Raw genomic sequence first — 56474 nt, forward strand, 5'->3', positions numbered from 1 at the left:
AAATTTCTTGGCAAGGCCGATTACAGGTATATTCATCTGCAGTTTTTGTAATTCCCGGTTTGCGGCGTTGACCTGTCCTTCTCCCCCATCGATAAGTATGAGGTCAGGCATGGCTTGTTTATCTTCTTTCATGCGGGAGTATCGCCTGTCAACAGCTTCGGCCATCATGGCAAAATCATCAATTCCTTCAACACCTTTGATATTGTAATGCCTGTAATCGGCTTTTGAAGGTGTACCGTTTTTGAACACCACCATCGAAGCTACCGGGTCACTTCCCGATATATTGGATATGTCAAAACCTTCTATGTGCCGGGGCAGTGTACCAATTCCCAGTTTTTCCTGCAGGGTCTCGAGCCCTTTCAGTGTCCCCTCCTTTTTTGCTTTCTCCGTGTTTGTCCTCTCTCGGGCCATTGTGGCATTTTTCATCGCCATATCAAGGAGTTTTTTCTTTTCCCCTATCCGGGGAATGTTCAGGGTGACTTTCCTGCCAGCCTTTTCAGAAAGCCATTTCAGGATTACTTCTTCTTCTGGAGGCATTTCCGGAACAACAATTTCGGGAGGTACAGGGGAATCCTGATAGTATTGCTTAATGAATTCGGCGATAATTTCAGAGGAAGTACTTTTACCCCGGTTCAATTCAAAATCCGCTCTCCCAACCATGTTGCCACTTCGGACATAGAAAAGCTGGACATAGATGTCTTTTTCATCCACATGCAACCCGATTACATCCCTGTCATCGATTCCTGCAGTTGTCCTTTGCTGTTTTGCAAGTTCCCTTAAGCCTTCAATCTGGTCCCGGATAACCGAAGCTGCTTCATATCGCTGTTTTTCTGCGTATTCCTGCATTTGCTGTCTGAGTTTGCCCAGCAGGTCACCGGTGTCCCCCCTGAGGTATTTTACTGCTGCCTTCACATTATCCCTGTATTCTTCCGCATCCACATCTCCTGTACAGGGTCCCATGCAGCGATTTATATGATAGTTCAGACAGGGCCTTTTCTTCTGGGCGGGATTGCCGTGACACCTGCGGATTTTGAAGATCTGGGATATCAGGTCAAGGGTGGTGCGCACCGGCTTTACACTGGTGTATGGACCAAAATACACAGCATCATCCATTAACCTGCGTCTGACCAGATATATGCGCGGGTATCTGGAATTGACGGTGACCTTCACATAGGGATAACGTTTGTCATCCTTAAGGCTGATATTGTACCTGGGCCTGTTCTTTTTTATCAGGTTGGCTTCCAGGATCAGGGCTTCAACTTCTGTGGATGTAACTATGTATTCTATGTCCCTGATCTTGCTAACAAGGACCTTTGTTTTGGGACTCTTGTTTTTGTCAGTCTGGAAGTACTGACTGACCCTTTTCTTCAGGTCCCTGGCTTTACCGATGTAGATAATGGTATCATTTGCATCCTTCATCAGGTATACGCCGGGCAGGTGGGGGAAATCCGATATGTCCGGATGTCGCGGGGCAACATTTTCACTCATTTATGTGTTGTGCACCCCTTGTAGCAGTGTTCAACGAACCTCTCATATGTAATATCCAGGATGGTTTCCAGATTCACTATATCTTCCCGGTTGTACTCAAGAAGCAGGTCAAGGGCTTCTTCTTTTCCTTTTTCATATTCCTTCCACAGGCGCACGGCTTCAAAACCGTCCATGCCTTCAGTCTCTTCGGAGCGGTTGATTCCCAGCATGTGTTCTATATTCTTCAGTCCGCCTTTCAAACCTATTCTCCTTAATGGATACATAAGATCGGTATGCATTTGCTCCATTGTGATCTGAGGGAACTCTCTCTGTATAAAGGGAAGGTCAAAACGCGCACCATTGAAAGTCACCAGGAAATCGTATTGTTCCATCTCCTGTACTATTTCTTCCAGATTTATGCCCCGCACGAAACTTTTCACATCTTTGCCGTCATAAACTCCAATGACAGTTATTTTAGAGGATGAAGGTGAAAGCCCTGTGGTTTCAATATCCACGTAGGCTACAGAGTCCGAAAAATTACGGAATCCTCTCCAGTGTTCGGATGCAGGTATCGATTTTGCAAAATAAGGGATATCGCGTATCTCCAGTTTTTCGATGGAGTTTTCAATTTCCATTGCAATTTTATCTTTTTTGGAACCCGGGAGTTTTATTGAGCTTTTATTCTGCAGGAAATCATTCCATGTGGTGATCCCACCGGACCATATCTTCCTCTCGGTTTCTTTCCCGATACCCGGGATGTGGATATAAGTACTTGTAAGCATTAATGTCACCAATATTTTATATGATGGATTCAGCTCATGTAATTAAATTTGCCAGAATATATATCATTTAAGAAAATGTATTTATATATATGATCAACGTAAATTCTTATACAATATACAACTATAACAGGGAATAACATGCGCGCAGATATTACATCACTCTTTGGGTTAAACGTATATACCAACCTCGGTACTTATGTGGGTAAAGTTGACGATCTTGTAATGAACGTAGACGAGGGAGTAATAAGTGGTCTTGCTCTTTCTGACATCAGCCGTGATTTTTTCGATGTGCCTACAAGGGGTGTCATAATTCCCTATCGCTGGGTAGTCACAAGCGGGGACATCGTTCTTATCAGGGATGTTGTCAGCAAATTCAGGAAAAAAGAGCAAGTAGAAGACTGATCATCTCATGAAAGAGCGAGAGATCTATGCCGATTTGCGTTGTGTATCTCCGGTAATTCTTCGCGTAGATGGCAGGAACTTCCAGCGTACCCTGAAAAAAGAAGGGTTTGAAAAACCCTATGATCTTTTCTTTGCCACCTGTATGGCCGATTCGATAGAGTTGTTTTTTAAAAAGAGCAACATGAACCCGGTTTTTGCATACACTTTTTCTGATGAGGCAAACATCGTATTCAAGGATTTACCCTTTGACAGAAGAGTGGAGAAACTTGATTCGGTTGTACCTTCATTTTTGAGCAGTGCTTTTACCCTTTTTTCAGGAATTGCGGAACCTGTGGCTTTTGACTGCCGCGTGATTCCTGTATGCAATGACCATTTTACTGAATATATGCAGTGGCGACAACAGGAAGCCTGGCGCAATTTTGTTAGTTCTTATGGTTATTATACTCTTATAGATGAAGGTATGGACAGAAAGAGTGCAGCTTCAGTAATGCATGGTAAGAAATCACAGGACATACATGAGATGATGTTTGAAAGAGGCACGAATCTGGCAAAGAAACCTGCATGGCAAAGGCGAGGTGTGGCTGTATACAGGGAAAAATATCCAATAGAAGGATATAATCCTCTTCTGGAGGAAATGACACATTCCACACGTACACGTATATCCCAGGATTGGGATTTGCCTCTTTTCAGTACAGAAGAGGGAGATAATTTCCTCAAAAGACATATATCTCTGGATTGAATAGAGATTGCACAATTATTGACCTTATTATCAGTTAAATTATTTTATGCGGTGACTCCATGGACAGAATAGATCTTGTTAAAAGGAATGCTCAGGAAATTGTTACAGAGAAGGAACTTTATGGACTGATGGAAACAAAAGCAGAGCCATCGGCCTACACCGGTTACGAACCAAGCGGTAAGATACATATGGGCCACGTGCTTACCGTAAACAAATTGATCGACCTTCAGAAGGCCGGCTTCAATATTACGGTACTACTTGCAGATGTGCACGCTTTCCTGAATCAGAAAGGTACTATGGAAGAAGTAAAACAAATTGCTGATTACAACAGGAGATGCTTCCTCGCACTGGGACTTGATCCCGATAAAACCAATTTTGTTTATGGTTCGGATTTCCAGCTGGGTGAGGAATATATGCTCAATGTACTCAAACTCACCTGTACCACTTCCCTGAACAGGGCGCGCCGCAGTATGGATGAGGTCGGAAGGACAATGGATGATCCGCGGGTTTCCCAGATGGTCTATCCAATAATGCAGGCCATTGATATTGCTATGCTTGATGTTGATGTAGCTGTGGGAGGAATTGATCAGCGTAAGATACACATGCTTGCCCGTGAAGGACTGCCTGGCATGGGTTACAGGGCACCGATATGTCTTCATACTCCCATCCTGCTGGGACTTGACGGCGATAAAATGGCATCTTCCAGGGGTAATTATATTTCTGTGGATGATGATGAGGCAGCCATCAAGAAAAAGATGAAAAAAGCTTTCTGTCCTGCTGGTGAGGTAGTCGATAATCCTGTGTTACAGCTCTTCCGTTACCATATATTACCCCGTTATGAAGAGGTCGTGTTCGAAAGGCCTGAAAAATTTGGTGGCAATCTTACATGCAATGGTTACGAGGAACTTGTAAAAATCTTTGAAGATGGAACACTGCACCCAATGGATCTAAAAAACGGTGCTGTAAAATACATGAGCCTGTTACTTGCCCCTGTCAGGGAAGTTCTCCTGTAAATCCCCACAATAACATATATAATGTTTGCAGGCAGATATTTAGCATTAAACCGGGGGAAACATGAAATATACATTTCAGGATTCTACTGATCTGCCTGTACAGCGGGATTTCATTGAGGATTTAAAGAACTTTGTGGATGCCTGTTCCAAAGTTCTTCCTGTAGAAAAGGAGGCTATTGAAAAAAATGAAAATTATCGTAAAAGCACCTATTCTCTTGAAAAGGCACTGGAGGAACTGAACAGTTCCAACGATAAAGTTGTGGACTGTGTCAAGTCCCTTGATTCTGATTTTGCCGGCCACCATCTGGATGAATATAAAAGATCAGTTCTGGACGCCTGTGATAGGGCTGCACAGGAAGGGTTGGAACAGGTAAATCTCTCCATCGAAAAGGAAAGAAATGACTATAACAAATTCATGAATTCTGTTGGCAGTCAGGTCCTTTCTATGTTGAATCCTCTTTTTGAAGGCGGAATTTATGGTTCTCATGAAAGCTATTCCATGGAAGCGGAAAATGGCCACTTAATCGGCAAGAAGATATCAACCCTGGGCTCAATGCAATCTTTCTTTGAATTGGGTTATAACAGGTCTTCTGTTGCGATAAAAGATCTGATTGATACTCTTTTCATCCCCACGTGGACACGTGCCGGATTAATATCCAAGGAAAAAAAGATCAAAATGGAAGACCTGTCCGAGTATTTACTGAAATCGTTTGAGTATGATGGCAATGAACATGTGGAAGCCTCTTTCAGCAATAAAAAGGCAGACCATTCTCTGAAAATCATTTCAGATGGCGATGAGTATTCCGTGATTTTTGATGATACTGATATTACTGCAGACCCTGCGCTTTTTAAATCAATAACTCTCGAAGAGATTGATTCACTTATCAAAAACCTTGTGGATTTTGCCCGGTCCAATATTGCTTCCCGCAAACTTGTCAATTTGATGGCCGGTGATGAGAGTGCAATTTACAGCAATGAGATATTTGACTGCTTAAAGGCCGTTGCAGAACAGTATTCAGACATTATAACCCAATGTCGTGAAAGAGGATATGTTAAGGGTGAAATTACCATCAAGATCGAGCAAGAAGATGGAACACGCACTGAAAAATACGTGGATCGAAGCGAAATATTCAACCGTCTTTCTGAACTTGGCAGTGAAGGATTGGAGATTGCGGGTATTCTCGGGGTTGAATCTTTCAAAAGCGGTTCCCATTAATTTTTCTTGCAGTCATGTATGATCTTTATTGCTGCTGCAAAAATAAAATGTAGACGGATATGTTATTGAATATATCTCAATCCTCTGTATCTGTATATTGATGTTCACATTCCGGATCCAGTTCACATATTATGTGAGCGGTTCCAAATACTTTTTCAACCGGTACTACAAATCCCATTCCACAACCAGGTTTGTCAAGACCCACGTCTTTTTGGATAAATTCCAATATGTTATCGGCATTTGAGGATTTGGCAACTGTTAGTACTATTTCCTTTTCAGGCTCAATTAAATTACCAAGAAAATGTTTCTTTTCATGTACACCTGTGCCCCGCCCGAAAATAATTGTTCCACCCTTTGAACCTGCTTTACGGGATGCATTTATAACAGTATCTCCCCATCCCTTTTTCACGATTGTCACTATAAGGACAAGATCATCCACATCATTATTCACTGTCAGTTCCTCCTATGTATCTCATATATACACCTAACATCATGACAAATATAATAGGTGCCAGCGCTATCAATGCAATCATTCCAAATCCATCCACTATGGGATTGCTATCTGGTTGGGATGTGGCCACACCTACAGCCATTGACATAAGGAAGGTCACAGCCATTGGGCCGGTTGCCACACCTCCCGAGTCAAAAGCAATTGCTATAAAATCTTTATCACAAAACCATAATAGCACAAGGACAATCAGATAACCAGGAACTATTATGTAAAGGAAAGGTATTCCATAAACCAGCTTGGTCATTGCGATGGCAACAAATGCAGCAACACTTACAGATAAGGTATAAAGCATTAAATTTGATTTAATGTATCCACTTGATGATTCCTCTACCTGGTAGCATAATACTCTCACAGCGGGTTCTGCAAAAGTGGCCAGAAATCCCAACACAAAACCAACTGGTATCAAAATCCACTTGGATTTTATTTGTCCAAAATAACTCCCAATCTCCAGACCAACCGGGAAAAATCCGTTGTAAACCCCATAGAGAAACAGTATCATTCCCATTGCAGTTATTGAAAGACCTGCCATGAGTTTTAGGAAATATGAGGAGGGAAATTTCAGATACAATAACTGGAATACAAGGAAAAAGATAACAAGTGGTAGCAGTGCTTCAAGAACTTCAAGAACCACGGCTAATAGGTCCTGGCTGTGTTCAACGGCAGTCAAGGTACAAGTACCCCCAGGAGCATTACTGCGAGTATGGGTCCAATAGAAGCAAGCCCTATCAGTCCAAAGCCTTCGGTAAGTGCAGATTTATCTCCGAGTACCGACACTGTACCTATTCCAAGTGCAAGGATTATAGGTACTGTCATGGGACCTGTAGTTACCCCACCTGCATCAAAAGCTATGGCCAGATAGTCGGGATTTGTAAAAAAGGATAATACCAGAATAATCAGGTACCCAACTGTAAATAGATATTTAATCGGGACTCCATAGGCGATTCTCAACATAGACACGGCCACAAAAAACCCAACCCCTGAGGCAATTGAGATAATCAGTACATTGCGAGAGATACTATCTTCTGAGACCGAATCTATCATTGAACTTAGTACCCTCACATCGGGTTCTGCAACAGTTGCCATAAATGATAAGATGAATGCAGAACCAAGGATGAACAATAAAGAATTGTGTTTTGATAATTCAGAACCAATTGATTCCCCAATGGGAAGCATGCCTATTTTGACACCCAGAAGAAAAAGAATCATACCCAATATGACCATTAATGAACCCATAAAAAAAGATAGGAACATATCATGATTCATTCCAATTATGACCATGAGAAAAAATACTGCTACAGTTAAAGGAAGCACTGCCTGTATTACTTCCTTTGTAGTTTCTTTGAGGTCTTCTATCATTCGATCTCCAGGGATGTATCAATTAAAAAACACTTCTATCAGATTTATGGTGCTAAATTATATGAGATTTTTGTTTTTTAAAAAGCACCGGGGGTTGAAATAATCAGGACATTTTTAATTTCAGGTTTAAAAACACCTTGAAATGAATATATTTATTAGATATCTTCACATAATTCATTTTTATGGAATCGGCTATACTTAATGATATTATAATCATTTTTGGAATATCTATTTTTGTGCTTTATGTATGTAACAAACTTCATATTTCCATTATAGTCGGTTTCCTAGTAACTGGTATTCTGGTGGGTCCTTATGGGCTGGGATTCATAAATAATCCTGATGATATCAACATCCTTGCTGAGATAGGCATTATTCTTTTGCTGTTTACCATTGGAGTGGAATTATCTTTAAAAGAACTCTGGAACATGAAACGTTCTGTGGTACTTGGAGGGGGACTTCAGGTTCTTTTTACAACCCTTGGAACTCTTTTTGCAGCTACATATCTTGGTTTTGGTTTCAGTGAATCCCTTTTCCTGGGGTTTTTGATATCTCTAAGCAGTACAGCAATTGTGCTCAAGACACTCCAAAAAAGAGCCGAATTGCATAGTTTGCATGGTCGCACAATCCTTTCTATATTATTGTTCCAGGATGTCATTGTAGTGGCAATGATTGTGGCAACTCCTTTCCTGGCAGGGGTTGGTGGAAATGATGCAAACTCAATTTTTATGATTCTTCTGAAATCCCTGGCAATTATTATATTCATAATGTTTTTTGCCAGATGGCTAATTCCCCATATCCTATATCACATTGCCAAAACCCGCAATCCTGAATTGTTCCTGCTGTCTGTGATTGTCATATGCCTATCTATTGCTATGCTTACTTACAGTGCGGGACTGTCCCTGGCATTGGGGGCCTTCCTTGCAGGTCTTGTGATATCTGAATCTGAATACAGTCATCAGGCACTGAACAATATTCTGCCCTTTAAGGATGTTTTTTTGAGTATTTTTTTCGTATCAATAGGAATGTTGCTTAATGTACAATTTTTCCTGGAAAACCCTTTACTGATATTACTTGTGACCATTGGTGTTATGTTATTCAAGGGAGTTGTCAGTGGTTTTGTTTCTATGGTTCTGGGATATCCCCTTCGCAATTCCATTCTCACCGGTATGGCACTTGCCCAGGTGGGTGAATTCTCTTTCGTCCTTTCAAAATTCGGGGTTGAATATGGTCTCCTGGACAACTACCTATACCAAATGTTTCTGGATATTTCCATTCTCACAATGGCAGTTACTTCCTTTTCCATTTCCTATTCTCCCTCTGTGGCTGCCAATGTTCTCAAACTTCCTATACCACATCAGCTCAAATGCGGCTTTGCCCGTAAAGATGTAACAAAGATGTACGATAAAAAGGAAAAAATGTCTTCCCATCTTATCATCGTAGGTTTTGGTTTCAATGGTAAAACAGTGGCAAAAGCTGCAAAGGCAGCTGGTATTCCTTATCTGGTTATTGAAACCAATCCAGAGAGTGTAAGAGAAGGTATTTCAAAAGGCGAAAATATTTTTTATGGAGATGCAACCCAGGAAGGTGTACTTGAACAGGCGGATATTGATTCGGCAAAAATAATGATTGTTGGTATCTCTGATGCAACGGCAACCCGCAGAGTGATCTGGCTTGCAAGGGAAATGAATCCCAATATTCATATCATCGCACGAACACGTTATCTACAGGAGATGGGTCCGCTCTATGAACAGGGGGCTAATGAGGTTATTCCGGAAGAATTTGAAACTTCTGTGGAAATATTTGTCCGCCTACTCAGACGTTACCTTGTACCGGAGGACCAGATAAAAAAGTTTATAGAAGATGCCAGGTCAGGTGGATATGACATGTTTCGCAGTGTCTCCTCTGATCCCCTGAATTTTGAACAGATGCAGTTTGATATCCCGGATGTGAATATAGTCTCCCTCCGTGTACCTCTGGGAGCTGATGTGGTAGGGATGACACTTGAAGACCTTTCCCTCAGGCAACGATTCGGGATTACAGTCCTGGCAATCAGAAGAGGGTTGGAAACTATCACAAACCCCGGAGGGGATGTACGTATTCTGGAAGGAGATATTCTTGTGTTACTGGGAAGTCATGAAGATATGAAAGAAATAGGGGACTTTTTCACGGACCTAAGTGAAAAAAATACAAAAAATACTGAGGAATAACATGGAGCGGGAAGTAGGGCATATTCTTGAGAAAATTAACCGTAAAGATGCAACAGTTTTCACCTCTCAGGAACTTTGTGATATGATCGATGCAGGTGATGATGTTGGTTTTGAGGATGTTGATGTGGTGACTGCTGCTACCAGGGCGATTATGAGTGGAACTTATGCAGTCCTCTCATTTCCGGTAGCTACCGGGGAAAAATTCACCCGCGCTTCTGCTGTAACCATAAATGAAGTGGATGCCCATGTGGGCCCCTGTCCCAATGAAAGGCTGGGTATACTGGACTTGATGGTTTTTGGTACTGCACACAGCCATGACAGGGAAAATTATGGAGGTGGCCATCTTTTCCGGGATATTGTGGAAGGCAACCCTGTGGATGTCGATGTAGTTACCGATGAAGGAAAGAAATATTCAGATACAGTGTCCATTGAGGATATGCCATACGCACAGCTGTTTGCAACGCGTCATGCATTTAAGAATTACAGTGCCTTTGTGAATTTTTCCCAGTCTCCCGTTTCCACGATTTTCCATGCAACCACCTTTGCACCCGATGCCACTGAAGCCACTATGTCCGGATGTGGGCAAATAAACCCTGTAAAGAATGATCCGCATCTCCATGGTATCGGTGTGGGAAGTCGCATTCTTCTCAACGGTGCGGAAGGGTTCATCCTGGGTTCGGGGACGCGTAGCAGCCCGGGAAAACCCAATTTGATAGCAACGGCGGATATGCATTCTATGGTGGCTGATTATATGGGAGGTTTTGCTACATCTGCAGGTCCTGAATGTATTGTTTCCTGGGCAGTTGCAGTGCCTGTAGTTGATGATTCAGTATTCGATGCGGTCAGGCAAACGGACAGCGCAGTACCAATGCCTGTAATGGATGCTGATCGCAGGGTAAAGGTTGCAATGACAAGTTATGCAGATGCCTGGAAAGATGTAGATCTTGAGGTTGCTTTCAACCCCGGCAAATGTTGCATGTGTGATGTCTGTGAACCAATGGAAAAATGTCCGATGGACTCAATCTACTTCAAGGGGGATAAAGTGGTACTGAACAGGCACACATGTTTTAACTGCGGTCTATGCTCCACTCTATGCAGTGATGTATTCAAGGCAGACCTGGGAAGTCTAAAATTTGATTACGAAGGGAAAAGTATGAATGTCCCTATTGTTGTGCGCCAGTCTGATCGTAAACGTGCACTCATAATGGCTGAAAAATTAAGGGACAGTATAAAGAATGGAAGTTTCATCTTGAATGGAATGGTAGAGCGGATTTCTCCATAAACCGCTTAATTATATCTTCAGGACATAGCCGGATGACAGGAACCTTCTTGTTGCCGGCTTTTGTCTTTACTATGAGGACGCCGTTTTCCATTGTATCCAGTTTCTTTTTAAGGCCTGACTCATCGGACACCATGGCAACATTTTGTACACCGGCTCCTAAAGCAACTTTTTTGAGGTCTGTCAATCCTGCAGTTGCGGTTATTTGATTGCCCGTAGAGCCATATGCACCATTATCGATGATTACAAGGAGATAATTATCCGGATGCTGGTTGGCTATTGTTGCCAGGCTTCCCATATTCATCAGTACCGACCCATCACCGTCAATTGCGATAACTTTCCTTTCAGGTCTTGCCAGGGCCAGCCCGAGTCCTATGGAAGAAGAAAGGCCCATTGAACCAAGCATGTAGAAATTTGCCTTTCTGTCATATATTTCGTGTAATTCTTTTGAGGGGAATCCGATGTTTGCAATTATCAGAGTGTCTTTATCTCCCTCTTTTTCAGCAAGAATCTCAAGTGCACCGTAGCGTATCATGATTCCCTCCAGAAACCTATACTCAATAGGATAGCTGCTTGTTTTCCTTCTTCAAAGGCTTTTTTAGTGGCTTTTTCGATGGTTTTCCTGGACTGTGCAAGATCTGGTTTGTATGCAGGAATATCCAGAACTTCGAGTAAGAGGGGTGTTTTTTCACCCATTGGTACCTGGGCGCAGATGGGTTCTCCTTCAACCCCCCTGTGGCTTATAATTATCAGTAATGGAATGTTGTATAGGCGATTGAGAGATGCAAGGGCATTGATGGAATTGCCCATCCCGGAATTTTGCATCATTATGGCCGGTTTTTTCCCTCCCATGTAGGCCCCGGCGCAGATTCCTATGCCTTCCTCCTCCCTGGTGGCGGGTACGTGGATGATGTCCGGATCACTGTCGACCATGGGAATGAGTTTCTGTAGATTGGCACACGGTACGCTGACTATAAAATCAATGCCGGATTCCTTTATAGCCTTGAATACTTCCTGAGACGGGTCCATGTAGTCTCCTTCCTTCATTCGAATTTGCCTTCAGTTTTTTGTATGATCTTTGCTGGCGCTTCACTGTCATCAGGGGATACTAAGAGATCAGGTTCAAGCCTGATGGTGGGAAGTTCCTTTAAAGCCCTTTTAACTCCTCCACCAGTGATATTGAGCATTATGAGTTCTGATGCTGACACCTTTGTGTTCCTGACAGCTTTTATCAGAGCGGCTGTGGCTACAGCTGCTGAATTCATAATATCGATGCCTTCAAGTTCTTCAAATAGCAACCTGGCTTCTTCTGCCTCTTCATTGGTAATCCCATAAAAATCCCCTTTTGTGGCTTCAAGGGTATCTCTCACTCCTCCGCCCACCGCATACGGAGGTTTGCGGTTAAACAATACAGTGTCGTACATTCTTTCAGGACATTTCGGATCTACTGGAACGCCCTCGTGTAAATGGATAAGGGGTGCACAGGGGAGGTTTTGGGCAAGATGTAACTGTGGTAATTTATCTCCATATCTGCCGTCCTCTTTCAGGCGCATAGCTGCTTCCCAGGCAGCAATCCCGCCGGTTCCACTACCCACTGCCTGGAAATAGTGGTCCGGCAGATGTTTCATGGTCAGTGTTGCATCCAGCATTACCGTTCCCATTCCATCCCGGCGTGCTACGTTCTTAGCACCGCCTTCAGGTACGAATCCTTCTCTTTCGGTAATCCGGGAGGCTATGGATATGGCATCATAGTAATCTCCCTGTACAGCTGCAACACAGATTGATGATGCAGATCCTGCAGGAATCCAGAGTTTTTCAATAGCATTTGCAGGAACTACCAGAAGTAAAGGTAGGCCTGTTATAGAGGATACATGTGCAAAGGCACGGGCAGTATTACCTGCAGAGGCTACTACCATTGTATTTTTTTCTTTCTGCTCGATTACCCTCTGCATTGTAGGGTATGATTCAAGGTCCTTGAAGCTGCAGGTTCTCATAAAAGCCCCTTTTTCCGGCCAATAACCGTTGAAACTTATGTATAGTTTCTCAAGACCGAGTTTATCGGCAAGGTTCTCACTTTTGTAGGTTAATGTTTTTCCGCTTCCCTTTTTGATTATACCTTCCACGGGTAGCCAGTTATAGAATTTCCATATTCCCGGCAGATCACATGGCTTAAACCTGGTTTTTGAGTATTCTGTTCTCAAAAGAGTTCCATCAGTGGGACATACCATGTCATATTTGCCATAAGTCTTGCCACATTTTGGGCAGATGAGTCTGTATTTGTCCATAGAAGGGAGTTTGCTGGTGGTCTTATATATCTTGTCCTATTAGCCAGCAGGAATTTCTTTTAAGGAAAAAAGAAAGGGATTCTTTTGATAAATCATCCCCTATGTACTTTCAATGGTTATTCACAAATATGCCGATTATATCGAATTCATTGAATACGTCTTCCTCATGAGGTGCCTCTTCCATTTCTTCTGTAAGGTCGATGCCACCTTCATGCATGCCCTGATGATCTCCGGCCATCCATAACTCACTGTTTGTTACATCATAGACATTGCCTTTATAGGCAACATAGATCTCATCCCTGTCTTTCCCATTGTATTTGGCCAGACCATCCGGTGTAAATTCTCTCATGAAATCTCACTCCCCTGTATTGAAGTTAGTCTTCTACTTCCATTGCATTAATTATATCGTTGACCGATAGCTCCCCTTTTGCAGCCCTTTTGATCATAGGGTAAATGTAGCTGCAATCATCCATTGCACTCCAGCGTTTTTCACCGACACGGTGAATAATTTCATCCAGGATTTTCTCACACTTCTTACAGTATTCACTGTCTGCTTCTGCTCCGCAAATCGCGCAACTCATAAAACTCCTCCATAATTCCTATTGGTTTTTAAGTTAAAGAGGTTTGTGGAAATTTATAGCTGGAAAGGTTACAAACCAATTTTAGCATTTAGGATTTGATTTACCGGACTGGCAGTCGGAAAGCAACTCAATGCCCTTGTCCGTCAGCCTGTATTCACCATTTTCAATCCTGACCAGTTCCCCGTTGAGCAGGAAATCGATGTGGTATTTCAGTACAGAAGGTTCTTCATCGATGTTTGCGGACAATTCATCTGTGTTGATCCCAAAAGCTCCGATTGTTTTAACTATTTGCCTCCTTAACGGGTGGGATGCAGCCTTATTCAACATGTCATGCTCCTTTTTGACAGATTCACCTTTTGATGGTTTCTGCTTAATTACATCGTCGAGTTCATCGTAGTCGTCTTCCATTGTTTCAACCTCTGGATATCTGCAGATATTTATAACGATTAATAATTTATATTCTTGTTGGCTGTATTCTTGCTACTCATTGGAATAGCAGATTCTGTATGACCTTTATTATGAAATTAGATTGTCATTATTGAACGTTGCTCTGGCCACATTCATTTTCAGCGATTTCCTTTATTCGCTTGATGATCGATTCCAATCCATTCGATCTTGCGGGTGAGAGATTTGATTTCAATCCGGTTTTTTCAATAAAGTACAGATCAATGTTTGCAATTTCCCGGGGATACCGATTGTTTACGACCCTGAGTAAAAGGGCCATAATCCCCTTGGTTATCATGGCATCACTATCGAGATTAAAACTCAATTTGCCATCCTTCTTATAACTTTGAATCCAAACTTTAGATTGACATCCGCTGATTGAATTTTCATCGGTTTTGGAATCTTCATCCATGGGTTCTAGTTTTTTGGCCGAAGTGATAAGAAGGTCATACTTGTCAAGCCATTCAAGGCCATCAAATTCCCTTATTATTTCATCCTGGATAGCATCTGTCACGAGTACATCATCTCTACTTTTTCAATCCCTTCAACAAGCCTGTCTACATCTTCTTTTGTATTATACAATGCAAAACTTGCTCGTACTGTGCCTTCTATTGCGAAGGATTCCATCAATGGCTGGGCACAATGATGCCCTGTTCTGACAGCTACTCCCATCTTATCCATTATGAGGCCTGCATCATAATGGTGAACCGGATCTATATTAAAGGAGATTGACCCACACATTCGGTCTGTATTTCCATAAACTGTCACATTATCCATCTCCAGCAGTCTGTCTCTTGCGTAAGAATAAACGTCACTCTCATACTTTTCTATTTTTCCCAGACCTATTTTTTCCATGTAATCAATTGCTGCACCCATGCTTATTGCTCCTGCAATGTGCGGTGTGCCTGCTTCATGTCTTAAAGGGGGTTCTTGATACGTTGTTTTTTCGAGACTTACTTTATCGACCATACCGCCTCCGCCCTTTGCCGGCATGAGATCACTGAAGCGATCGTTTGTATAAAGCACCCCAACTCCGGTTGATGCATACATCTTGTGTCCTGAAGCAACCAAAAAGTCACAGTCAATAGCTTTTACATCCAGGGGCAAATGCTGTATTGATTGGGCTGCATCCACCAGTACCGGGACATCATGGTCCTTTGCAATTTCAGTTATTTCCTTGATATCGTTTACAGAACCAAGAACATTTGAGACATGACTGATAGCAATCAATTTTGTATCCTTTGTGATATCTATAGAGTCCAACAGCAAATTGCAATCCTCATCCATCTGAATTGCCCTTAGTTTTGCTCCTGCCATCTGCCAGGGAACGATATTTGAGTGGTGTTCCACACCTGTTACCAGGACTTCATTTCCCCTTAAGGAAGGTTCAAGTGAACGTGCAACCTGATTTATGGCATCGGTAGTCCCGGCAGTAAATGTCACTTCATCCGGGTTGCGAGCACCTATGAAGTCACTTACCTTTGTCCTTGCTTCTTCATATCTCTCACTTGATCTCTCACTCAGGTAATGTACACCTCTATGGATATTACTGTAATCTGTCTTATAGAAATCAGATATGGTATCAATCACAGAGTTTGGTTTCTGGGTTGTTGCTGCGTTATCAAGATAAACCAATTGTTTTCCATAGACTTCTTTTTCAAGTATAGGGAAATCTTTTGCAAAACCTGTCATTGTTTCACCATTTCAACAAGGGAGAACCATTTCTTATCATCATTAAAGATGCTTTCTACAGAAAGTCCTGCAGCATTTGCCATTTTATTGATACCATCAACAGTATATTTATGAGAGTTTTCTGTGTGTATGGTCTCGTCTTTTTTGAATACTATCTGATCTTTTAAGAAGGGACTTGTTACTTCCAGGTCTTTCTTTGCCTTCAGATGCATCTCTATTCGGGAATGTTTTTTATTGAAGAATGCAACATGTTCAAATTCTTCTGGATAGAAATCAGTCTCAATATGGTCGTTTACAACTTTTAAAATATTCTTATTAAACTCTGCAGTAATCCCCTGGCTATCATTATAGGCTTTTTCGATGATATCAATATCTTTTACCATATCCACTCCCAGGAGAAGCCTGTCGTTATTATTCATGACTTTGCCAAGGTCTGTCATGAATTTCATTGCTTGTACTTCAGTAAGATTACCGATTGTACTTCCGAAGAAACAGAAGAACCTTCTCCTTTTTGCAGGGATTTTTTCAATATGTTCAAGGAAGTCAGCAGTAATCCCATGGATATTCATTTCAGGATATGTGTCCTGAAGATTACAGGCAGATTTCTCTATAGCTTGTTTGCATACATCAACCGGGTAATATACTATAGTCTGGCGAATCTCTTCTGGTATTTCATCGAGAAATACAGAAATTTTGGAACAGTCTCCGCTTCCAAGCTCTACAAGATCACAGTCTTTCAATTCTTGTTTCAATTTTTGGGCAGTTGACCTGAGCAATGGAATCTCAACTTTTGGAGGATAATATTCTTCTAAATTAGTGATCATTTCAAACAATTCCGAGCCATGATGGTCGTAGAAAAACATAGAAGGAAGTGTTTTAGGATTGGTTCTGAGACAGGCTATCATCTCTTCCCTGATGGAACTTTCTCCAACTTTTGGCATAAAATCTTCTATGATCATTCTTTAGGGACCCCCGTCTCAAAAGGAAGATTGTTATTGCTCCACTCAAACCATCCACCATCATAAACTGCTGCTTTATCCCATCCCATAAGCCATGCATTTAAAAAGGCTTCACTGCCTCTCCAGCCAGTCCCACAGTAGAATGCATTACGTTTATCAGGAGTAATTCCAAGTTTTTTCCAGTGTTCTGCAATTTCCCGGAATTCACGCATGGTGTGGTCCAGGTTCCTGTAGTTTTCCATGTGGTAGGCGTCTGTTCCGCAATCACCGAATACTGCTCCCGGAATCCTACCTTTCTTTTCAATATAATTATAACCACTTACTTCTCCAATGTACTCCTTCCAGCTTCTGACGCTCACCAGGTTCTTGTCAGGAGATGCAAGAATGTCTTTTGCTTCTTCAAGATCAACAGCAATTTCCGGCTTTTGCGGTATGTCAATTCCAAAAGATACTTTCTCGCTTTTAGAAGGAGATGTAGTGATTTCATAACCAGAATCCAGCCATGACTGAAGACCGCCATTGAGTATGCGCACATCTTTCACACCGGCATAAAGCATGATGAAAGCACATCTCATTGCACCGAGATGGCCTGCACTGCTTCCCGGGAACGGATCATCATTATTTGGTGAAGAGAATTTTCCATAAAGTATGACTGTTGTGTCATGTGTTATGCCTGCCTCTTCCAGTGCAGCCTTTAGTTCCTCTGGGGAGCGGCGATTCCATGTCTCTGGCGACTCAAGGGAGTTTGTGTCAATAGGGATAGCTCCGGGAATATGGCCTTCATCATAATCCGAAAGGTTCCTGTAATGAGAATGACAGATCACGAACTTATCATTGTTGTATTCCGCAGCATCATTTGTTGTGATCAATTGGTTAAGCCAATCCGCTGAAACCAGATGCTCATATCTTTCAAGATGCTCCATGGGCAAATCTTTTTCTGCCCATTCAAAAAAATCGTTGAAAACAGTTATATCAGGATACCCGGCTTTCTCAAACTGCCTTGCCACCTCTTCTGCCTTTTGTGGGTCATATCCATAAATGATAAGAGAATCTTCCGGCAGGATACCTTTATTTCTTACTATCTCTATCCAGTCAATATAGTGTAACCATTTGTAAGGCAGAGTTTTTGCACCTTTGATGTGCCCTCCTCTTGCCTCTCCACTTTCTTTCCAGCCATTATAGGCATCAATGGATCTTATATCAATTACCTTATAGTTGTCTAAGTCTTCTGCTAACTTTTTAGTTGTAATTTTCCCCATATAATACAATTGGTTTAAATCTTTATATATTATTTGGGATTTACTTTTTAGGGATCGTCTTTTACAGGATTTTCTGCTATCCTCTAAGTATATATTATGATATATCCCCGGTTGTCACAACTTCGGTAGCGATAAGGGCATAGTTAGTGCAAGCAGTCTGAGTTGCCGGTACGCAGTTTACCCTTCGTGTTCCTTCTGTATCTGCTCCGGGGTAAATTTTTCTACTTTGACTGCACGTGCTTTGTCGCGCAGGGAAACTGGTACGTTCCCTAATGCCTCTGCTTCACTCTCGGCATCTACAATAGCCCAGCCGACGTGTACATCAACCCGGCAACCGAAATAGTACTGATCTAATATGTCGCTCCCCAGCGCCAGTGTTTCATCTAATGCTTCAAGGCATTCTTCTGCTGTGTGTGGTGACTCCACAAGATATTTTGTCATATTTTTTCCTCCAAACTCCCAATAGTGGTTATTTTAACCACCACGGTGCATTAATGCACCATAATTTACTCTGTAATCTTATCATATATAGGTTGTGAAACAGTGATTAGGATCACTGTTTCGGACTACTTCAAGCTGGCAAAACTGCGGTTCTGAACTATTGGTTGGAGATTGTAGAAAAATTGGTTTAATGATACATATGAAGCAGGCATTTTATCTTACTGGCAGAAGGAAGAACTTGGAATTTGTCAAGCCTGTCTATAAGTTTGAAAGGGATGATTCAGAGGAGTTGAGACAGAAGATCCTTGATATGTCTTATTCTGAATGGAAGAAGATGGGGTTCTCTAAAGGTACTTTGCATTATATGAAGCAGAATGCTAAATCTGGTAAACCTTTTAGTTTGAATGCTCATGTGAGGGAGAGGTTGGAGATGTGGGAAATATAATTAAATTTCCTTTAACTAAATATGTGTGATATGATAACAAATAATATTCAGATAAGGAAAGCAAAAGATTCAGATTTTAACAATATAATGGAAATTGAAAAAGAGGCTTTTGGATCCGAGGAAGAAGCAAATCTTGTATCTCAGCTTCTGGAAGATAAAAGCGCAGAGCCAGTAATATCTTTGTTAGCTTTTAAGAATAGAGAAGCAGTTGGACATATTCTTTTCACAAAAGCAACTATTGATGGGAATACAACATCCCCATTAATTTACATTCTTGCACCTATGGCAGTTAAACCAAAACATCAGAGACAGGGAATTGGTGGCATGTTAATTAATGAGGGATTGAATTTGTTAAAAGGAATTGGTGCTGAAATGGTATTTGTTCTTGGACATGAAAGCTATTATCCAAAATATGGATTTAAGCAGGATGCAGGAAGTATGGGTTTTACTGCAACTTATCCAATTCCTAAAGAACATGCAAATGGATGGATGGTCTATACTTTAACCTCAGGATCAACTGATGGATTTAGGGGCAGAGTTGTTTGTGCTGATGCTTTGAATAAATCGGAATATTGGAGTGAATGAAAATTTGGGTATATGGAAAGTTGGGGGAAGTAACCCTTATAAATTAACTAAAAATGTAAGCACAAAGTGTATATACAATAACCATCTTTATTACAATTATTAAATGAGCGGGTAGTATCCAATATCTTTTTCTAGTACCCCCACTCCCCAACTACCCGCTCATACCACCCCACAGAAAATAAACGGGATTTATTACTTTAGTGTTAAGACTATGTCTTATTCACATATATACTCTTTGTTTCGAAAGATAAAGTAGTGTACAAAAAAAATAATTTTTTGAAATAAATTTTATGGTTTTAAAAATTCAAAGCACAATTTTAAAGAATTACAAGAGTTCTGTTTTTCAGAGATAACTATATCCCAAAAATAAGATGCGACTGCCGGGATTCGAACCCGGGTTCTAAGCTTGGGAAGCTCAGGTCATAGCCACTAAACCACAGCCGCTCAACTAAAAATTTATAGACTCTGTAGATAATAAAAGTTTCGAGGGAGAAGGTGTGACCCTCTGCCCTTATTCTTCAGTGTATTTGTCGATTATCTCCTCAAAGGAGTCAACCACATAGGAAAGATTGTCCCTGCCAACCTGATAGGTACTCAGTTTGAAATATTTGGTAAGGCCACCTTTGATACCATGGATATTACGTTTTTTGAGTTCCCTGTACAGGAAATACCTGCCTTTCTTGGCGGTCTTTGAGATCTCATAAAACGGCGGGGTTTCAAAGAACATCAGGTCATGATTATGTGGTTTCTGTCCTAACTGAATAAGTCCGAGTTTTTCCACTTTTTCCGAGAACCAGCGGGCATTGGCAACTTCCTCGTCCCAGTGTTTGGTACGCTCCACAACCTGGGGGAATGAGGCGATCATTGTCATCAGCCCGCCACCCCTGGAGGTACATCCCAATAGCTCGATCTCTTTTTTCTTATGAGTTGGAGATTTCCTGAAAACAGTATCTGCGTATTCTTCCTGTACACCTAGCAGGCCAATCGGGCCGGATGATGCCATTGATTTGTGGCCACTGGCGGCGATGAAATCGGCTCCAATTTTCTTTGCATCGATCGGCATCCTGCCTACGGAATATGCACAGTTGAGGAGCAGTGGTACATCATATTCATGACAGACATCTGCTACCTTTTTTGCATCTGCCAGGTTACCGTAATTGCCATCTGGATAAGTCAACAGGGCCAGTGCCGGAGGCTTGCCATTCTGACTGGTTACCTTTTCGATAGCCTGCCCATAACCTTCAGGGTCAAGGCTATATTCTGGATGGCCGGAACTTTCCACCTTTTCTATTTCAAGATTTGCCCTTTGTGCGGCAACGTGTGAGGAATAGTGAGCCAGCCCGTCAAGCACGACAGTGTCTCCGGGTTTTCCCATTGAATGCATTACCGCAAACTTTGATTCCCGTGCACCATGTGTAAGCCTTACCTCATCGGTACCTATGAATTCTGGCAGGGCTTCATGTACAAATTCATATACAGGTGGCTTCTTAATGAGGTCCAGCACACCACCGCAGAAATCACAGATCGAATAACCGTCTCCCCATTCAAGCAGGGCTTTGCGTGCATCCTCTGTCAGGATACCTCCGGTTTGCAGGGGATCGATATTAATTGCATCCTTTGGTCCCCTTTCGATAAAACCGAATTTTTTCAGTTTATCTTCATTAAGTGACATGCTGGCCCAGCTCTCCTGCCGGATTATGCGAGGGCTTTTTCGAAAACACCACTGAACTCATCACATTTTGCTGTGAGTTTCACCGCTGCATCCCTGATTGCCTGCACAGGGTCTTTGCCATCGGTCCTTACATAGAAGATGGGCTCACTAATACTTACGTGAAGCATATCGTAACTTGCTATATCCACATGCTCATCCTCAAGCAGGAAATGCTTGAGCATATTAAGCAGAGTGTGACTCTCTCCTTTTATTTCTACTTTAATCTCATCATCCTTTTTCTCAATGATCTTTAGTTCCATGATAAATCTCCTGTCGCCGTTGTGTTAGATTATTCCTGTTCCATAATCAGCTGAAAGTTTACGCTTTTCAGTCTTGCCACAGGCGGGACATTTCAGTTTTCCCTCTTCAATAGCAAGGGGTTCACCACACCGGCCACAAACTGCGGACATAACTCCCAGTTCCTTGGCAGCAATGCTCAGGCGCATGCTATCAGTATCAATCACCTTTGCCTTAACAACATCCATAAGAGCAAGCTCATTGGCTATGTTTTTGACGTAATCTTCCTTGATATTTGATATGTGAATGGCGGCAATTCCGGGATTGTTGACTTCCCTTTCTCCATGGCCTTTAATGGCTGCTATCTGTACAAGTGCCATTGAGTCACGTACATTCACCACATTGCCAACTACAATATCATCTTTCTTTATTACAGGTGGAAGTTCGGATGTAGCCCGCACGGAAACATTACGCTTTTTCCTGTCAACCTCAACATTTCCTGTCCTGGTTGAATATATGTTTCCTCTTAATGTATAGGTCCCTTCACCGGCTTCATACTCTTCATTAGTACCAACAATATCACCGGGCAGCACAAACTGCTCTTCAATGTGTTTTTCGGCTTCTTCTTTGAGATGCTTTTGGGGTTTCTCTTTTTTCAGGTTCTCAGTATTCTTCCCCTTGGCCTCTCCCTTTTCTTTTTGCTGGCCCTTAGTTTTGGGATTTCGATTTTCTTCTTTTTCATCCTTCTTTGAAGAACCTTTAATTTTCCTTCTGGTGGCCTTCTTTTTGTTGCGTATCCTAATAATAATCCCTCTTAGTTTCAATAATTATGATGTGATAAGGAGTTTATTCTGTATATTTCTACCTCAATTCGTTCTACATCTTTTTTATGGAATTTAAATGTTCTTTTTAGCGGGAAAGATGTAGAATACCACTCGGTAATAACTGATGGATTTATGTATTGCCTTATAAAGTTAAAACTTCCGCTGTTATGAATCGAATAGATATTATTCCCTGCATTCAGGGCAGCTGAGAGGAAAGGTCTGTCATTTCCCTTACATTGGGCGCCAAACGGGGGATTCATAACAACAGTGTTCGCTTTTCCATTTACCTTTTCTATAGGGTAATTAACAAATTCAACTTCAACACCCATCAACAAGGCATTTTCTCTTGCAACATTTATTGCTTGCGGGTCACTATCATATCCGATGACCTCATGTGCTCCCAGCAGTGCGGCACCGATTGCAAGTATCCCGGTGCCACATCCCATATCAAAAACCTTTCCTTCAAGATCTCCCTTCATGTATGCAAAATGTAATAATTCAGCAGCAAGAGGTGCGGGTGTGGCATATTGTTCCAGTGCAGGATCGGGATCATCAAATCCCCTGACCTTTTGCAGTAGCATCTCGAGTTTTCGCTGTTTCATCTATCATTCCCTTATCTCATCAAAAACCAGTTCTTCCCATTCACGTATTCCCAGTACGATCTCAAATTCAGGAGGAGTTAACATGGGAGCCGGGAATCTTCCTGCCTCGTCGATTGCAATCCTGGGGCATGCAGTATTTACGTATGCATCCGCCTGGAATTGCAAGAGCTGGTCGGGTGTTATGAGATCCATTGTTACAATGTATGCCTCTTTTCCATTTTCCCTGGCAATGTCCCTTATATCCCTGGCAAGTTGCATTCTTTCCTGACCGGGTTTTGTGGACACCAGTATGCAGAACCTCTTTTTTTCCATGGTTTTTGCAATTGCTGCATATCGCTGTTTCATGATTTGCCTGAGGTCGATGTACTCGATGGATGAAGAAAATGGATTTGCACAAAGTACAGGTTTGCCTGTTGAAAGGGCTATGCCCAGCGGATGAAACTTCCCGCCGCCAATATACAGGTATTCTTCACAGGTTATGTCATATGCAGCTGAAAAATTGCACCCAAGTACCTGGCCTGGATGTACTATCCTTCCATCTCCTTTTCCAATAATGGTTTCGAATCCGTTTTCTTCAAGGATTTTCCTGACTTCTTCCAGTTTATGCACGTGCTGTACAGTCGTAAGGAGGCCAATCCTTTTTCCTTTAAGTTTGTCTGCAGCCTGAAAAACCACATCACTTATATCGAGATGTGAGGGTGCCTCAATATAAACTACATTTTCAGAGGGCTCGAGTCTGGAATGGCCGAAGTGGAATACAAGATCAGTATCCTTGATAAGCTGCATATCAAGATCGCATGCCCCATAACAGGGATTGCCTGAGATGAGGGTTTCTGCATCGGTATTATCCTCTATATATCCTGCAATCTCCATTGCCTGACGCTTGAAGCCTTCGGGTAGCTGGAGGCCGACCTTTGTGGCTTTTTCCTGAATAATCATATTAATAATGGATTCCAGGTCAATATCAAAATTCTCAATTAGTTTCACCGGTGTCCTCCAGTATTGAAACTCCGTCCTCACTCACAGCTATATCCACAAGTGTTTTGACCCTTATTCCTTCCCCTGCAAGTTGCTGTACACCATCTCCCCTGCCTACAATAACTATTATATCGCTTATAGTAACGCCTTTTTTTTCCAGGGCCTTTACCAGAAAGCGCAGGGTTCCTCCTGTGCTGATCACATCATCAACAAGCAGTATCCGGTCTTTCTTTTCAACACCATTTATGTAGAGTTCGCCTTTAGAATATCCTGTGCTCTGGGATATCTTAATTTCATCGGGCAATTGGTATTGTCTTTTGCGCACGATAGAAAATGGGATGCCGGTTTTCAGGGAGATTGCTGTTGCAAGGGGAATTCCCATCGCTTCAATAGACAGGATCCGGTCGACGTTCATATCGCAGTACTCTATGATGTAGTCACTGATCTCATCAAGCAGTTTGGGATCTATTGCAGGTACACCATCTGTAATCGGATGTATGAAATAGGGGTATTTACCGCGTTTTACAATAGGGGCTTTTTTCAGGGATTTCTTGAGGATTTCTAACATGTTTTACCCCGACAATGAGAAGAATTGTCTTCCTGATGGAAGGAAGGTTGAAGGCAGGAATAAATGGATTTGTATTTATAACTGGCGGATGGTATCTGCAACATCTATTTATATAAATCCCCTCTCCTCAGGGACAGGATTCAGAGATCATGCATCTTACCCAGGACATTACAATTTGTCAGGCTGCTCCGGATGATAGGGCAACGATAGATTCTTTGCTCTCTACCTATTTTCTCGATGGGGAAGATCTGGATACAGGAGATTTTTTGCTGGCAAGAGTTGATGATAAGATAGTGGGCACAGTAGCATTTGTAAGGGATAACATTGAGGAGTTACATAGTGTTGCAGTTCACCCTTCATTCAGGAAAAAAGGAATAGGTGCTTTGCTGGTCTCAAGTGCTCTGGACCTCTCATTGAGCAGTGCAGTATATGCAAGAACCACGGCCACATCCTTTTTCAGGAAATCAGGTTTTATTGAAGTAATCCTTCCTTCCAGAGAAGAATTGTGGGATGATTGTGCATACTGTGAATACCTGGAAAATTGCAGCCAGCATGTGATGGTGTGGAGGAGAGAATAACATGCAGACCCTTGGAATTGTCAATACTTATGATCGTATAAAGGTCCTTGATGCCCATTATAGGGCCATTGCCCGGGCAGCCCCGATTTGCAAGATATTCGGCTTTAGTCTTGCCCTTTTTGATTTTCCTTTTGATATGGAAAAAGATGAACTTGTGAAGTACGTTGTGGAAAAAACAACAATAGGAGAATCAGGAGCCTATCTGCAACAGCTCAATGAAGACCATCATTTTTTTGTACAGGACCTTGCGAAAAAAGGTTTTCCGGCACATTTTGGTAAACCTGTTGCAACCACTTCCAGGGCCGATGAATCAAAGAGAATGACAGCTATGGATGCTGCACAGGGAATAATGCATCACGATTCCTATCTTTTCCTTGTAGGCCTGGGCAGGAAAGGATTGCCAAAATCAATTACAAAACAGGCTCCTAACCACCTTGATATAAGTAGTGAGGGTACTTCCTGTGAGACTTGCACGGCTATGGGGGCAATCCCTGCATATATCATGGGCGTAGTCGAGGGAATAAAGAGTACTAACCATAAATCCCATAACTCTTTTAAGCACTTTCCTGATTATTCATACAATGAATCCTAACCGGGTAGCATTAGTCAGATGTGTGGATTATTCCACCTCCAAACAGGCAGTAAGGGAGGCAATAGACCTGCTTGGTTGTTTTGATGAAATCAAAGCAGGTATGCGCATCCTGATTAAACCCAATGTACTTGCTGCCCGCAAACCAGAAGATGCGGCTACAACCCATCCTTCTCTTGTTCGTGCAGTATGTGAACTTGTAAGGGAGGCGGGTGCTCATCCTGTTGTAGGGGATTGTGCCGGTATTACATCTGCCGGAGCAACCGCAGAAGCGCTAGAGGGATCCGGTATAAAACAGGCTGCTCTGGAAGGCGGGGGAGAAGTTGTAAATTTCCAGACTGCAGGTTTTAGTAAAGCAGAACCTGAAAATCCCCTGCGTTTGAATGAGATCTATGTGAGTGACAGTGTATTGGATGCTGATTATATTATTAACCTGCCCAAACTCAAGACCCATGAACTCACAACGATGACCGGTGCAGTGAAAAATATGTTCGGTGCCGTTCCCCTGCGCATCAGGAAGGAAGCACATATGATGGCCGATCCTCTGGTTTTCAGTGAAATCCTTCTGGATATTTACAATGTGGCAACCCCGCAACTATCCCTTATTGATGCAGTTGTGGGAATGGAGGGGGATGGTCCCTCCCGGGGTAAACCAATTAATGTAGGTGCAATCCTTGCCTCAAAAGATGGTATTTCCCTGGATATTGTTGCGGCACAATTAATGGCCTTAGATCCCCTTTCAATACCTTCCAACCGTGTAGCAGCCAGAATTTACGGTGATATTTCCCCTCAAATAGTCGGTGTAAACGTGGATGATATTGCAGTCCCTTTCAAAAAACCGGGTCCCAGCCTGTTGAGAATGCTGCCTTCCAGGGTCGTTCAGAAAGCGGGTGATTTTTTCACGATACGGCCTGAAATAGATGCTAATAAGTGTACTGCCTGTGGAGCATGTGTGAGAAATTGCCCTGCAGAAGCCATACATATGGAAAAGGGACACGCTGTCATAGATGATAGTAAATGTATCCTGTGTTATTGCTGCCGGGAATTGTGTCCGGCAGCGGCTGTAAAACCCAGGAAGTCACTGCTAGCCCGACTGCTTTGAATCAGAGTTTGCAGACAGGGCTTTTGCGCAACCATTCAATGTCGGACTGGTATAATTCGCGCAGGTCCTTCAGACCCAATCTCAGCATTGCCAGGCGGCTGACACCCAGGCCCCATGCCAAAACCGGTTCTTTGATGCCAAGGGGCTCAGTAACCTCTTTCCTGAATATTCCGGCACCGCCGAGCTCAACCCAACCCAGTTCCTCAATATAAACCTCGGGTTCGACACTGGGCTCTGTATAGGGGAAGTATCCGGGCCTGAACCTGACGTTCTCGAATCCCATCCTGTGATAGAATTCCTTCAGGCATCCCAGCAGGTTGGCAAAGGACATGTTCCTGTCCATTACCACACCTTCCAGCTGCTCGAATTCAGGGGTATGTGTGGGATCAATTGTTTCCCGGCGATAGGCCCGGTCTATACAGAAAGCTTTGACCGGTGGCTCGGGATTATCTGCCAGGTGTTTGATACTGACCGAGGTGGTATGGGTGCGCAAGACGTTGCGTTTTGCGACATCACTATCCCATTTGCCGCCCCATCCCCTGGATTCAATGTCACCGCCCTTTTCGTGCATGGAACATACCGTTTCCAAGTATTCGTCAGGCAACTCTGACCGGGATTCCAGGTGGAATGTATCCTGCATTTCCCGGGCAGGGTGGTCCTGTGGCTGGAATAGGGCGTCAAAATTCCAGAATGAGCTCTGTATAATATCTCCCTTGATTTCAGTGAATCCCATTTCCAGGAATATCTGGCGCATCTGGTCTATCAGGCGCTGGTAGGGATGGACCTTTGCTGCAAAAACTTTTTTTGGCGGTTTGTCGATATTGTAGGGGCGAAAAGTCTTGTTCTTCCATTCCCCGCTCTTGAGCAACCTGGAGGTCAGCTGGGTGATATCGTCGGTGAGCTCAAGGCCTGATGCAGCGATTTTTTCCCCCTCGGCTGTAATTGTTATAGTACGGCTTTTTGTTTCTTCTTTTTCTACCAGCTTGCGTTTGACCAGGTCCTTCATAACCTTCTGGTCAATTCCGGTTTCTTCAAGGGTAAATGCTGTCTCACCGAGTTTTGTCAGGGCAATCTCGTCATCGGTTTCGGATACATCTGCTGCAGGTATGATATTTCCTTTCTCAATGGATGCCCAGCCTTTTCTCTTAAGCCACCCGGTTGCAATTCCCACCATCTGGGGGGAAAGCATTTCCTGCAAGTCCTTTATAGCAGTGGGCCCGTCGATCCTGTTGAGCACCTGTCTTTCTGGGAGGCCCTTTTCAGCATATTGCACACCCTCTGAACTGAGGCAATACTTTTCCGATACTTCATCCTTTACTTCTGCAAGACCCTTTTCTTCAAGTAAAAAGGAGGCCTGTGTAGCATTCTCTATTTTCAGGGATGTTCCCTCGGCTATGTCTGCGGGACTTGCAGTACCTTTTTGTTCGAGGAAGAGAAGTACTTCCTTTTCATTCAGTGTAAGATTGAGGTTTTCCATAGTATCTCCCTTTAAGTATCAGAGTCCGTATTCTTCAAGTCTCTCGCGTGCCAGTTCCCTTTTTTCCTGATGGTCTTTTAAAAATCCTGCCATGCGTTCTGCTGCCAGGCCCTTGCAACTTCCGCACATGCGAATGCCATCCAAACATTCGGAATGGATCTGTGCCAGTTCCCCGTCATCGTCACTAAGATGGAATACGAGTAACTCATAGACAGAACATTCGTCGGGCTGTCCCCCGAGTTCCTTTTGTTCTTTCAGGGTCATACGTCCACCCGTCTTTGCTTTCTTTACCTTGCGGGCGGCATCATCCGGATCATCTGTAAGGGCTATCAGGCTGTCAGGTATACTGCTTGACATCTTGCCGCCCTGCAATCCAGACATAAATCGATGATAGGTCGAAGCCGGTGGAAGGAATCCATATCCACCGTTGTTCATTTCGACTTCCATTGTGATTTCCTTAAGTTTGGTCAGGTCATCCACGCCAAAAATATCCACATGTCCCTCGAACAGTTTCGTATCCCAGGGCAACGCCTCTGATACCTCTTCAAGTGCATCAGCAGGTGCGGTCTTGCTGCGGACGCTGACAAAAGGTATGTTATTCTTATCCGTCCTCTCTTCGATAAGGAACATATTCATCTTGTTTGCCAGTCCCCGCGTAAGTCTCATGTGAGGGTCCTGATCGGCTCCCGCGGGAACAACTGTCGGCTTGGGTCCGCCGAATTCTTCAAGTTCGGGCTGGAGAATATCCGCACTCTGGGAAAGTGCACTGACCATATGTGCTATATTGGTCTGGCCATTGAAGCCATAGATGGCACTGAGTTCTGAGAAATTTGCCTTGACACCCAGTTCAAAGGCTAGATCCTTTACATTTTTGGATTGGGACTGGAAATAAATATGCCCATCTGGTTCAAATCCCAGGGCAATCAGGCTAAGAATATATTCTTCAATTCCAATCTGTTTACATTTTTCCCAGGAAAATCCCCGGACTGAATATGCTTCCCTGTCGGCAATACCCACAAAAGCCTCACCACCCATCTGCTGGTGCCAGATGATCTGGTCCATGACCATTTTTCCTCCGAGATGGACTTTTCCGGAAGGCATGAATCCGCTCATTACCGCAAACGGGTCATTGTCTTTCATGGCCCGGGTTATCATGTCATAATCCCTGTGGCCAAAGATAATCTTCCTTCTCATGTAAGCGCTGGGTTGCTCGATCCGGGGCAGGAGTTCATCAAAACGCTGTATTCCAAATTCATCGAACAATTTCGAATAGTCGTCGATATTTGACGAGCCCCATGGATCTAGTTTCACATTCATGCATATCCTCAAGATTAACCTGGTTTTTTGTTATTGGTATAATTTATTCGATTTTGTCAAATGGGTATGGAGGGACAACTCCATCTGGAATCTTTTCCACAAGTTCAAGATATTGTGGCATCTGCATCTGGCAGAATACATCCCCTGATTCAAACCGTGGTACTTTCTTCATGTTCTTCCAGATGTCTTTTAATTGTTGATCCTGTATATTTCCAAAACTGAATGGGATATACGGGCAGGGCTTGACCGACCCGTCCACGCAGATATGCATCCAGCGCTGAGCCGCCATGCAACCCAACATCTCACCTTCAAAATAACTATTGGTAAATATCCTGGGGCCGGTTTCTGTAGAATTGGCTTTATGGTGCATTTCAAGGACTTTATCCCTGTCCTCAGACGAGATGATAGCATCACCTTTCTTTTTCGGAGCACTCTCCCAGATTGAAAATTCGCTCACTCCCATCTCGGTTGCAAAATCATAGAGTTGTGGGAGTTCATCCATATTTTTCGGGGAGGCATGAGTGCACATAGTGACTAACAAACCCGCATCAAGCCCATATTTAATGGCAGCTGTAGCCATATCAAATGCACCCTCAAGTCTTCTTACCGCATTGTGCTTTTCGGGATCAGTGGAGTATATACTGATCAGAAGATTATGCAGCCCCGCTTCCTTTAGTTTTCTTGCCGTCTGAGGATTCATGTCTGTTCCAGGTGTGTACATATTGACAATTGCACGTTCCTTGTCGACATACTCTATTAATTCAAAAATATCTTCCCTGAGCAGAGGATCTCCCTCTGTAAAAATAATTATGAATGCACCCATGTCAAGAGCATCATCTATGGTTTTCTTGACAGTTTCTGTGTCAAGATCTTCCTCTCCACTACTTATAATGCAATGGTCACAATTACATTTGCATTGTCGTGTGATCTCAAAAGAAACAGTTTCAGGAACCCGTCTCCCCAAAGCATGCTGTACTTCAGCATTAAGGAGTCTTTTAAAAGGACCGCTCGGGATAGGAGGCAGCCAGGTAGAAGCAATTACCCTGTCAGTGCCCATATGTACGGGTTTTTCTTCCCGTAATCTTTCATTAATTTTTTTCAGGATAGGTGAGCAGGCATATTTAAGCTGGCCCCGGGAATTTAACTGTAAAGAGCCGTTTGAATTTTCGAGGTCAATGTTTAGGCCGGGAATTGAAAAAACATTGATTCCCTGACCCTTTTCATCGACTGACATTGGGTTTTTGCTCCTTAATTATGCCGGGGATCTCATGCCTTTTCTGCAAATGCCAGGTTTCCACTAATCTTTTTGATCCTGATCTTTAAGACATCGCCCTTGGCAGTACCAGGAACGAAAATAGTGAATTTTGCCATCTTGGCGATTCCGTCTCCCTTGGAACCAACAGCATCAATCTTGACTTCATATTCCTTCCCTTCTTCAAGGGCGGATTCGGGGGTAGGTGCAGTGGCTTTCCTTTTCTTGACAGGCCTGTGTGCACCACATGCGGCACATTTCATCATGAGTACTCTGTCAACTTTCACAAGTTCCGTATCTGGCCTGTTGCATTCCGAACATATGACATATTCATCAGCATAGGCATTTATGTTGGACTTGATAGCCTGGATAGGGAACTTCCCCTGGAATATGGCCTTGCCACCTTCGACCTTGCCGGCGGTACCCAGTTCCCTTGTGAGGTATTTCATCAGATGATCTGCGTCACGGTTAAGGACACTTCTGATCTGTGCAAAATTGTCCAGTACCGTTGTTTTTCCCTCAAAATAAATCTTGGGTTCCGGAATTACAAAACGTTCATCTGTTGTTTCGGTTTCCGGCAGGTTTTCCATTGCCCGGTCAAGCAAGGATTCATAGTCTTCCATAAGTGTTCCCTCCTCAAAAGCTGGTTTTTTATTGTACCAGCTCTGCGCCTTCATCAACAACAATTCTTATTGGTGTTGGAAGTTTCTGTCCTGCTCTTTTAAGTGCAGCTTTAGCATGCTTGAAATTCTTCTTGTTGACAGAAACAGTGAATATCTTCTGCCCAGCAGAGACTCTTGCTGCAGTACCTACAGCTTTTCCGAATGCTTTTCTCATACCACTGGATACACGGTCTGCACCTGCACCAGTTGCCTGTTTGTTTTCTCTCAGGACCTCGTGAGGGTAAACTCTTAATTTGAAATGGTAACTGATACGGCCTACTTTGGAGATCATATGCCTGTTAGCTGAAATCCTTGCTGCTTCGAGAGCTGTGTGTCTCATCTGACATTTCTCTTCAGATATAAGTGACATCTTGACCTGGAAATCTGCAGTCTTATTTCCCATGTCGTAGTGTATTACCTGACTTCCCGGAACACCACCCATGTACTTTCTGCGTGTATATGAGCGCTGTTTAATGTTCCTGTACATACTTGCTGGTTTTCTTGTCATGGACTAAAAGCCTCCTTGGAATGATAATGATGTAGAATTATCCCATTCTCGAAAGTTTTGGTTTCTTATTGAGATTTACATATTTTAATGTATTGATGGGATGGTGTACTATCTTATATTGCCCTCCATATTGTCTGGTAGTTTATAAGTCTTATCGGTCATTTGTTGTATTTGTAAAGGGTATGCAGCAGAATTATAATATATGCAGTTTTCTATATGTTCTTTTATGAGCTCAAGTACCAAAGAGCATAAAAAAGGGACTGATAAAGCACATGCTTTTAGTCTTGTAACCATCTCAACTTCTCGTTTTGATACGTATGGGTCTACAGAATCCCCTTCTGCTGTGGATGATGTCTCGGGGCAACTAATGTCAGATCTTATAGAGGCTGCCCATAACAAAGTATTATGCTACAGTCTTGTGGCAGATAATATCGCAGATATAAGAAAAGAAGTCCTGTCAGCGATATTTAATGGAGCCGATGTTGTGATTACTACCGGTGGCACAGGATTGTCTGCTTGCGATGTGACCATAGAAGCCCTTTGCCCGCTATTTGAAAAAGAACTTGAAGGATTCGGAGAACTTTTCCGCCTTAAAAGTCTGGATCAGATAGGGTCTGCCACAATATTGAGCAGGGCAACTGCAGGCATCATACAGGGTTGTGCTGTATTCTGCCTTCCTGGTTCGCCAAAGGCAGTGGAACTTGCAATTGAGGAAATCGTACTTCCTGAAGCAGGGCATATAGTAAAACATGCAAGATCATGATAACTGAGGGTATTATCAGGAATAATGTTATTAAGGGCTATCCTTATATAATAAATTAAAATAGAGAGTTCGGCTGGAGTATATGACATCCTATTCACTGGGTATTGAAGAACTGGATAGTATTATCGGGGAAATCCGTGAAGGAAGCAATTTGATGGTGATAGGTCCTCCTATGAGCGGAAAGGAAGATGTTGCATATCATATCCTTAAACACGGTCTCAAAAGGCAAGAATCTTCGGTCATAGTTTCTACAAGAGAACCGGGTGAGCATGTTCTGGAATGGTTCACCTCCTTTGACAAAACCATACCTGTATCCAATATCGGGATTGTGGATTGTGTAACAAAGACACTGGGGATGGCGGCTGAAGATACTGAGAACATAAAACGTGCTTCAAGTCCTGTGGACCTTACCGGTATAGGTGTTCGAATAAGTCAGTTTTTTGAACAATTCTGGATGAAACGCCAGATTTCTCATAATATCCTCTGTATAAATTCTGTCTCGACCATTCTTATGTATTCTAATATCCAGACGGTATTTCGTTTCATGCACGTGTTCACAGGCAGAATCAAAGCCATAAAAGGGCTTGGTTTATTCGTAGTTGAAGACCAGATGCATGACTCCCGCACAATTGCTACCTTAAAACAACTTTATGACGGTATGATCGAGGTACAGGAAGAAAACGGCAGTCATTATCTACGTGCAGTAGGCATATCCTCCAAACCCACTCCCTGGTATGAGTATTTGGTGGAAGATGGTTCGATATCCATTCAGGGCATCAAGGAAGACTGAATGCTTTTCTTTAAGTTAGTTATATATACTTCATGCAGGTCCCTATAGGCAGGTGTTATTTGATGGATAAGGATAAAATAAGGAAATTTAGGTCAGAAGCAACTCACCTGAAACCCATTCTCACGCTGGGTAAAAAAGGAATTGATGATGCGGTTGTAACTGAATTGAAAAAACAAATTAAAGCCAATCATCTTGTCAAGGTAAAAATCCTCAAAAGTTTCCCCGGCGAAAGTATGGATTCAATTGCAGAGGAACTGGCCTCTCTTACATCCACGACCCTGATAGATGTGCGTGGAAGGGCGATAGTCCTCTACAGGTAATTAACTCCTTTTTTCCCCTGCCAGGATTTCCACATCCTGCATCACAATGAGTTCATCAGGAATCATTTTCTTGAGTTCAGGCAGGGTGTTACGCAACTTTTCTTCTTCATCCACGGCCTGTACTATGATCGGGAGGTCCATTCCAAGTCTGAGGATACTTGTCTTATGGATTATACTGTGTACACCATATCCCTCAATCCCCTTGATTGCGGTGGCACCAGCCACATCATTTTCAAGCAAGAATTCGATGATGGCCTGGTGGGCACTTTTGCCTTTGTATGTATCATTTTCACTAAGATAAATTGTCAGTATTTTGGATTGCATATGGTCCCCCTTCTTTGTTGAATTCTATTTTTAAATTAAGTTTGCCATTAACTGCCCGAGTCCGGCACCGAGCATGCAGCACACACAGTTAAGCATTATATTTGTAAGGAAACTCCGGTTTGCCTGTTGCTCCAGGAGTGTAAATGATTCATACGTAAAAGTGGAAAAAGTGGTGAATGAACCCAGAATACCTATATTCAACAGGTAAAGATGCTGCAAGGAATGGGAATATGTAAGATATGAGAGTATTGTTGTACCAATTATATTTACTGTGAGTGTACCTGTGGGCATATCTCCTTTTTTCGGGGTTATTCCTGCGACCATATACCTGAGGATTGCACCAATAAACCCACCGATGCCAACAAGTAAATAACCTGTTGGATACATTTCACTCGCCTCCGATGTATATTACCACCCCTCTTGCAAGAAAAATTGCAAATAGGCCGGGTAGCAGATTTATCATTATGTTTGCAAACCCGTCTACAGGCTGCATTTGCACAGTCTGTACAATGAATGTGGAGAATGTGGTGAATGCGCCTAAAAACCCGATTCCTGCAAAGATGCGGATGCGTGGGGTCAGGTAACCGATATAGTCAGAGTAGAACAGTAACAATCCCAGCAGGAAACTTCCCAGCACATTCAAAACCAGCGTCCCCCCGGCTCCCGGGATAACGGTGGACGTGCCATATCTGCATACAGCTCCCAGGAATCCACCAATTCCTATTACAAAGAGATTGGTAATATCCCGGTATTCCATGGGATTGTCCCACCATCTTTATTTATCCGCCGGAAACGGGGGGGAATATGGCGACTTCATCTTTTTCTGTAATAGTTGAATCTGTACCTTCAATATGCTGGATATTTTCTCCGTTGATCAGGATGTTTATATATCCCCTGAGTTTTTTGCCATCTTCAAATATAAGTTCCTCAAGATTCGGGTATTTTGCAATTATTTCATCCAATATCTCAGAAACGGTATCACCGTTGACCTCTATTTCGGAAGTTCCGGCCTTTTCCCTGACATTGGCAAACAATCTTACCTTCTTGGCAGCCATAGCTTTTCCCATGTCAGGCTGGTTTATAAAATATTCGTTAGAATTAGTAGTTACATGAAGAATAGTGGTGGGATAGCGCGGATTTGAACCGCAGTCCAAGCGTCCCAAACGCTCGAGGATCGGCCAGGCTACCCTACTATCCCACATGATATAAGGGCACCCCCCCTAAATGCACTTCTCCTAGATATATCTAACTATTGAAGGGTGCAGAAGAGGGTGAAAATTGGCTCAGTTGCTATCTCCTTCCCATCTGGGGTATACGTCATTATCTATATTCAGAAGGTCCAGCACCCTTCCGGCCATGAAATCAATTAAGTCGTCTATTGATTGTGGTTTGTTGTAGAACGCAGGACATGCAGGCAAAACCTGGGTGCCGGATTCCTTGAGTTTGAGCAGGTTTTCCAGATGAATTCGGCTGTAGGGTGTCTCCCGCACCATCAGGATAACATTCCTGCCTTCCTTGAGACAGACATCAGCAGCCCTTGTAAGGAGATTATCGGAGATTCCATGGGCAATGGATGCAGCAGTTTTCATGCTGCAAGGGGCTATTATCAAAGCATTGTAAGGATGCGATCCGCTTGCTACAGAAGCAGTAAAATCTTTTTCCTCGTGTACCTCACAGGCAAGTTTTTCCACCTCTTCGATCTTCCAGTCTGTTTCTATATTTATTATTTGCCTGGCTGCAGAGGTTATTACCAGGTGTGTATAAATTCCTTTTTCTGCAAATATTTCAAGTAACCTGATTCCGTACTGTGCCCCGGAGGCCCCACTGATTCCCACTACGACTTCCATATTATTCCTCAATTATATCTATAAATTCGTCAACCATAAGTTCTGCGGTATCGCATATTTTCCTGATCTCATCAGGCTGGATGTTGTTGAAATGTATCCCTACAAGGAATACAGTATCCTTGCCGGTTTTCCTGTTAATGCGGCCTGCCTGTTTGTGTGCAATTTCATCATCCCTGTGTCCGGGAAGGGTAATTACCGAGGAAGCACCTGAATTACCCACAGCGACCGCTCCTATATGCTCCTCTCCACCCGTAAGTGTTACAAGCAAACTGTCTCCAATATTGCGCCATTTAAGAAAGAGTTTCCTTTCCCCCGCTTTTTTTTCAATTGATTCCACTTATATCCCTTATATATCTGTTAACTTGTATTGTCGGGTCTGTTTTTTTACCTCAAAAAAATCGTTTGCTATTTTCTTCACCTTATCCCTGTGTTCCCTGGGGGTATAAACCCCAAGCTTCCAGTTATCACGGTGTGCTTTTTCAAGAGTTGCTACAAGATGGGAGGCTTTATCAAGGGTCATTTTCTTTCCATTGACTTTGATCAATGCTTTCATTTCCTCTATCCGGGGCAACTTTGGAATATCTATGAGGACTTCCTTTTCATCAATTCCCGCCTCTTCTGCGATTTCCTTTTCCACTCTCTGGATGGATTTGCGATAACTCAAAATCTTTTCATCAACGTCATCAAAACCTACATAGAGGGCGCGTTTGTACAGTTTCCTCTCATCAATCCTGTTGATCATTTCACCGGCGTAACCGTCGTCCTGTCGCATAGTTTCAAACAGGCGGTAATCATCCATATCCTGAAGGCTGAAGGGATTGAGTTTCTCCCTCTCTACAAGATACTCGATACCTCTTATTATCATTGTTTCCGAGATGCGTGTCACGTGATGGAAATATACTGAAGGATGCATCAAAAAACGTGATACAAGCAGGGATTCGGCCGCATTGAGTCCACCCTCTGTTACAACCAGTTTATCTTCGTAGAATTGCATTTTATGGATCAGGCGGCTATGGTCCACAAGGCCGTATGCCACACCCGTATAATGTGCATCACGAATGAGGTAATCCATGCGGTCAACATCAATCTCACTATTTATAATCTGTCCGAGGGAGGTTTTGCCTAGAATATGGTCTGCGATCCTTGATATGTTGAGGCCGGCTTCGCTGCAAACTTCTGCTATATCCCCTTTGCGCAGCAGGTGTTTTACATCTTCATGCTCCCTGCGGGTGTATTTTTTGATGATGCCTTCTGTCACATGGGACAGGGGTCCGTGTCCTATATCATGTAACATTGCAGCAACCCTGAGTTCATCGATTTCAGATTGCTCCACGGAATCTATTTCTCCCGCAAGGGTCGTAGCCAGGTGATGTGCGCCCAGTGAATGTTCGAAACGGGTATGGTTGGCACCTGGATACACCAGGTTGGAAAGTCCGAGCTGGCGTATTCTCCTGAGACGCTGCATGCGGGGTGTATCCATAAGGGATACTGCAAGCTCGTCAAGTTCGACATGACCGTGTACGGGGTCCCTCATGACCTTCATGTTTTTAAATAACCGTTCATATTATAATGATGTTGTGATTTTGGTAGTGAAATAGAGGTAATATCATGATAATATTTTCCGGTGGAACCGGCACCCCCAAGTTCCTTGATGGCCTGATGCGGACAATGGATGAAGGAGAAATTACAGTTGTCGTGAATACTGCCGAAGACCTGTGGGTGTCGGGTAACCTTGTAACACCGGATATTGATACAGTACTCTACCTTTTTGCCGGTATGATTGACCGGGATAAATGGTGGGGTATAGCAGGTGATACATTCAGCACTTTCAATGCTATGAAGGACTGTGGTTATGGTGAAAAGATGATGCTGGGGGACCGGGATCGGGCCACGCATATTATGAGATCTGATATGATTCGCAACGGGGCCACCCTAAGTGAAGCAATTGTAAACCTTTGTTCAAGCTTTGGTATCAGGGCCAACATCCTGCCTATGTCAGATGATCCGGTATCCACCATGATACGTACACCTCTGGGCTGGATGCATTACCAGGATTTCTGGATTAAGCATCAGGGCAAACCCGATGTACTTGAAGTTAAGATGGTTGGAATTGATGAAGCTTCTATATCTCCTGCTGTAATGGAGAAACTTCGGGAAGAGACAGATATCCTGATTGGTCCCAGCAATCCGATTACAAGCATAGGTCCCATCATATCCCTTGCTGGAATGCCTGAAATCCTTAAAAGTAAAAACGTGGTTGCAATCAGTCCGATTATCGGGAATGAACCTGTTAGTGGTCCTGCAGGTAAACTTATGAATGCATTTGGTTACGGTATTTCTTCAAATGAGGTTGTAAGGTGCTACCATGACTTTCTGGATGTGTTTGTAACAGATATCCGCGATCAGCAGGTTTGTAATTCCTTTAAAAGTATGGATTGCAGTATAGTAACGACTGATACAATGATGTCTTCTGTAGATGTAAGTATACAATTGGCAAGTTATGTAAGGAAGCTATTTGAGACCCTGGAATAAGTGTGCTTGAAAATTTTAAACATACTTAAAATTCAGAAGCAAAGAGTATATATGTTAATATTCCCTATCATTGACTATACCAAAATGCTCGCTTGCCATAATGGGGGTGGTATGAGCGGGCTGGGGAGTGGGGGTACTAAAAAAGGGATTAAAACCCGCTCATCTATACAACCTAATGCAAGTCTCGTATATACACTTTTCCCTCTGTTTCTATGGATTAATGTGTTCCTATCGCTTCTACAGGGTCCATTTTTGCGGCTCTGCTTGCAGGATATACTCCTGCAATGAGGTTTAGTACGAATACGGCGATGATGGTTAATAACACATCATTATATCGTATTATCACGGGTATGGAATCTACCTGATAAAGTTCGTAGGGCAGATCATAGTTGCCTATTGATAGTGCTATTGCAATGCCGGCAATAGTTCCTGTGATGGCCCCCAGAAAACCCAGAATCCCACTTTCAAGGATGAATATGTTTCTTATGCCCGATTTACCCGCTCCCATGGCCATGAGAATGCCTATCTCCTTTGTTTTTTCTACTACTACCATGTTCAGGGCACTTATGACGCCAAATGATGCTATCAGGAGAATGAAACCCAGCATGATATTATTGGAAATGGTTTCAATTGCAATTGTCTGTAATATTTCAGGATTTGTTTCCGTCCATCCTTCTGCAGAATAACCTTTGTCTTCAATTTTCTGTGCAATTTCCCTATCCTGATTGAAGTCATAAAGTTTTATGCTGATACTATTGACAACATCAGAGGTTGCGTAGAATGACTGGGCTGTTTGAAGGGAAGTGTAGGTAAGTGTGGAATCCAGGGGAGTGTTTGTATCATATATCCCTATGATACGGTATAAGCTAGTTTCAGACTCCGGAAAAGATATTTCTATTCTGTCATCAAGGGTGACCTCAAGTTCATCTGCCAGGTCATCCCCGATTACAATTGTATTGCCTGAAGTAGACAGGCCGAAAAAACTTCCCCTTATTATGTCCGCATTGGTAGATAATACTGCATCTTCATCACGGGGATTTATTCCTTTAAGTAAGATGTTTTTGACATTATCTTCATTGCGTAATACAGCGTCTCCTGCAAGGGATGGGGATACTGCTTTGATACCATTGATTTTATACAATTCACTCTGGAGATTTTTGTATAGGTGGATATATTCACTGTCTTCTTCCGGTGTAACGGTTACATGGGCCATATCATTGACAGTTGATTCATACAGCTTATCAGTAAAACCTGCCATGAATGCATTGGACACAACAAGAATCATGACAGCAATTCCTATAGCACCTACAGAAAGTATGGTTTGGCGTTTCCTGTATAAAATGTGCCTTAATGCAACAAAAAGTTCAAATTTCAATGGCATGGTTTGATCAATATTTTGTTTTTGCCAGATATGCCAGGAAAATCAGAACGATTGAAATAAGAGAACCAATTGCAGGTGTGGCATTGCTTTGTTCTTCTTTTTCTTCATTTACTGTGGAAGGTCCAATGTCTTTTTCCACATCAATTATGCTTTCTTTTGATATTATGACTTTTCCGTATTCCCCTATGGCCTCGATTAGCAGTGTATATTCTCCACGATCTAGTTTATTTTCCCAGATTGCCTCTACAGTTTCATCATCTTCCGCAATCAGAACCGGACTTTTCCGGACAATATTTTCTACTGGTTTTCCATTGCTATCAAAAACAGTGAACCTTATTGAACCTCTGAAAGGTACCTGGGACATACCTGATATTGTAGCACTTGCACCAATCTCATCCTTGTAAATATCGCTTATTTCCACATCTTCTTCTGCCACAAAAGAGCGGCTTTTGAGTAACGATATACTGTAGGGGTCCTTTATGCTGACTTTCAATCTTCCCTGGTATACATGTTTATTTTTAAGTATCACATTCCATTTTTTGTCCAGGGCTAGGGGTTGTGTATGCACAGGAATGGCTTTTTCTACTATTGTGTCCACTACCGTGTTGCCCTCCACCAGCATATATTCAACATCTACCAGAGTGGATTTATAAGGAGTTATTATGGCTTCTATTCCAATTGTTGTGGGTGTCAGACTGTCAATTGTTATGGCAGGAAGAATCTGGTGGCCATGTACAAACTTTTTTTCCTGCTGGGCAAATACTCCATTCTCGTTTTTGACGATTACCTGTACTTCATAAGCCCCATCATCCCGTATTGCGGTTTCCCAGTAGAATACTCTGGTAAGTGCAGAGGCAGGTGTTAGCGTATTTATATCGATTGATTGCGTATCAATGACTTCTCCCTCATGTAACATTGAGGCTTCTATTGTGAGATTATTATAGGTGCTTTCTGAAATAATCCTGACATCACAGCTTTGCACGTCACTGTAGATTTCCTCAATGGTAACATCACTTTTTCCAGCTGCTGTTCCCTGGATAATTAATAACAACAATACCGTGGTTACAAAAATAGAATACTTAGTTTTCCAGCCCATTACATTTTGATTTGTTTTAATGGTATTTAAATATCCTTCAAGAAAAGTTTGTAGAAAAATGTTTATATCCATTGGATCACAGTTTTATTAAAAGAAAAAAGTCAAGAAAAAAAATGTGAGCAAAATCTTCATTTTCTTTATGTTAAAAGAGGATAACATTGAATCTGGATGTTTCTCCCATTTATATCTTCGATATAATTCCCATAAATCATTCCATATGTCCTATCAGTATTTTCAATTGGAGGATTGTGATTTTTGAATAACAGGATGGTGGAGCTGGAAAAAAATCCCCCGCAGGATGATATAGTCGTGCGAGCTGAAAACGTTTGCCGGGATTATGAAGTAGGGGATATGACAATCAAGGTACTCAGGAATGTGGACCTGCTTGTCAGGAAGGGGGAGTTTTTAGCTATCATGGGTCCTTCAGGGTCGGGTAAAAGTACCCTGATGAATATGATAGGATGTCTGGACAGGCCCACCTGTGGTGCAGTTTATGTCATGGGAAAGAATGTGAACCGCATCTCCGATAGTGAACTTGCAAAATTAAGAGGCATGGAGATTGGTTTTGTGTTCCAGAGTTTCAACCTGGTCTCACGATTAAGTGCCCTGGAAAATGTGGAACTGCCTACCTATGCCAACAGACGGCCCGGGATTGATGTAAGGGGTAAGGCCAGGGAATTACTGGATCTGGTAGGGCTTTCAGAACGTATGGATTACAAACCCACCGAGTTGTCGGGCGGCCAATCCCAGAGGGTGGCAATAGCCCGGGCACTTGTAAACAACCCTTCCATAATACTTGCCGATGAACCCACAGGTAACCTGGATTCAAAAACAGGGGAAGAAATAATGAATATTTTTACAGATCTTCATCGAAGGGGCCGTACGGTCATTATGATTACTCATGACTTACAACTTGCAAATAAATATGCAGACCGGGTAGTTTACTTGAAGGACGGTGTAATTGATGACAGGGCTACTAAGGTCAATGCTGCTTAATAGAGGTATAACCATGAAAAAATCCGGATTTTTGATACTTTTTGTATCTTCCTTGTTGCTGATGATCTCTGCAATAGCTGTGGCACCTGTTACTGCTGCGGAGGATTCATCAAGTTCGACCCTGCGGGTAGATGTGCTTAAATATGAACCTTATCCCGCGGATATAGGGGATTATGTGTCTGTGTGGGTAAAAGTTGAAAATTACGCTTCTGGAGAAGCTGAGGATGTTTCAATCAAAATAGAACCGGAATATCCCCTTTCACTGGATTCTGAAACAAATGCAATCCAGAATTTTGGCAGAATCCCTCCCGACCGCACAGCAATCCATGAATACAGGCTGTATGTTGATGATAATGCCAAAACCGGCACGGGAAGTTTTGATGTGCTTTACCGGGCAGATAGTGATCTTTCATGGGTCAAGGAATCATTCGACATAAAAGTAGGTTCCAATACTTTTGACAGTAAAGGTACCGTCAAACTTTCTAATGTTATTTCAGACCCCCGGGTTTTCATGGCCGGTGATGAGGGTTCCATAAGTTTTACATTGGAGAATAATGCCCAGTCCAACACCATAGTAATTGATGGTGAAACCTATGATACTTATGCAAGGGTCCAGTCCGCGACCCTTGAGGGAACTGAGCAGATAGAGGTAACAAGTCAACCATACGAAGGTAAAGGTGTACTCGGGCCAGGGGATTCAGTACAGGTAACATACAATGTCGAAGTGGATGAAAATATAGAAGACGGGACTTATTATCTGGACCTTTTGACAATAGGTAACTCACATTCCTTCAACAATAATTGGCGTGTACCGGTAGTTGTGGATTCCTATTCACTGGAAGTGATCCCTTCAAAGCCTCTTACAATAGAAAACGGGCAGGGTACACTTGAATTTGATGTGGCCAATGTGCATCCGAATGCTCTCTCATCAGTAGCCGTAAGCCTTGAGGCAGAAGGGGTTAGTTTCTCTCCCTCTAACTATTTCGTGGGTTCAATGGACTCTGATGAACTATTCACCATAGAAATAGATGCCAAATCTGATGAGAAGGAATTTACAGGTACCAGGAATGTTACAATTATTGCCAGTTTCCGTAATGGTCTCAACGAACATGAGTTTGTTGCAGGTGAGCGGTCCCTGAACTTCGAGAAAGTACAGGAAGATAATAATACGGCCATAACAGTGGCTGCTGTGTTGGGGCTTGTCCTGCTGATAGTTGCTGTCTATATGTATCGCAGGAAATGGAATCCTAAGGAATGATCGGGTAATCTTGTATGGTCGGGCTTTCAGAGGCGATAAAGTTAGCTTTTGCCAGCATAGGCAGTGCGAAATTGCGCTCTGCCCTGACTACCCTGGGTATTATCATAGGGGTGGCCGCTGTAATTGCCAACATATCCCTGGGGGCCAGTTTCGGGCAGTACTTCGAAGAAGAAATAGGAGCATCAGGTACTAATTTTATCGTTATCTTCACCCAGAAAAACAATGTATTCGGGGATTCCCAGTTCAATGTGGTTGAGAATACCAACGGTGTTGCTGCTGTATCCCCAATTAACCAGCAATCAGCGACCCTGCGGTATCAATCAGCAGAGCGTACCGCAACTGTCAGTGGGGTCCTTCCCGATTATGGGGAAGTGGGGAATATAAATATGGAACATGGCCAGTTTCTGACTAGTCAGGACGGGAATGTGGCTGTAATCGGTTCGGATGTGGCCTATGATAAGTTTGACCGGAATCTATCTGTTAAGAATTTCATAAAGATAAGTATAAGAAATGTGGACGGAGGGATAAGTACACGGACCTTTCGTGTAAAGGGCATTATACAGGACCCGGATGCCTCCTTCGTATCCCCTGAAGTGGATCCTGCAGGACGTGTTTTTATTCCTCTTGCTGTCATGCAGGAGATGCAGCACAGGGACGATATTGGGGGATTTTTCATTAAAGCGGACTCTCTCGAAATCCTGGATAGGGTTACCGATGATGTGGATGAAAACCTTGCCCGTTCTGTGGGGGTACCCAGCAGGGATATTGATAATGAAGACGCCAAACCCTATGAAATCTTCAACCAGCAGGACATCCTGGACCAGATAAACCAGCTATCAAGTGCCCTGACATCCATACTGGTTGCTGTTGCCCTTATATCCCTTATAGTGGGCTCGATAGGTATCATGAATATTATGCTTGTGACGGTTACCGAAAGAACAAAAGAAATCGGCCTGATGAAGGCTCTGGGTTACAATTATTTTGATATATTGACTATTTTTATCGTGGAATCTGTTATAATCAGTCTTTTTGGAGGTATCCTGGGATTGTTACTGGGCCTAGTGGCTTCAATGGCCGTGAACAATTACCTTGATATTGCTAATATTTTCCCTATAAGTCTCATACTGCTGGGCTTTGGCATCTCATTTGTTGTTGGTCTGGTCTCTGGTGTTTATCCAGCCAACAAAGCCGCAAAAATGGATCCTGTGGAGGCATTGCACTATGAGTGAGGTGGACAAAATATGTTGAATTTCAAGGAAGCTTTGCGGCTTTCCCTGGGAAGTATCAGCGGTTCAAAGATGCGTTCCACCCTCACGACCCTTGGCATCATAATAGGTGTTGCTGCTGTTATTGCCAATGTGTCCCTTGGTGCCAGCTTCAACCAGTTCTTTGTGGAAGAGCTGGGTACCCAGGGGTCGAATTTTATTATCGTTTACAGTCAGGATATTGACCTTTTCTATGACAACCAGCTGGAAACTGTGCGGGGCGTACCGGGAATTGAGGGTGTATCCGGTATCCGGCAGCAGCTGGCTAGTGTAACCTATCTCTCAACAGTGCGCCAAATTGATATGCAGGGCTGTTCGGCGGACTATGAGCAAATTGGGAATATACAGCTGGAGGAAGGCACTTTTTTCAGTGACAAGGACACATATGTTGCAGTGCTGGGTTCGGATGTGGCTTATGAGAAATTCGACCAGAAAGTATCCAATCATAATTCCATTGATGTTGAGTTTGTACGCAGGGACGGAACAAAAGTTTCCCATTCTTTCAAGGTAATTGGTATCATCGACAGTCCCAAGACAACTTTCATCCAGAGCGGAGCCGAATCTGATGTGCGCATATTTATCCCGATAGATACGATGAATGACATGCTGGGGCTTGAGGACTATGGGGGGATATCCGCAACCGTTGAAGAATCCCGTTCGGTGCGGGAGGTTTCGGATGAAGTGGATCGCAGGCTTGCCAGAAGTCTCGGGGTTTCGGAGAGAGAACTGGATAATGAGGATGTGAAACCCTATTCAATCTTCAACCAGGCGGATATCCTGGATAACCTGAATCAGCTTTCCAGTGCCCTGACAACCCTGCTGACCTCTGTAGCACTGATTGCCCTGCTTGTGGGCTCGATAGGTATTATGAATATTATGCTTGTCAGCGTGACCGAAAGGACAAAGGAAGTGGGTTTGCTCAAGTCCCTGGGTTTTACCCGTGTGAATATCCTGACCCTGTTCCTTATCGAATCGGTGGTCCTGAGTGCGATTGGCGGTATACTGGGGACGATTGTCGGGATTGTCGCCTCCTACGGTGTGGCCTATTTCCTGAACCTGCCCTATATATTCCCCTTCTACCTGACAGTCCTGGGTTTTGTGATCGCTATTGCAGTGGGGCTGGTTGCAGGTCTCTATCCTGCCAGCAAAGCCTCTAAACTCGATCCCGTGGAAGCCCTGAGAACCCAGTAATAAAGGTTCGAATGAGTTCGCAGCTTAACAAATAAATATATAATGTAAAATACCATGTATTCACATGGAGATGGTTACTTGAAGATTAACACTTATGCAGGAGCAGGCTTGCTTTTGATAACCTTTATCGTTGTGGTGGCCGCGGTTGTCCTTTCCCTGGGATGTGCGGATGATGGTGGTACAGGTGTGAATGAAAGTGTGGATGCCGGGACCCTGAACGACGGTATGGAACTATCCGGCCAGTGGGACGGTAGCACAGTGAATGCTTCCACCGGGGATAATTTCTCAATACGCCTGGAGGAAAACCCCTCCACAGGGTACCAGTGGAACCTGACAACCTCCGATGGTATCAAAATTGTCGCCGATGAATTTGAGCTGCCGGAGAATGAGGGTGTCGTGGGTGAAGCAGGTTTCCATGTCTGGACCTTCAGGATCATGGATGACGGAAACCAGCAGATTGATGCCATCTACAAACGCCCCTGGGAAAACGTCACGGGTGAGGAAGAGACCTTTAGCCTGACGCTGGAGGTTGAAGGAGAATCCGTTGTCCCTGCAGACGAGGATGACACCGGGTATATCTACGGCACCGCCGATGTGGATAACATAGAAATAATGAAGATGGAATCGTTTCCTGTACAGGTCAGTGTCCGGGCCACCGGTAACCTTAAGGATGGTTGCACCGTGATCGATGAGGCCAATATCACAACTGCAAAGAAAGGTAACAATTTCAATGTACATATCCCGACCAAGCGCCCAAAGGATGCCATGTGTACCCAGGCTCTCGTGCCCTTCGAGATTAACGTACCCCTTGACGTCTACGGTCTGGAGAAGGGTAACTATACCGTGGATGTGAATGGTGTGCAGGGTTCTTTTCCTTTGCAGAACGATAATGTGCTTGAGTGAGGATGGATGAGTTAGATGCCAAAATCCTGTCGTGGGGTTTGGCATTATTTTTTACTGGATTTTTTGTGGAGTTCAAAAACAATAATATTTTTTATGTTTGTTTCAATGAATTCCTGCAAAACCAAATGGGCTATCTTTTCTTCAGTTACTGTACCCTCTACTTCCATATTGTTTATCAAATAACTCAACATCTGGCTGCCATCATTGAATGTGGGTTTGAATTCCATCGATTTAACTACCACATCATGATAAGCGGTTTTCTTGCAATGAGGACAATTTGTCCGAATAAACATTTTACTCATCAGTCGAAATTTGATAGTTTATTTTTATAATAAAAATATAAAATATGTATTAAGCAGGATGAAAGTAAAAATATTATTTATGATTGAATTTATAAATTATATATTTTATTTATTTGGTTTTATTTCTTGCTAATAGAGCAATGAATAAATTTTGCTATATAAAATAAATTAATATTTTAGTAATTAATATTAAAGTAAGAAAAATGAATATATTATAGGATTGATACATTTTGTTTTCATTCAGATAATGTGTAAGGTCCTTACCTTCGTTTTCTTTGTACTAAATCCATCATTTAAATTATTATATACATCCAAAATTTTATATTTCTAAATGTTGTAAGCAAGGACCATTGGCAAACAAAATGGAATTTTCTCCCTAATTTAGCAATAAAATGAATACATAATAATTTGAATTGATCATTTGTTAAAAAATTAGAACGGTTATGATCGAAATGGATGACACACAAAACCTAGTTTCTACTATTCAAACTATGAAAGATAGAGGAATTTTTAAATCATTTATAGATTATATTAGATTCCCTTTCTATCGCAATTTAGAAAAAAACACAAAGATAGATTTTGATTTCCCTCTAACAGTTTTTGTAGGCCAAAATGGATGTGGAAAAAGTTCAACGCTTCAGGCATTATATGGATGTCCAAAGGGTAAAAGTGTAGGGAATTTTTGGTTCTCGACTAAAGTAGATCCGATTGGAGAAGATGAAGAAAGAGCTGCTTTAATCTACTCTTATAATGATTCATCAGGAACGCAATGTGAAGTCCTCAAGTCCAGAATGAAAAAAGGTTCTAATCCTGATTATTGGGAACCAAGCCGTCCTCTAAAAAAATATGATATGGTAACCCCTCCAGATGGAGGTATGGACAGATATCCAGCTATAGAAAAAGAAGTCTTATATCTTGATTTCCGTTCAATATTAAGTGCTTTTGACAAATATTTTTATTATCAAAAGCCCCTCAATTTGAAATCCAAAACTAAACAAGATTATTTACGTAATCGTTCCTCTTTGCTCAAATCCGTAATTGATGATAATATTATCAAAAAAGTTGGATCCAGGAAACAAAATCGTATCCCTACTGACTTTTCAACAGAAGAATTAGAAATAATGTCATCAATATTGGGGAAAAAATATCACAAGGGAAAACTCATTTATCACAAATTTTTTAAAGATTGGGGCAATTCAATTATATTTGATACATCAGAGTTGGCATATTCTGAAGCTTTTGCAGGAAGTGGAGAATCTGCTGTTGCAATATTAGTCCATGAAATGTTAAAAGTTGAAAATGATTCCCTTATTTTACTGGATGAGCCGGAAATGTCTTTGCATCCTGGAGCACAAAAGAAACTGAAAAATTTTATATTAGAGCAAATTAAAAAGAAACATTTACAGGTTGTAATATCAACTCACTCAGCAACTCTAATTGAAGGTCTCCCTTCTCCAGCAATTAAAGTTTTTACTCAACTACCAAATGGTAAATTTAATGTCAGAAACAAAAGTCTTCCAGATGAAGCCTTTTATTATATAGGTCAATCAATAAGTTCAACGAAAAAAATCATTGTTGAAGATCAATTAGCTATGGATATTATAAAAGCTGTAATTGATGAAATTGGAGAAGACTGTGCTTCTATATTTGATATTGAATTTTACCCTGGTGGCCATTCAATAATAAAATCTGATTTTATAAGAGTTTATAGCCAAGATGAAAGTAATGTTTTTATTATTTTTGACGGGGATCAGTATCCAACTACGTATCCTTTAGATACAAGCGAAATTCCTGTAGGGTAGAATGGAGAAAACATTATCAATTGTTTTGAAAATAGTATTAAAGAACAAACTGGTATAAATATAGATTTTCATCCAAATGGTGATGGAAATAGAGGTAACCAAGAAGAAAAAATATACTTAATGAAAAAGTATATTGAGTATTATAGAGATAACGTATTTTACCTACCTGAAGTAACCCCTGAAGCTATAATTTGGGATGAAGATTTTGCAAAAAATAATATTTCAATAATGAATATAGAAAATAAAGATGATATTGCTAGCGAAATAAATGAACTTTCTAATTATAAAGAGAAATTTATGCGATACTCTCAAGTAATGTTTGGTACAGCAAATGTAGAAAGTGCATATCGACAATTCTTGACAAATTGGATCAATAAAAAAGATTACAATTACAATAAGATTGTTCAGATTATAAATGCAATAAAGAATAAATAATTGTTTCAAATAACTCCATATATACCTATATATCGAGAAAGATTTTCAATTCATTAACACAACTAAGCATCATCGTCATACTTCTTCATAGATTGGAATTTTGGTTTTTCCATCATTCCACATCCTCCTCTACCTTAAACTCCGTATAAACCGGATAGTGATCTGAAACATCAGTCGTCAATTCCTCATCTAAATCATATTCCAGATCATACCTGAATACTCCGGCTTCCCCGGTAAAATCAGCAGAATCCGTCAGGACAATCCTGTCATAGGTGTAATCCGTGTTCTTTGTGGTTGTATCGATGGAATCATCAATTACCCAGGTATATTCATCAATATCTGATGTGGAATCTTCATCAAAATAAGATCCGTCTGCGTTGAAGTCCTCAATTATAATGAAGTCTCCTTCCATTAAATCAACAAGTTCAACAACATTTCTATAGTCCTTACTTGTATACTCTTTGATCAATACCAACGTCAGTAACTGATGTTGAGTATATTTTCGTTTGGAATACTTACAACTGTAGATTGGAAGATGGGATCTTCCAGCTACAGACATAGCTGTATTGATAAAGTTTAAGTAATCGCTTGACAAAACACATTTATCCCCTTTGTGTTTTTATACCCAAAATCACATTTGGCGGACTCTTTTTATAAAATTGATAATGTATTAGTGGAAGTTAGAGGAAAGGGTTTCTACAGAGCCAAAATATTATCTACCAATGGATGCTACATAAATTGGATAAAGAGGCCTTTAAATGCAACTTCAAAAAATCGAAGATTGGCACCCTCAAATGGGATGCTTGCAAGGATTGTGGGCACTACAAAACAGATGTTTGTAAGTTCTCATCCTCCACCATTTTTGATTATGGTTTGAAATTGTTGGGCCAGTGATGTACTGTTCACTATTCGACAAAGGATACTAACCTAGTCCCCTAAAAAAGGGCATATCCAACAGCATGCCTAAAATTTCCTTTTTTACCAATCCGGCATAAATGGGCCATATTAAATGTTTCTGAACATAGGAATCACAAATGAACATAATGGCAGAGAATGAGTAAATCAGTTGGGTGATAAAATTAGTTAAATATGAACGCTGCAAATATGGTCGTGGTAACAATGGTTGACGTTCACACAAAAGAACAAAGAAGTTACAATATGTCCATGGTGAAGTCGAAGGACACAAAACCCGAGTTGTTACTCAGAAAATATATTTATTCTAAGGGTTTGAGAGGGTACAGAGTAAATCTCAAATTTCCCGGTAAACCCGACATAGTATTTACAAAATTTAGAGTGGCGATTTTTGTTGACGGTTGTTTTTGGCATAAATGCCCACTTTGCTTTTCTATGCCTAAATCCAATATCGAATTCTGGGAAGAGAAAATCAATAAAAATGTTGAAAGAGACAGAAAAGTAAACAAAGAACTTTTAGATATGGGGTATCAAGTAATAAGGTTCTGGGAACATGAAATCTTGAAGAATTTGGATGAATGTTATCTTGTAATTCTTAAAGCTCTGCAAAAAAGAGGCCTTAATATACAAAACAGAACTGCAGGAGGCAAATGAAATGAAAAAAGATATTGTAGCGGTAGATCTGTTTTGCGGTGCAGGCGGTTTAACAAGAGGTCTTTTAGATGCAGGTATTCAGGTTAAAAAAGGATATGATATTGAGGAGAGATTAAAGGAAACATATGAGAAAAATAATGAAGGATCCGAATATCACTGTACTGATATCCGTAAGGTAAGCGGAAATTCTTTACTGCAGGATATTGATCTGGGTAATAATTATTTACTTCTTGCCGGATGTGCTCCTTGCCAGCCCTTTTCATCCATAAATAAAAGTACTAATGATAAAGACGGAAGGAAGATCCTTTTACTGGAGTTTGGAAGGTTGATTGAAGAAGTACGACCCGATCTTATATTTGTGGAAAACGTACCAGGATTAAAGAATGGTAAAGGAAAATACGTATTGCAGCAATTCGAGCAGATTTTGAAAAATATGGGTTACCATTACATTTATGAAACATTAAATGCAAAAGAATTTGGTGTGCCACAGAAAAGAAAAAGATTTATTCTGTTGGCATCTAAGCACGGAAATGTAGATCTACCTTCCCCTACTCACGGACCAAAAAGTCCTGGTAACCGTCCCTATGTTACGGTGAGGAAAGCAATTTCAAAATATCCTCCTGTTACAGCGGGTGGGATATACAGCAAAATTCCGAATCATAACGCACCTAACATATCTGAGAAAAACAGGATGAGGCTTAAGCAAGTAACAAAAGACGGAGGTTCCAGGACTGACTGGTCTGAAGACCTGGAGTTGTACTGTCATAAAAATCATCGTGGTCATACTGATGTTTATGGCAGAATGAAGTGGGATGATGTTGCACCAACGTTAACATGTAAATGTACAAGTATTTCAAACGGACGTTTCGGTCACCCCACTCAAACCCGAGCAATATCTGTCAGGGAAGCTGCAGCTATTCAGACATTTGACGATGATTACATATTTTACGGCCCTATGAGTGTTATTACAAAATGGGTTGGAAACGCTGTGCCGGTAAAGTTTGCAAAAATATTCGGGAGTCATTTTATTAGTCACATCGGGGAGATTGAATGAATTTTACTGATAATCAACTTAAAGCAATAAATCATAAAGAAGGAAACCTCAAAATTGTTGCCTGTGCAGGCTCCGGAAAAACAACTGTGATGGCAGAAAGGATTGCAAAGCTAGTAAGTGAAGGAGCTGACAGAGACAAAATAGTTGCATTCACATATACTGATAAAGCCGCAGACTCCTTAAAATTCAATATAAGGGAGAAACTTGAAAAATGGTCCCCCGATGAACCCCATCTTGGGGGCATGTATATAGGAACAATACACTCATTTGCTTTTAAAAGACTGAGGGACATTATTCCAAAATACAGGAGTTATGAGGTTCTTGATGAAGTTAAACGAATAATCTGGGTGCACAAATATAAAGGTGAAATAGGACTCGATTCCATAAGAAAAGATAAATTGCTAATTGACTCTATCAAACGCTTTTTGAATACAGTGGATATAATAAGAGATAATCAGATACCTGCAGAACGTTTGAATGCAATTCCCGATTTTATGGAGGTATATGAAAACTATCTTAATATTTTAGAACGTGAGAAATATCTTGATTTTTCAGGAATCCTCCATAAACTTGTTAGTGTTTTAGAATCGAATTCAACCTTACTGACTGATCTAAAAGAAAGCATAGATTATTTGGTTGTGGATGAATATCAGGATGTAAATAAAATACAGGAAAAATTAATCTATTTGATGGCAGGGGAAAACGGTAATCTCTGTGTTGTCGGTGACGATGATCAGTCAATTTTTGAGTTCCAAGGTGCTGATGTAAACAATATACTTCAGTTTGAGAACAAATATTGTAACGTGACCACAGTCAAACTTGAAGAAAATTTCAGATGCCCTGAAGAAGTGATTGAAGCTTCCAGAGACCTTGTGAAAAGGAATAGAAACAGAATAACAAAGAGAATGGTAGCTGGAAATATTGGAGACGAAATTAATAAGTCAGATTCAGGTGACCTGTATAAAGTTGAATTTGATAACCAGAAAGAAGAGTCAAGTTTTATTATTGATAAAATAAACGATTTAAGAGGATGCGAATACAAAGATGAAGATGTATTGAGAGGTCTCGATTATGGGGATATGGCAATTATCGTTAGATCAAGGCTCTCTGCACAACATATTGTCAATGCTTTGAGAGAGCAACAAATACCTTTCACATTTAAAGGTACCGGTGGTCTTTTTGAAAGGCCCGAAATCAAATTCATACAAGCAATATTTTATTATATTGCAGATTATTCTTTTTCCAGAGAGGAACCACCGGTTGATTTAAATCATCTTAGAAATAGTTTTGAATCTTTAGACATCAATCATTTAGAATGGGGTCAATTATCTCAACAATTTGAAGAGTTGAAATCCTATATCAAATCCATCACTCCTTCAAATCCAATAGCACCTCAAAGAAGGACTTTTTTACAAGAATTTTATTACCAATTAATGGGAATATTGGAAGTTGATAGTGACCACTATTCAGAAGACTTACTGTATGACTTTGGAAGGTTCAGTAAGTTGGTTGCAGAATTCGAATCTATACATGGATGGATAAACTATGGCTCATTCATACAATTCGTTACCTTTTTGGCAATTTATGCTCAAAACAAAACAGATGAAGGAGGAATTGATGACCCCAGGAATACTAATTCAGTCAACGTTTTGACCATTCATCAGGCAAAAGGACTTGAATTTCCACTTGTATTTATACCGGATGTGTCTACCGGAAGGGTTCCTTCAAGAAATAGGAATAGAAAACCTAAGACACATTTTGAAGAGGGAATTATTGATCTTGATTCCTTTTGTTCTGGAGATGAGGGAGAAAGGCGCTTATTTTATGTTGCTACGACAAGAACAAAGAAATTTTTGTTTATGGCCCGGGCAAAAGACAACGGAGGAAAAAACCTAGTTTCCAGGTCAAAATATTATACTGAATTTGATCATGAAATTATGGAATATAATAATAAGCCTGATCCTACGTCCAGAAATAAAATTGAACCCCAATGTAAACCGAATATGGAACTAATGCCAACCTCATTTACTGATATAAGGCATTATATTGAATGCCCTTATCGTTATCGTTTACAGCAGATGATGGGTTTCTCTCCTGTAATTAATCTTGCATATGGATATGGTTTGCAGGTACATAATTTACTTAACTATATTCATAAAACATATGGAGGAGAGCCACCCTCATTAAAAGAAATCGAATCTTTAGTAGAGTCTGACTTTTTCCTCAGATTTACCAGAGGTGAACCTTTAGAGAATATGAAACGAAAATGCAAAGAAATTATTAGTAATTATATTGAGGAATATAATGATCAATTTGAATTAAAACTGGAAACAGAAAAACCTTTTGAATTTCCTCTAGAAGGTGCTTTAATTTCAGGTGAAATTGATTTAATTCAAAAAATAGATCCATCAAGTCAGGAAATAAAGAATGTATCTATAATTGATTTTAAAACTGAAAAAGAAGATTATGAAAATTTTCCTCTCCTTAGAATGCAACTGAGATTATATGCAATAGCCGGAAGTAAATCCTTAGGTTTGAATCCACTTGATGCAGGTGTACATTTCCTAACTAACAATGTAAGGAGAAATGTGAGTGTGAATCCTGATAAATTGGATGAAACAAGAGGACAGGTTGCTGATGCCATAACAAATATAAAAAGAGGGAACTTTATCGCAACTCCTAATCATGATAAATGCAAAAACTGTGATGTGAGGTACGTTTGCAGCAATGGTAAATGCTGCAATGGTTGTTAAACATTCAATTCAGTTTTACATTTGGGTCATCTCACCTCGTCAATCTTCTCCCTGTCTCTTCCTTTTCTACTGAAATGAAATGTAGTCCCTGATAGTGTCTCAATGAAGTCATCTCATTGTGTCCTTAGTAAAGATATACCCATAGACTGATATCTCTCACTTGCAATAAATAGGAAATGTGAATGTCTGTGGTGGAGTTGAAAAGCAATTGGTGAGTTTATCACAATAACATTCCTCTTTTTGCCATAAACCCTATATACCCCTGCCATTTGCACTTAATATGCATGAATCAAATCCATGCAACCACATTTTCCGAATTCTGCAACTAACCCGAAGAAGTCCATGCATTTATGTCAGGCATTCATCACGCATTCTCCTGTAGAAAAAAGCCCATAAAATTCGGGGAATGCGACAAACATCTTTCTCCTGAACTTCTGCAGGACCTCAGGAAAGAATACCACTACTACATCGGTGCCTTCTGGGCCACACGGCTGGCAATAATGCTGGTTTCAGAATACAGGAAATTAATAAATTCAAAAATCAGATCTTACTATGTCGTTTACTTTAATTTCAGCGCCGGGGTTGGGATTCGAACCCAAGCACCCCGTTAGGGGAAACAGGTCTCGAGCCTGCCGCGTTTGGACTCCGCGGCAATTTTGTAAGCCGTTGGATTAGTCCGCTCTGCCACCCCGGCACAATGTGCTTGGCTTGAAGGAGTTTATGGCTTAAAAAGGTATCGAAGGGCGCAATTATCAGAAATCAAAGAGGCTTTTCTGTTGTTTTGCGGCAAGGTTTGGGTCATCGGGGTCGGCTTTCTGCGAACTGGATTTCTTGTTTGCTTTCAAATTGTCGGGCAGCTCGATCCAGCCGTATTTGCCCCCTCCGCCGGGGTGCAGGATCACGTCCTCATTGCGGAAGGCCTCGATGCTTCTCACAATCCGGGGGTCCACGAAATCCAGCTGGGAGATGTCGGCCTCCAGCAGCACGGCCGTCTCACTGCCAAAATGCTCCACAAGAGCTTTCCAGGCATTGCTCACGCCCTTTGTATTGATGCTTGCATGATCCAGGGCCATCATGATGATCTCTGCCAGGGGTATCAGGTGGAGGTAATCCGGGCGGTGGGAAGGATGTTCCGGGGTGTCATAGTTGGCCAGTTCGTTTACCCGGTCTGCCACACCTTTCTTGATCTGGCCACCACAAACCCGGCAATTCCAGTCCAGGTTTATTGCCTCTTCCATTGTGTAATGCCGGTAACACTTGATACAGGCTGATTCATTGTACTTGCCTTCCTGCGGGAAGAATCCCACATTGAGCACACAGCCATACCCCTCTTTCCTCTGGATTGCCTTTTTAACACCTTCAAAGGAAACTTCAGGAACTTCCAGGCGGTTGAATTCCCGGGCCAGTTTATTGGACCAGGGAGAATGGGCATCGGAATTAGAAAGAAATGTCAAATCCTGCAGTTCTTCTATCCTGTCTGCATAATCACTGTCAGCGCTCAACCCCAGTTCCAGGAAAGCAATACTATCGGCCATATCCCCGTAGCAACTTTCCAGGCTGTCATGGTAGGCATACATGGCAGTCCAGGGGGTAAACGCATGACAGGGGCCGATTAGGGCTCCGACATCGGTTGCAATCTCTGCAATCTGGCCTCCGTCCAGTTTAAGCGTTGGTCTGCCGTCCACGGTGAGATCTCCATGTCCAGCCACCTTTTCTGCCAGTTCCTCTGCTTTGGATATGGAGGGGACTAGCAGCAGATGGTGTACGCGGTTTTTGTCCTCTATCTCAGTTGTAAGAATAAAAGAAGTATTATCGATACCGACCGTCC

The 56474-nt window shown here is 41.9% G+C and carries 63 protein-coding genes, 3 tRNA genes and 1 pseudogene (2 of these 67 running past the window's edge); 25 read left to right on the forward strand and 42 right to left on the reverse strand.

Features of this window, described 5'->3' with window-relative positions:
* Both uvrC and BHR79_RS04920 read right to left on the reverse strand, forming a co-directional pair.
* Positions 1-1488, reverse strand: partial view of an excinuclease ABC subunit UvrC gene (gene uvrC / locus BHR79_RS04915; RefSeq protein WP_072561326.1) — the 5' portion only. The gene continues 327 nt to the left of window position 1, outside the view; 1488 of the gene's 1815 nt are visible here — the first part of the coding sequence; its start codon is at positions 1486-1488; the stop codon falls past the left edge of the window.
* Positions 1485-2249 (reverse strand): ribonuclease H-like domain-containing protein, encoded by a 765-nt coding sequence (locus BHR79_RS04920; protein ID WP_072561327.1) that lies wholly within the window; start codon positions 2247-2249, stop codon positions 1485-1487. The genes uvrC and BHR79_RS04920 overlap by 4 nt, the downstream gene beginning before the upstream one ends.
* A 138-nt stretch (positions 2250-2387) precedes the next feature.
* On the opposite strand from BHR79_RS04920, the gene BHR79_RS04925 reads away from it, so the two are divergent.
* From BHR79_RS04925 to BHR79_RS04940, 4 genes are all read left to right on the forward strand, one after another.
* Positions 2388-2651, forward strand: coding sequence for a PRC-barrel domain-containing protein (locus BHR79_RS04925; protein WP_072360677.1), 264 nt, complete (start codon positions 2388-2390; stop codon positions 2649-2651).
* Positions 2652-2658: 7 nt separating this feature from the next.
* On the forward strand, positions 2659-3390 hold the full coding sequence (locus BHR79_RS04930; RefSeq protein WP_072561328.1) for a tRNA(His) guanylyltransferase Thg1 family protein: 732 nt from the start codon (positions 2659-2661) through the stop codon (positions 3388-3390).
* 59 nt (positions 3391-3449) lie between these two features.
* On the forward strand, positions 3450-4403 hold the full coding sequence (locus BHR79_RS04935) for a tyrosine--tRNA ligase (protein WP_072561329.1): 954 nt from the start codon (positions 3450-3452) through the stop codon (positions 4401-4403).
* Positions 4404-4464: 61 nt separating this feature from the next.
* Positions 4465-5619: a hypothetical protein gene (locus tag BHR79_RS04940; protein WP_072561330.1), complete on the forward strand. Its 1155-nt coding sequence runs from the start codon at positions 4465-4467 to the stop codon at positions 5617-5619.
* A gap of 76 nt (positions 5620-5695) precedes the next feature.
* On the opposite strand, the gene BHR79_RS04945 is transcribed toward BHR79_RS04940, so the two are convergent.
* From BHR79_RS04945 to BHR79_RS04955, 3 genes are read right to left on the reverse strand one after another with little or no spacing between them, the layout of a single operon-like run.
* Positions 5696-6070, reverse strand: coding sequence for a P-II family nitrogen regulator (locus tag BHR79_RS04945; RefSeq protein WP_072561331.1), 375 nt, complete (start codon positions 6068-6070; stop codon positions 5696-5698).
* Positions 6063-6797: a DUF1538 domain-containing protein gene (locus BHR79_RS04950; protein ID WP_072561332.1), complete on the reverse strand. Its 735-nt coding sequence runs from the start codon at positions 6795-6797 to the stop codon at positions 6063-6065. The genes BHR79_RS04945 and BHR79_RS04950 overlap by 8 nt, the downstream gene beginning before the upstream one ends.
* On the reverse strand, positions 6794-7486 hold the full coding sequence (locus tag BHR79_RS04955) for a DUF1538 domain-containing protein (protein WP_072561333.1): 693 nt from the start codon (positions 7484-7486) through the stop codon (positions 6794-6796). The genes BHR79_RS04950 and BHR79_RS04955 overlap by 4 nt, the downstream gene beginning before the upstream one ends.
* Positions 7487-7668: 182 nt before the next feature.
* On the opposite strand from BHR79_RS04955, the gene BHR79_RS04960 reads away from it, so the two are divergent.
* Together BHR79_RS04960 and BHR79_RS04965 are read left to right on the forward strand one after the other, a co-directional pair.
* Complete coding sequence (locus BHR79_RS04960; RefSeq protein ID WP_072561334.1) at positions 7669-9693, forward strand: cation:proton antiporter domain-containing protein; 2025 nt, start codon at positions 7669-7671, stop codon at positions 9691-9693.
* 1 nt (position 9694) lies between these two features.
* Positions 9695-10975, forward strand: coding sequence for a methanogenesis marker 16 metalloprotein (locus tag BHR79_RS04965; RefSeq protein WP_072561335.1), 1281 nt, complete (start codon positions 9695-9697; stop codon positions 10973-10975).
* Here the strand turns inward: BHR79_RS04965 and comE are convergent.
* The 11 genes from comE to BHR79_RS05020 form a co-directional block, all read right to left on the reverse strand.
* The gene (comE, locus tag BHR79_RS04970) at positions 10938-11507 is read right to left on the reverse strand and encodes a sulfopyruvate decarboxylase subunit beta (protein WP_072561336.1); all 570 of its coding nucleotides are present in this window, start codon (positions 11505-11507) and stop codon (positions 10938-10940) included. The two genes, BHR79_RS04965 and comE, sit on opposite strands and share 38 nt — an antisense overlap.
* Positions 11504-12019: a sulfopyruvate decarboxylase subunit alpha gene (comD, locus tag BHR79_RS04975; RefSeq protein WP_072561337.1), complete on the reverse strand. Its 516-nt coding sequence runs from the start codon at positions 12017-12019 to the stop codon at positions 11504-11506. Before comD ends, comE begins: the two co-directional genes overlap by 4 nt.
* The gene (locus BHR79_RS04980) at positions 12016-13257 is read right to left on the reverse strand and encodes a cysteate synthase (protein ID WP_072561338.1); all 1242 of its coding nucleotides are present in this window, start codon (positions 13255-13257) and stop codon (positions 12016-12018) included. The genes comD and BHR79_RS04980 overlap by 4 nt, the downstream gene beginning before the upstream one ends.
* Positions 13258-13366: 109 nt before the next feature.
* Positions 13367-13606, reverse strand: coding sequence for a cytochrome b5 domain-containing protein (locus tag BHR79_RS04985; protein ID WP_072561339.1), 240 nt, complete (start codon positions 13604-13606; stop codon positions 13367-13369).
* A gap of 25 nt (positions 13607-13631) precedes the next feature.
* Positions 13632-13838: a hypothetical protein gene (locus tag BHR79_RS04990; protein WP_072360651.1), complete on the reverse strand. Its 207-nt coding sequence runs from the start codon at positions 13836-13838 to the stop codon at positions 13632-13634.
* An 81-nt stretch (positions 13839-13919) separates the two neighbouring features.
* Positions 13920-14246 (reverse strand): winged helix-turn-helix domain-containing protein, encoded by a 327-nt coding sequence (locus BHR79_RS04995; RefSeq protein WP_072561340.1) that lies wholly within the window; start codon positions 14244-14246, stop codon positions 13920-13922.
* A 127-nt stretch (positions 14247-14373) separates the two neighbouring features.
* Positions 14374-14796, reverse strand: coding sequence for a SufE family protein (locus tag BHR79_RS05000; RefSeq protein WP_072561341.1), 423 nt, complete (start codon positions 14794-14796; stop codon positions 14374-14376).
* Positions 14793-15974 (reverse strand): aminotransferase class V-fold PLP-dependent enzyme, encoded by a 1182-nt coding sequence (locus BHR79_RS05005; protein ID WP_072561342.1) that lies wholly within the window; start codon positions 15972-15974, stop codon positions 14793-14795. Before BHR79_RS05005 ends, BHR79_RS05000 begins: the two co-directional genes overlap by 4 nt.
* Entirely contained in the window at positions 15971-16933 is a 963-nt protein-coding gene (egtD, locus tag BHR79_RS05010; RefSeq protein WP_072561343.1) for an L-histidine N(alpha)-methyltransferase, read from the reverse strand. Before egtD ends, BHR79_RS05005 begins: the two co-directional genes overlap by 4 nt.
* Positions 16930-18192 carry a rhodanese-like domain-containing protein gene (locus BHR79_RS05015; RefSeq protein WP_072561344.1) on the reverse strand — a complete coding sequence of 421 codons (1263 nt, stop codon included), beginning with the start codon at positions 18190-18192 and terminating at the stop codon, positions 16930-16932. The genes egtD and BHR79_RS05015 overlap by 4 nt, the downstream gene beginning before the upstream one ends.
* A 177-nt stretch (positions 18193-18369) precedes the next feature.
* Positions 18370-18633: a hypothetical protein gene (locus BHR79_RS05020; protein WP_072561345.1), complete on the reverse strand. Its 264-nt coding sequence runs from the start codon at positions 18631-18633 to the stop codon at positions 18370-18372.
* Positions 18634-18793: 160 nt separating this feature from the next.
* Here BHR79_RS05020 and BHR79_RS05025 point away from each other — a divergent pair, with 160 nt between their 5' ends.
* Positions 18794-19078: a hypothetical protein gene (locus BHR79_RS05025; RefSeq protein WP_072561346.1), complete on the forward strand. Its 285-nt coding sequence runs from the start codon at positions 18794-18796 to the stop codon at positions 19076-19078.
* 30 nt (positions 19079-19108) lie between these two features.
* Positions 19109-19663, forward strand: coding sequence for a GNAT family N-acetyltransferase (locus BHR79_RS05030; protein ID WP_072562298.1), 555 nt, complete (start codon positions 19109-19111; stop codon positions 19661-19663).
* A 372-nt stretch (positions 19664-20035) separates the two neighbouring features.
* Here the strand turns inward: BHR79_RS05030 and BHR79_RS05035 are convergent.
* From BHR79_RS05035 to hpt, 7 genes are all read right to left on the reverse strand, one after another.
* Positions 20036-20107: transfer RNA gene (locus BHR79_RS05035), tRNA-Gly, on the reverse strand.
* 67 nt (positions 20108-20174) lie between these two features.
* Positions 20175-21335 carry an O-phospho-L-seryl-tRNA:Cys-tRNA synthase gene (pscS, locus tag BHR79_RS05040; RefSeq protein WP_072561347.1) on the reverse strand — a complete coding sequence of 387 codons (1161 nt, stop codon included), beginning with the start codon at positions 21333-21335 and terminating at the stop codon, positions 20175-20177.
* Positions 21336-21358: 23 nt separating this feature from the next.
* Positions 21359-21634 carry a DNA-directed RNA polymerase subunit L gene (locus BHR79_RS05045; RefSeq protein ID WP_072561348.1) on the reverse strand — a complete coding sequence of 92 codons (276 nt, stop codon included), beginning with the start codon at positions 21632-21634 and terminating at the stop codon, positions 21359-21361.
* Positions 21635-21658: 24 nt separating this feature from the next.
* Entirely contained in the window at positions 21659-22435 is a 777-nt protein-coding gene (locus tag BHR79_RS05050; RefSeq protein WP_083433030.1) for an exosome complex RNA-binding protein Csl4, read from the reverse strand.
* Complete coding sequence (locus BHR79_RS05055) at positions 22432-23037, reverse strand: METTL5 family protein (RefSeq protein WP_072561349.1); 606 nt, start codon at positions 23035-23037, stop codon at positions 22432-22434. The genes BHR79_RS05050 and BHR79_RS05055 overlap by 4 nt, the downstream gene beginning before the upstream one ends.
* 3 nt (positions 23038-23040) lie before the next feature.
* Positions 23041-24024 carry a diphthamide biosynthesis enzyme Dph2 gene (gene dph2, locus BHR79_RS05060; protein ID WP_072561350.1) on the reverse strand — a complete coding sequence of 328 codons (984 nt, stop codon included), beginning with the start codon at positions 24022-24024 and terminating at the stop codon, positions 23041-23043.
* Positions 24011-24583: a hypoxanthine/guanine phosphoribosyltransferase gene (gene hpt, locus BHR79_RS05065; RefSeq protein WP_072561351.1), complete on the reverse strand. Its 573-nt coding sequence runs from the start codon at positions 24581-24583 to the stop codon at positions 24011-24013. Before hpt ends, dph2 begins: the two co-directional genes overlap by 14 nt.
* Positions 24584-24732: 149 nt before the next feature.
* Here hpt and BHR79_RS05070 point away from each other — a divergent pair, with 149 nt between their 5' ends.
* The 3 genes from BHR79_RS05070 to BHR79_RS05080 are packed head-to-tail and all read left to right on the forward strand — an operon-like array spanning position 24733 to position 26852.
* On the forward strand, positions 24733-25161 hold the full coding sequence (locus BHR79_RS05070) for a GNAT family N-acetyltransferase (protein ID WP_072561352.1): 429 nt from the start codon (positions 24733-24735) through the stop codon (positions 25159-25161).
* Position 25162: 1 nt separating this feature from the next.
* Positions 25163-25753, forward strand: coding sequence for a DUF531 domain-containing protein (locus tag BHR79_RS05075; RefSeq protein WP_072561353.1), 591 nt, complete (start codon positions 25163-25165; stop codon positions 25751-25753).
* Positions 25743-26852 (forward strand): DUF362 domain-containing protein, encoded by a 1110-nt coding sequence (locus BHR79_RS05080; RefSeq protein WP_072561354.1) that lies wholly within the window; start codon positions 25743-25745, stop codon positions 26850-26852. Before BHR79_RS05075 ends, BHR79_RS05080 begins: the two co-directional genes overlap by 11 nt.
* A gap of 1 nt (position 26853) precedes the next feature.
* Here the strand turns inward: BHR79_RS05080 and pheS are convergent, their stop codons facing one another.
* From pheS to BHR79_RS05105, 5 genes are read right to left on the reverse strand one after another with little or no spacing between them, the layout of a single operon-like run.
* A complete protein-coding gene (gene pheS / locus BHR79_RS05085) occupies positions 26854-28329 on the reverse strand; it encodes a phenylalanine--tRNA ligase subunit alpha (protein WP_072561355.1) in 1476 nt (491 codons plus the stop codon).
* An 18-nt stretch (positions 28330-28347) separates the two neighbouring features.
* Complete coding sequence (locus tag BHR79_RS05090; RefSeq protein ID WP_200796369.1) at positions 28348-29646, reverse strand: tryptophan--tRNA ligase; 1299 nt, start codon at positions 29644-29646, stop codon at positions 28348-28350.
* Positions 29647-29689: 43 nt separating this feature from the next.
* On the reverse strand, positions 29690-30880 hold the full coding sequence (locus BHR79_RS05095) for a radical SAM/SPASM domain-containing protein (protein WP_072561357.1): 1191 nt from the start codon (positions 30878-30880) through the stop codon (positions 29690-29692).
* Between the two features lie 32 nt (positions 30881-30912).
* A complete protein-coding gene (locus tag BHR79_RS05100; RefSeq protein WP_072562300.1) occupies positions 30913-31521 on the reverse strand; it encodes a translation initiation factor IF-2 subunit beta in 609 nt (202 codons plus the stop codon).
* A 28-nt stretch (positions 31522-31549) separates the two neighbouring features.
* The gene (locus tag BHR79_RS05105) at positions 31550-32068 is read right to left on the reverse strand and encodes a 50S ribosomal protein L16 (RefSeq protein ID WP_072360624.1); all 519 of its coding nucleotides are present in this window, start codon (positions 32066-32068) and stop codon (positions 31550-31552) included.
* Between the two features lie 226 nt (positions 32069-32294).
* Here BHR79_RS05105 and BHR79_RS05110 point away from each other — a divergent pair, with 226 nt between their 5' ends.
* The 3 genes from BHR79_RS05110 (at position 32295) to BHR79_RS05120 (ending at position 33941) form a co-directional block, all read left to right on the forward strand.
* Positions 32295-32831 (forward strand): MogA/MoaB family molybdenum cofactor biosynthesis protein, encoded by a 537-nt coding sequence (locus BHR79_RS05110; RefSeq protein WP_072562301.1) that lies wholly within the window; start codon positions 32295-32297, stop codon positions 32829-32831.
* 82 nt (positions 32832-32913) lie between these two features.
* Positions 32914-33621: an RAD55 family ATPase gene (locus BHR79_RS05115; RefSeq protein ID WP_072561358.1), complete on the forward strand. Its 708-nt coding sequence runs from the start codon at positions 32914-32916 to the stop codon at positions 33619-33621.
* A gap of 62 nt (positions 33622-33683) precedes the next feature.
* Positions 33684-33941, forward strand: coding sequence for a YhbY family RNA-binding protein (locus BHR79_RS05120; protein ID WP_072360618.1), 258 nt, complete (start codon positions 33684-33686; stop codon positions 33939-33941).
* On the opposite strand, the gene BHR79_RS05125 is transcribed toward BHR79_RS05120, so the two are convergent.
* The 8 genes from BHR79_RS05125 to BHR79_RS05160 form a co-directional block, all read right to left on the reverse strand.
* Positions 33942-34265, reverse strand: coding sequence for a DUF190 domain-containing protein (locus BHR79_RS05125; RefSeq protein ID WP_072561359.1), 324 nt, complete (start codon positions 34263-34265; stop codon positions 33942-33944).
* A 30-nt stretch (positions 34266-34295) separates the two neighbouring features.
* On the reverse strand, positions 34296-34652 hold the full coding sequence (locus tag BHR79_RS05130; RefSeq protein ID WP_072561360.1) for a fluoride efflux transporter FluC: 357 nt from the start codon (positions 34650-34652) through the stop codon (positions 34296-34298).
* Between the two features lies 1 nt (position 34653).
* Positions 34654-35022, reverse strand: a complete 369-nt coding sequence (gene crcB / locus BHR79_RS05135; protein WP_072561361.1) for a fluoride efflux transporter CrcB — start codon at positions 35020-35022, stop codon at positions 34654-34656.
* Positions 35023-35044: 22 nt separating this feature from the next.
* Positions 35045-35320 carry a ubiquitin-like small modifier protein 1 gene (locus tag BHR79_RS05140; protein WP_072561362.1) on the reverse strand — a complete coding sequence of 92 codons (276 nt, stop codon included), beginning with the start codon at positions 35318-35320 and terminating at the stop codon, positions 35045-35047.
* A 65-nt stretch (positions 35321-35385) separates the two neighbouring features.
* A tRNA-Pro gene (locus BHR79_RS05145) sits at positions 35386-35463 on the reverse strand.
* An 85-nt stretch (positions 35464-35548) separates the two neighbouring features.
* Complete coding sequence (locus tag BHR79_RS05150; protein WP_072561363.1) at positions 35549-36112, reverse strand: UbiX family flavin prenyltransferase; 564 nt, start codon at positions 36110-36112, stop codon at positions 35549-35551.
* 1 nt (position 36113) lies between these two features.
* Positions 36114-36449 carry a prenylated flavin chaperone LpdD gene (gene lpdD / locus BHR79_RS05155; protein ID WP_072561364.1) on the reverse strand — a complete coding sequence of 112 codons (336 nt, stop codon included), beginning with the start codon at positions 36447-36449 and terminating at the stop codon, positions 36114-36116.
* Positions 36450-36458: 9 nt separating this feature from the next.
* Entirely contained in the window at positions 36459-37655 is a 1197-nt protein-coding gene (locus tag BHR79_RS05160; RefSeq protein WP_072561365.1) for an HD domain-containing protein, read from the reverse strand.
* Positions 37656-37720: 65 nt separating this feature from the next.
* Here BHR79_RS05160 and cofD point away from each other — a divergent pair, with 65 nt between their 5' ends.
* Complete coding sequence (gene cofD, locus BHR79_RS05165; protein ID WP_072561366.1) at positions 37721-38644, forward strand: 2-phospho-L-lactate transferase; 924 nt, start codon at positions 37721-37723, stop codon at positions 38642-38644.
* Positions 38645-38861: 217 nt separating this feature from the next.
* Here the strand turns inward: cofD and BHR79_RS05170 are convergent, their stop codons facing one another.
* Together BHR79_RS05170 and BHR79_RS05175 are read right to left on the reverse strand one after the other, a co-directional pair.
* Positions 38862-40025: an ABC transporter permease gene (locus tag BHR79_RS05170; RefSeq protein WP_072561367.1), complete on the reverse strand. Its 1164-nt coding sequence runs from the start codon at positions 40023-40025 to the stop codon at positions 38862-38864.
* Positions 40026-40032: 7 nt separating this feature from the next.
* Entirely contained in the window at positions 40033-41121 is a 1089-nt protein-coding gene (locus tag BHR79_RS05175; RefSeq protein ID WP_143743583.1) for a hypothetical protein, read from the reverse strand.
* 267 nt (positions 41122-41388) lie between these two features.
* Between BHR79_RS05175 and BHR79_RS05180 the strand changes: the two genes are divergently transcribed.
* The 5 genes from BHR79_RS05180 (at position 41389) to BHR79_RS05200 (ending at position 46734) form a co-directional block, all read left to right on the forward strand.
* The gene (locus BHR79_RS05180) at positions 41389-42117 is read left to right on the forward strand and encodes an ABC transporter ATP-binding protein (RefSeq protein ID WP_072562302.1); all 729 of its coding nucleotides are present in this window, start codon (positions 41389-41391) and stop codon (positions 42115-42117) included.
* Between the two features lie 13 nt (positions 42118-42130).
* On the forward strand, positions 42131-43375 hold the full coding sequence (locus BHR79_RS05185; protein ID WP_072561369.1) for a COG1361 S-layer family protein: 1245 nt from the start codon (positions 42131-42133) through the stop codon (positions 43373-43375).
* A gap of 14 nt (positions 43376-43389) precedes the next feature.
* The gene (locus BHR79_RS05190) at positions 43390-44604 is read left to right on the forward strand and encodes an ABC transporter permease (protein WP_072561370.1); all 1215 of its coding nucleotides are present in this window, start codon (positions 43390-43392) and stop codon (positions 44602-44604) included.
* 12 nt (positions 44605-44616) lie between these two features.
* Entirely contained in the window at positions 44617-45831 is a 1215-nt protein-coding gene (locus BHR79_RS05195) for an ABC transporter permease (RefSeq protein WP_072561371.1), read from the forward strand.
* 78 nt (positions 45832-45909) lie between these two features.
* Positions 45910-46734 carry a protease inhibitor I42 family protein gene (locus tag BHR79_RS05200; RefSeq protein WP_159429237.1) on the forward strand — a complete coding sequence of 275 codons (825 nt, stop codon included), beginning with the start codon at positions 45910-45912 and terminating at the stop codon, positions 46732-46734.
* A 44-nt stretch (positions 46735-46778) separates the two neighbouring features.
* Here the strand turns inward: BHR79_RS05200 and BHR79_RS05205 are convergent, their stop codons facing one another.
* Entirely contained in the window at positions 46779-47027 is a 249-nt protein-coding gene (locus BHR79_RS05205; protein ID WP_148039499.1) for a hypothetical protein, read from the reverse strand.
* 461 nt (positions 47028-47488) lie between these two features.
* Between BHR79_RS05205 and BHR79_RS05210 the strand changes: the two genes are divergently transcribed.
* Together BHR79_RS05210 and BHR79_RS05215 are read left to right on the forward strand one after the other, a co-directional pair.
* Positions 47489-48838: an ATP-dependent nuclease gene (locus BHR79_RS05210; protein WP_159429236.1), complete on the forward strand. Its 1350-nt coding sequence runs from the start codon at positions 47489-47491 to the stop codon at positions 48836-48838.
* Positions 48839-48958: 120 nt separating this feature from the next.
* Positions 48959-49273 carry a hypothetical protein gene (locus tag BHR79_RS05215; protein WP_072561375.1) on the forward strand — a complete coding sequence of 105 codons (315 nt, stop codon included), beginning with the start codon at positions 48959-48961 and terminating at the stop codon, positions 49271-49273.
* Positions 49274-49679: 406 nt separating this feature from the next.
* Here the strand turns inward: BHR79_RS05215 and BHR79_RS10500 are convergent.
* Positions 49680-49832 (reverse strand): annotated as a pseudogene (locus BHR79_RS10500) (IS5/IS1182 family transposase); the annotation flags it as partial.
* A 530-nt stretch (positions 49833-50362) separates the two neighbouring features.
* Here BHR79_RS10500 and BHR79_RS05225 point away from each other — a divergent pair.
* From BHR79_RS05225 to BHR79_RS05235, 3 genes are read left to right on the forward strand one after another with little or no spacing between them, the layout of a single operon-like run.
* Complete coding sequence (locus BHR79_RS05225) at positions 50363-50839, forward strand: very short patch repair endonuclease (protein WP_205781579.1); 477 nt, start codon at positions 50363-50365, stop codon at positions 50837-50839.
* Between the two features lies 1 nt (position 50840).
* Positions 50841-51893, forward strand: coding sequence for a DNA cytosine methyltransferase (locus BHR79_RS05230; protein ID WP_200796368.1), 1053 nt, complete (start codon positions 50841-50843; stop codon positions 51891-51893).
* Positions 51890-54646 (forward strand): ATP-dependent helicase, encoded by a 2757-nt coding sequence (locus tag BHR79_RS05235; RefSeq protein WP_072561376.1) that lies wholly within the window; start codon positions 51890-51892, stop codon positions 54644-54646. Before BHR79_RS05230 ends, BHR79_RS05235 begins: the two co-directional genes overlap by 4 nt.
* Positions 54647-55220: 574 nt before the next feature.
* On the opposite strand, the gene BHR79_RS05240 is transcribed toward BHR79_RS05235, so the two are convergent.
* Positions 55221-55340: transfer RNA gene (locus BHR79_RS05240), tRNA-Ser, on the reverse strand.
* A gap of 58 nt (positions 55341-55398) precedes the next feature.
* Positions 55399-56474, reverse strand: the 3' portion of a protein-coding gene (locus BHR79_RS05245) for a TIGR00375 family protein (RefSeq protein ID WP_072561377.1). Its footprint extends 178 nt past the window's final position; the window shows 1076 of its 1254 coding nt (coding positions 179-1254); its start codon lies beyond the right edge, outside the window; its stop codon occupies positions 55399-55401.

The sequence above is a fragment of the Methanohalophilus halophilus genome (assembly GCF_001889405.1).
Lineage (GTDB): Archaea > Halobacteriota > Methanosarcinia > Methanosarcinales > Methanosarcinaceae > Methanohalophilus > Methanohalophilus halophilus.

Coding starts and splice junctions, on each gene's coding strand:
- BHR79_RS04920 (WP_072561327.1), bottom strand. CDS start 2,249: ATGCTTACAAGTACTTATATCCACATCCCGGGTATCGGGAAAGAAACC.
- BHR79_RS04925 (WP_072360677.1), top strand. CDS start 2,388: ATGCGCGCAGATATTACATCACTCTTTGGGTTAAACGTATATACCAAC.
- BHR79_RS04930 (WP_072561328.1), top strand. CDS start 2,659: ATGAAAGAGCGAGAGATCTATGCCGATTTGCGTTGTGTATCTCCGGTA.
- BHR79_RS04935 (WP_072561329.1), top strand. CDS start 3,450: ATGGACAGAATAGATCTTGTTAAAAGGAATGCTCAGGAAATTGTTACA.
- BHR79_RS04940 (WP_072561330.1), top strand. CDS start 4,465: ATGAAATATACATTTCAGGATTCTACTGATCTGCCTGTACAGCGGGAT.
- BHR79_RS04955 (WP_072561333.1), bottom strand. CDS start 7,486: ATGATAGAAGACCTCAAAGAAACTACAAAGGAAGTAATACAGGCAGTG.
- BHR79_RS04960 (WP_072561334.1), top strand. CDS start 7,669: ATGGAATCGGCTATACTTAATGATATTATAATCATTTTTGGAATATCT.
- BHR79_RS04965 (WP_072561335.1), top strand. CDS start 9,695: ATGGAGCGGGAAGTAGGGCATATTCTTGAGAAAATTAACCGTAAAGAT.
- comE (WP_072561336.1), bottom strand. CDS start 11,507: ATGATACGCTACGGTGCACTTGAGATTCTTGCTGAAAAAGAGGGAGAT.
- comD (WP_072561337.1), bottom strand. CDS start 12,019: ATGAAGGAAGGAGACTACATGGACCCGTCTCAGGAAGTATTCAAGGCT.
- BHR79_RS04980 (WP_072561338.1), bottom strand. CDS start 13,257: ATGGACAAATACAGACTCATCTGCCCAAAATGTGGCAAGACTTATGGC.
- BHR79_RS04985 (WP_072561339.1), bottom strand. CDS start 13,606: ATGAGAGAATTTACACCGGATGGTCTGGCCAAATACAATGGGAAAGAC.
- BHR79_RS04990 (WP_072360651.1), bottom strand. CDS start 13,838: ATGAGTTGCGCGATTTGCGGAGCAGAAGCAGACAGTGAATACTGTAAG.
- BHR79_RS04995 (WP_072561340.1), bottom strand. CDS start 14,246: ATGGAAGACGACTACGATGAACTCGACGATGTAATTAAGCAGAAACCA.
- BHR79_RS05005 (WP_072561342.1), bottom strand. CDS start 15,974: ATGACAGGTTTTGCAAAAGATTTCCCTATACTTGAAAAAGAAGTCTAT.
- egtD (WP_072561343.1), bottom strand. CDS start 16,933: ATGATCATAGAAGATTTTATGCCAAAAGTTGGAGAAAGTTCCATCAGG.
- BHR79_RS05015 (WP_072561344.1), bottom strand. CDS start 18,192: ATGGGGAAAATTACAACTAAAAAGTTAGCAGAAGACTTAGACAACTAT.
- BHR79_RS05020 (WP_072561345.1), bottom strand. CDS start 18,633: ATGACAAAATATCTTGTGGAGTCACCACACACAGCAGAAGAATGCCTT.
- BHR79_RS05030 (WP_072562298.1), top strand. CDS start 19,109: ATGATAACAAATAATATTCAGATAAGGAAAGCAAAAGATTCAGATTTT.
- pscS (WP_072561347.1), bottom strand. CDS start 21,335: ATGTCACTTAATGAAGATAAACTGAAAAAATTCGGTTTTATCGAAAGG.
- BHR79_RS05045 (WP_072561348.1), bottom strand. CDS start 21,634: ATGGAACTAAAGATCATTGAGAAAAAGGATGATGAGATTAAAGTAGAA.
- BHR79_RS05055 (WP_072561349.1), bottom strand. CDS start 23,037: ATGAAACAGCGAAAACTCGAGATGCTACTGCAAAAGGTCAGGGGATTT.
- hpt (WP_072561351.1), bottom strand. CDS start 24,583: ATGTTAGAAATCCTCAAGAAATCCCTGAAAAAAGCCCCTATTGTAAAA.
- BHR79_RS05070 (WP_072561352.1), top strand. CDS start 24,733: ATGCATCTTACCCAGGACATTACAATTTGTCAGGCTGCTCCGGATGAT.
- BHR79_RS05075 (WP_072561353.1), top strand. CDS start 25,163: ATGCAGACCCTTGGAATTGTCAATACTTATGATCGTATAAAGGTCCTT.
- BHR79_RS05080 (WP_072561354.1), top strand. CDS start 25,743: ATGAATCCTAACCGGGTAGCATTAGTCAGATGTGTGGATTATTCCACC.
- pheS (WP_072561355.1), bottom strand. CDS start 28,329: ATGGAAAACCTCAATCTTACACTGAATGAAAAGGAAGTACTTCTCTTC.
- BHR79_RS05090 (WP_200796369.1), bottom strand. CDS start 29,646: ATGAATGTGAAACTAGATCCATGGGGCTCGTCAAATATCGACGACTAT.
- BHR79_RS05095 (WP_072561357.1), bottom strand. CDS start 30,880: ATGTCAGTCGATGAAAAGGGTCAGGGAATCAATGTTTTTTCAATTCCC.
- BHR79_RS05100 (WP_072562300.1), bottom strand. CDS start 31,521: ATGGAAGACTATGAATCCTTGCTTGACCGGGCAATGGAAAACCTGCCG.
- BHR79_RS05105 (WP_072360624.1), bottom strand. CDS start 32,068: ATGACAAGAAAACCAGCAAGTATGTACAGGAACATTAAACAGCGCTCA.
- BHR79_RS05110 (WP_072562301.1), top strand. CDS start 32,295: ATGAGCTCAAGTACCAAAGAGCATAAAAAAGGGACTGATAAAGCACAT.
- BHR79_RS05115 (WP_072561358.1), top strand. CDS start 32,914: ATGACATCCTATTCACTGGGTATTGAAGAACTGGATAGTATTATCGGG.
- BHR79_RS05120 (WP_072360618.1), top strand. CDS start 33,684: ATGGATAAGGATAAAATAAGGAAATTTAGGTCAGAAGCAACTCACCTG.
- BHR79_RS05125 (WP_072561359.1), bottom strand. CDS start 34,265: ATGCAATCCAAAATACTGACAATTTATCTTAGTGAAAATGATACATAC.
- BHR79_RS05130 (WP_072561360.1), bottom strand. CDS start 34,652: ATGTATCCAACAGGTTATTTACTTGTTGGCATCGGTGGGTTTATTGGT.
- crcB (WP_072561361.1), bottom strand. CDS start 35,022: ATGGAATACCGGGATATTACCAATCTCTTTGTAATAGGAATTGGTGGA.
- BHR79_RS05140 (WP_072561362.1), bottom strand. CDS start 35,320: ATGGCTGCCAAGAAGGTAAGATTGTTTGCCAATGTCAGGGAAAAGGCC.
- BHR79_RS05150 (WP_072561363.1), bottom strand. CDS start 36,112: ATGGAAGTCGTAGTGGGAATCAGTGGGGCCTCCGGGGCACAGTACGGA.
- BHR79_RS05160 (WP_072561365.1), bottom strand. CDS start 37,655: ATGAAGGTCATGAGGGACCCCGTACACGGTCATGTCGAACTTGACGAG.
- cofD (WP_072561366.1), top strand. CDS start 37,721: ATGATAATATTTTCCGGTGGAACCGGCACCCCCAAGTTCCTTGATGGC.
- BHR79_RS05170 (WP_072561367.1), bottom strand. CDS start 40,025: ATGCCATTGAAATTTGAACTTTTTGTTGCATTAAGGCACATTTTATAC.
- BHR79_RS05175 (WP_143743583.1), bottom strand. CDS start 41,121: ATGGGCTGGAAAACTAAGTATTCTATTTTTGTAACCACGGTATTGTTG.
- BHR79_RS05180 (WP_072562302.1), top strand. CDS start 41,389: ATGGTGGAGCTGGAAAAAAATCCCCCGCAGGATGATATAGTCGTGCGA.
- BHR79_RS05185 (WP_072561369.1), top strand. CDS start 42,131: ATGAAAAAATCCGGATTTTTGATACTTTTTGTATCTTCCTTGTTGCTG.
- BHR79_RS05190 (WP_072561370.1), top strand. CDS start 43,390: ATGGTCGGGCTTTCAGAGGCGATAAAGTTAGCTTTTGCCAGCATAGGC.
- BHR79_RS05195 (WP_072561371.1), top strand. CDS start 44,617: ATGTTGAATTTCAAGGAAGCTTTGCGGCTTTCCCTGGGAAGTATCAGC.
- BHR79_RS05205 (WP_148039499.1), bottom strand. CDS start 47,027: ATGTTTATTCGGACAAATTGTCCTCATTGCAAGAAAACCGCTTATCAT.
- BHR79_RS05210 (WP_159429236.1), top strand. CDS start 47,489: ATGGATGACACACAAAACCTAGTTTCTACTATTCAAACTATGAAAGAT.
- BHR79_RS05215 (WP_072561375.1), top strand. CDS start 48,959: ATGAAAAAGTATATTGAGTATTATAGAGATAACGTATTTTACCTACCT.
- BHR79_RS05225 (WP_205781579.1), top strand. CDS start 50,363: ATGAACGCTGCAAATATGGTCGTGGTAACAATGGTTGACGTTCACACA.
- BHR79_RS05230 (WP_200796368.1), top strand. CDS start 50,841: ATGAAAAAAGATATTGTAGCGGTAGATCTGTTTTGCGGTGCAGGCGGT.
- BHR79_RS05235 (WP_072561376.1), top strand. CDS start 51,890: ATGAATTTTACTGATAATCAACTTAAAGCAATAAATCATAAAGAAGGA.